Genomic DNA, 57,671 nt, shown 5'->3' on the forward strand with positions numbered 1-57,671 from the left:
GTGGGACGATTTTGAAAATGGGCAGCCTGACTATCATCCTTCCTTCCCAGAAGAACCATATGATAGTATTGACGATTTACCAAATCATGATGAGTTAACAAATGAGTGGCTTCGTTTTTACGCTCTTAAACGTGGCTTCCATCCAAATACACGTGGAACTGCAACAACCACTTCTAATTTAGCAATGCTTGAATTTTCTGCGTTAGACTATATTAAAGAAATTTCACCACGACCAATCCTATTTATTTATGGAGACAATGCTCACTCCCGTTCTTATTCCGAGAGAGCTTATTACCTTGCTAACCAACCAAAGCAAAGATTGATCGTAAAAAACTGCGAACATATTGATTTTTATGATAATATGGAAAAAATTCCAGTAGATCAAATTGCAAAGTTTATAAAAGACAGTTTCAACGCATAAATAACGCCGTTTGTAAAATTAAGTTAGAAAAATAGAAAAGCCATTTGTGGTAGACTTTTGAATACCCCTAAACAAAAGAAAGGAAACCACAAATGACTTACACCCATCTTACCACAAACGAGCTGACAATCATCGCCCATTCTTTCGTGCAAAAGCTTAAAGCGTACCGAGTGGCCCAAATGATCAACCGTTGTGCCGAAACCGTACTCAGTTGTCACTGGCTGAACTCACTTATATCAACGACAAAATTGCCCAGGGGTGGACGCCTGATACCATTATTGGGCGCGCTGAGCGCCCAATTAGTTGTAACCTGCGAACTCTTTACCGGATGTTTGAACGTGGCCAGTTCGGCTTCGATGTCCGTTCCTTGCCGATGCGAGGTAAGCGGCACTCGAATGGCTATGTCGAGCGCAGCGGGAAGGCTGGCCAATTGGGGCAAAGTATTCACGAGCGTGCCAAGGACTTTCCGCACTATGCCACTGAATTTGGGCACCTTGAAGCTGATACCGTCCAAGGCAAAAAGCACCAAGGGGCGGTAATGACCCTGACCAAACGCCAATCGAAGGTCGAAATTGTACTCAATGTGCACGAAAAGACGGCTGATGCGATTAACCAACACTTAAGTCAGTGGCTTCGGAAATTCCCGCGGCACTTCTTCAAATCGATTACCTTTGACAACGGAAAAGAATTCGCCGGCTGGCGCGAGATTGCCAATCAATTTGACCTTCACACTTACTTTGCCGAGGTTGGTGCTCCCAATCAATGAGGGCTGAACGAAAACAACAACGGTCTTTTAGGTCGGGATGGCTTAACGAAACAGCTAGATTTCCGCAATCTTCCTGATGAATTGGTAACCCAACTGATGAGTAAGCGAAATAACCTGCTCCGTAAATCACTAGGCTATCGAACTCCATATGAAGTATTTATGTCTTACGTCACTGATGAGCAACTATTTTCTTTCTAACTTAAATTGACATTTCGGGTATGACTTACACCCATCTTACCACAAACGAGCTGACAATCATCGCCCATTCTTTCGTGCAAAAGCTTAAAGCGTACCGAGTGGCCCAAATGATCAACCGTTGTGCCGAAACCGTACTCAGTTGTCACTGGCTGAACTCACTTATATCAACGACAAAATTGCCCAGGGGTGGACGCCTGATACCATTATTGGGCGCGCTGAGCGCCCAATTAGTTGTAACCTGCGAACTCTTTACCGGATGTTTGAACGTGGCCAGTTCGGCTTCGATGTCCGTTCCTTGCCGATGCGAGGTAAGCGGCACTCGAATGGCTATGTCGAGCGCAGCGGGAAGGCTGGCCAATTGGGGCAAAGTATTCACGAGCGTGCCAAGGACTTTCCGCACTATGCCACTGAATTTGGGCACCTTGAAGCTGATACCGTCCAAGGCAAAAAGCACCAAGGGGCGGTAACGGAATTTAGCTCAGCTTGGTAGAGCGCTGCGTTCGGGACGCAGAGGTCGCAAGTTCAAATCTTGTAATTCCGAGCACCCATAGCGCAATTGGATAGAGTGTCTGACTACGAATCAGAAGGTTGAAGGTTCGACTCCTTCTGGGTGCACTAGCGGAAGTAGTTCAGTGGTAGAACATCACCTTGCCATGGTGGGGGTCGCGGGTTCGAATCCCGTCTTCCGCTGCGGATGTGGCGGAATTGGCAGACGCGCAAGATTTAGGATCTTGTATCATTTTGATGTAAGGGTTCAAGTCCCTTCATCCGCAGGAGGATTAGCTCAGTTGGGAGAGCATCTGCCTTACAAGCAGGGGGTCACAGGTTCGAGCCCTGTATCCTCCAATGATTGCTATAGCTGGGACAATCGGTGCAGGAAAGACCAGTTTGACAAAGCTGTTGGCAGACCATCTTAATAGCCAGGCCTTCTATGAATCTGTTGATGACAATAAAATTTTGCCGCTTTTTTATAAAGATCCTAAAAAATATGGTTTCTTATTACAGATTTACTTTTTAAACAAGCGGCTTGATGAGATTAAAGATTCATACTCAAATGATTTAAATGTTTTGGACCGTTCAATTTTTGAAGATGCCTTATTATTCAAGTTAAACGCAGATATGGGTCGAGCTACGGAAACGGAGTCAAATATTTATTCTTCATTATTAAGTAACATGATGGAAGAATTACCAGAGCAACCACACCAAAAAGCCCCCAACCTTTTAATTACAATTAGGGTTTCGTTTGAGACAATGCTTGAACGGATTAAGAAACGGGGACGTTCATTTGAACAAATTGCTAATGATTCTTCATTATATTCATATTATAAAAACTTAAACGAACGTTATGTTCAATGGTATGAGGATTATAATGAAAGTCCTAAGATGGTTATTGATGGTGATAAATATGATTTTGTTGAAGATCCGGCTGCTGCTAAGAAGGTCTTAGCCATGATTGATGAAAAATTAATTGAATTAAATCTTAAATAGATGGTAGATGAATCTAAGTCGACGGGTCATATGGAACGGACATTACAGACACGTCACTTGTCCATGATTGCTCTTGGTGGAACAATCGGTACGGGACTTTTTATTGCCAGTGGATCCGCTATTTCAACTGCGGGACCTGGCGGAGCGTTAGTTGCATATGGAATTATGGGAATTATGGTTTATTTCCTAATGACGAGTCTAGGGGAAATGGCAACATATATGCCATTAACTGGGTCATTTTCAGCTTATTCAACAAAATTTGTTGATCCTGCACTAGGTTTTGCTCTTGGTTGGAATTATTGGTTTAACTGGGCGATTACAATCCCCGTAGATGTTACAACTGCGGGAATTGTAATGAATTATTGGCTTCCTAATGTTCCAGGCTGGATTTTTAGTGTAACAGTGATGGCATTAATTTTCTTAATCAATTATTTATCAGTACGATCTTATGGTGAAACTGAATTTTGGCTTGCTTTAATCAAAGTTGTCACAGTTATCGTATTTTTAATTGTCGGTGTTGCAATTATTTTTGGAATTATGGGTGGTAAGCCAGTTGGATTAAGCAACTTCCACTATAAGCAGGCACCGTTTGTTGGAGGTGTGCCAGCAATTATTAGTGTTTTCTTGGTTGCTGGGTTCTCATTCCAAGGAACAGAATTAGTTGGAATTACTGCTGGTGAAGCTGCTACACCAGAAAAGTCTGTCTCAAAGGCAATCCATTCAACTTTCTGGCGAATTTTACTTTTTTATATTTTTGCTATTTTTGTTATTGCCTGCATCCTTCCTTACACAGATAAGAACTTATTGAATCAAGACGTTTCAAATATTACAATGAGTCCATTTACGATTGTGTTTAAGCGGGCAGGATTAGCATTTGCGGCTAGTGCAATGAATGCGGTTATCTTAACTGCCGTCATTTCTGCTGCTAACTCTGGTTTATATGCTTCAACCCGGATGCTTTATTCACAAGCGCGTGAAGGATATGCATGGCGGATTTTTGGTTATGTAAACCGGCATGGTATTCCGATTTATGCTTTGCTGGGAACGATGGTTGTTTCATTAGCAGCCTATGCAACCCAATTCATTGGTCCCGAAGCTTATAACTACTTAATTGGTGCATCTGGATTGTGTGGATTTATTGCATGGTTAGGAATTGCAATTTCCCACTACCGCTTTAGGAAGGCATTTCTTAAGCAAGGCCATACACTGTCTGAATTGAAGTATCATGCAACAGGGTTCCCATTTGGCCCAGTATTCGCGCTTACTCTATGTATTGTCGTTATTTGTGGTCAAAACATTGATGCTTTTGTAAAAATGGACTGGCAAAACATTTTAATTACTTACATGGGAATTCCATTATTCTTAATTCTTTTCTTCTACTACAAGATTCGTTACAAGACGCACTTGATTCCGCTTGATAAGGTTGATTTATCAAGGCGAACAAAGGGTGAATCGTACGAACCGGAAGATGATTAAATGAGTGAAATTATAATTGAATCAGCAAAAACTAATAACAATTTAGGAGCAATAGTTAAATTGTTGGATAATGAAAACTTAACACAAGCAGTGGGACTGCTTTTACCACTTCAAAGAGAAAAACGTGTGCAAGCTATTAAGATGTTTGTTCGCCAGAATCATGTAATGGTAGTGAAACTAAATGAAGATGTAGTGGGGATGATTGTATTAAGTGCTTGGTATGGGGATGAAGGAAAAAGAATTGCTCATCATTATGAATTAGGTTATCTTTTGCAGCAAAACCAATGGAATAAAGGCATAATGACAACTGCACTTCAAAAATTTATTTCTATTTTGCCATCTAAAATTACGATTCATGCGGAGTGCAAACAAAGCAATTATCGTTCTCAGCGAGTACTTGTTAAATGTGGTTTTACTTATGACAAGGATGACTTATGGCAATGCATTATTAAATAAATGTTTATTGAACGTGATGATCATCGGTGGTGGCGCTTTGCCTTAAGCGGTGGTTTCTTTATCGCATTGATGCTATTAATTATGTTTAATTCGTCAGTGCTAACAATGATTGATGCTGTTCTGCAGTCGTTATTTACTAGTCAGCGCCTGGAAGGAATTGGTTGGTTCCGTGCTTTGATGAGCTTACTTTCATTTTTAGTTAAACCGGTCTTAGATTTAGTATGGGTATTTATTATTGCAGGTGTTTTATGGTTGAAGGGCTATCGCATCCCGGCTTTATGGTCATTAGGAACGATTTTTGGTGGTGATGTGCTTGGAACAATTATTAAACACATCGTTAAGCGGGTCCGTCCTGCACAACACTTGGCAGCAGATGATGGCTATAGTTTCCCTAGTGGTCACACTTTAGGATTCTTCTTGGTAGTAGCAATTTTATTCTTAATTGTAATTCCGCTTATTCAAAAAGCATCTGTCCGCACAATTTTGCAAATTTTATTAATATTTGCAGTCTTCTTTTTGGCGGTATCGCGGGTATATCTTTATGCTCACTGGCCTTTTGATACTATTGGTGCAATGTTATTAGCTTATGCATGGTTACAAGTAGCTGAATGGCTCTATGTCGCTTGGGCACCACGATTGCAACGGATTCCGTTCTTCCGTAGTATTGAAATTTAAATGAATTGGGGTAACCTATTATTACAATTTTTCTTATGCTATGTTTCGACAGTTTGTTTTGGTATCCTCTTAAATATTCCTAAACGTGCCTATCATACTGCGGGGATGATTGGTGGAGGCGTATGGGTAGTCTACTGGATAATGTATTATTGCAGTGGCATTGGCCTTGCGTTTAGTAATTTAGTTGCTGCAATCTTAATTTCGGTATTAAGCCAGGCAGCAGCTCGTCGAAAACGAATGCCAATTATTGTTTTTAATGTGCCCGCGCTAGTTCCATTTGTGCCTGGAGGACAGGCTTATAAAATGGTTCGTAATTTTGCTATTGGTAATTACCATCTTGTTAATGTTTATTTCTACCAGGTAGTTGTCATTGTTGGTGCAATTACGCTTGGCTTTGGTTTGGGAGAGCTTTTAAATCGTGTTTTGAACTATCTTCATAAATATTTAATCAAAAAGTCACGATGGAATTTTTGAATGTTAACGAAACGACGACAAGCACTAGCACTAAAGACTTGTTTGCTAGCTGGGAGACTTTTAATTGAAAATGGATCAAATATGGAACGAGTTAACGACACCTTATCCCGAATGGCAAAAAGTGCAGGACTTCATGGCTTTCAGGCTTTTACAACCGTAACTGGAATTGTAGTTGGGACGATTAATGAACCTGATGCCCAAGTAATTACTATTCGTCATCGCAAAAACAATTTAAGTAAAATTGCGGATGTCAATGAAGTTTCTCGTGAACTAGCACGGCGCAAAATTGATGTTCCACAAGCATTTGCTAAATTAAAAAAGATTGATCGCCAAAAGATGTCAAGATGGCAAAACTGGTATGAATCATTTGCTGCTGCGATTTTAAGTGGTGCATTAATGATTGTTTTTACAGGTAATGTTTCTGATTCTTGGGCTGGCTTTCTTGCAGGTGGCGTAGGTTACGGAGCATTTTCATACCTTTTACGAAAGTTTAAGATTCAATATTTAGGAGAGTTTTGTTCTTCCTTAATTATAGGTATTTTGGCGGTGATCTTTGTTAAAATGCACCTTGCTAATAATATTAATGATATTATTATTGGTGCGGTTATGCCTCTGGTTCCTGGGGTGCCCTTAACTAATGCGGCACGGGATTTAGTTTCCGGAAACTTAATTAGTGGACCTACAAGAGGGATTGAGGCGATTCTAACTGCCGTTTCGATTGGTAGTGCAATTGTAATTGTTCTGCACTTTAATTAGATGGAACAAGGAACTGTTAAATGGTTTAATGACGATAAGGGGTATGGCTTCATTACTCGTGAAAGCGGCGATGACGTGTTTGTTCATTTTTCTGCTATTCAAGGGGATGGCTTTAAGTCATTGAGTGAAGGACAACATGTTACGTTTGAAGTTGAAGAAGGCGAACGTGGCCTTCAAGCTGCAAATGTAGTTAAAGACTAATTGACTCCAATGAAGGAAGACTATCTAAAAATTATTTTTGAATTAGGTGGTAGTCATAAAAAAGTTTCTAATAAAGAGATTTCCCTTGGACTAGGAATTGCCGCTGGATCAGTAACCGAGATGATTTCTAAGTTGGCTGACGAAGGGCTAGTTGTTCATGAACCATATGCCGGTATTTCTTTAACTGAAAAGGGACAAAAGTATGCTGCAGAATTAGTTCGAAAGCATCGTTTATGGGAAACATTTTTAGTGGATAAGCTTCACTACAATTTTGCCGACGTCCATTCAGAAGCGGAAATTCTTGAACATCAGACAAGTGATCGACTAGCAACGGCCTTAGATGCTTTTCTTCAACACCCTGATCATTGTCCGCATGGTGGAGTAATTCCATCAGCTAATGGCAAGTTCCCAGATGTAACACATCGTTTATTAGCAGATGCTGATGATGGGGAAAAAGTTGAACTAGAACGATTCTTAGATAATCATGAACTTCTCACTTACTTAGAAGAGTTAGGATTACGACCTCAGGAACAAGTAACTGTAATTCGCCATGAGCCTTTTGAAGGACCAATTGTGATTCAAAAAGAGGATAACGACCAAGAAATTAATGTTTCATATAAGGCCTCACATAATATTTTTATTGAACCGGACACAGCTCAAGAAAATAAAGGTTAAATGGACGAAAAAGTAACAGGGAAACGCTTTTTAGCAGTTACCCTCCTAAATGTATTAATTACAATTGTTGAAATCTTCGGAGGTATTCTTTCAGGAAGTTTAGCCTTACTATCAGATGCTTTTCATAATTTAGGGGATTCGCTTTCCATTGTACTAGGCTACTTTGCCCAGCATATTGGCGGGCAACCAGAGAATCAGCAACGAACTTATGGCTACCGTCGAGCTGAAATCCTCTCAGCATTAACTAATAGTATTTTTTTAATTGTTATCTCTGTCTTTTTAATTATTGAAGCTATTAAGCGGTTAGAGCATCCCCAGCATATTAACGGGGGCATTATGTTAACCGTAGCCGTGATTGGTCTGCTTGCCAACTTTATTTCTGCAGCCCTCTTACATGCCGGAAGCGAAGACAGCTTAAATGTCAAAGCAACTTATCTCCACATTCTAAGTGATGCACTTTCATCAGTTGCCGTTATCATTGGAGGAATCATTCTTACCTTTGTTAATGTTCCATGGCTTGATCCCGCCTTGACAATTGGGGTTGCCCTCTATATTGCTTATGAGGCTTGGCCAATTATTAATCAAACCATTAAAATTCTCATGCAGTCCTCCCCAGATCTTGATTATAATTCCATCGAAAATGATTTAAAACAAATCGACGGAGTTACGGCAGTTCATCACGTCCATGCATGGATGATGGATGAACACCGAATCATTTTCTCTGCCCATCTTAATTGTGATGACTTGCCACTAAGCCAGGTTGAGCGAATCTATAGTCAAGTAGAAAAAATCTTGCATGAAAAATATGGGATCTGTCACGTTACTATTCAAGCAGAATATCACCGTGGGAAAGATGAAAAATTATTCAACACTCCTGTTGATGAAAAGAACGTTATTAATAACGATTTCAAAGAGGACTAAATGAGTATTAAGGTGAAAAAGCATCAGAAGCAAACAATGGAAGAAAAACTGAATACGTTACGAGCAGGGGTACTAGGTTCAAATGATGGGATTTTGACTGTTGTCGGTGTTTTGGTATCGGTGGCAGCAGCGACAAGTGACCGTTTTACTATCTTCATTGCTGGCTTATCTGATTTGCTTGCCTGTGCATTTTCAATGGCTTCTGGCGAATATGCCTCTGTATCTACTCAAAAGGATACAGAAAAAGCGGCCGTTGCTAAAGAAGAGCAACTCTTAAAGGACGATTATGAAGGGGAACTTGCGGCAGTAAAAGACTATTATGTAAATAAAGGAGTTACTCCTGAAACATCAATCAAAATTGCTAAGGATCTCCTTAATAAAAAGCCCCTCGAGACAGTTGTTCGGATTAAGTATGATGTTGAGCTTGGTCACTATCTTAACCCTTGGGATGCTGCATTTTCTTCTCTTTTTTCAGCAGCTGCCGGAGGATTAATTCCGTTGATGGCGATGACTTTTGCTCCCGAAGCATATAAGTGGTATGCCGTGATTTTGGCAGTTGCCTTTACGAGCGCTCTAACCGGTTATATCAGTTCTAAACTCGGGAACGGGCTTGTAAAAATTGCAGTTATTCGAAATATTATTATTGGTTTGATTACGATTACGATTCACTATGGAGTCGGAAAATTATTTTAAGTGTCCAAGAAAAAGATGTCACTAGCACAAAAGGTAAACGTTCTGCGTGCAAGTGTGATGGGGGCTAATGATGGGATTATTTCAATTGCCGGAATTGTTATCGGGGTGGCAGCAGCAACGAGTAATGCCCGTTCCATCTTAATCGCGGGTTTGTCCGGAACACTTGCCGGTATGATCTCAATGTGTATGGGGGAGTACGTCTCAGTTTCGACCCAAAAGGACTCACAAAAAATGGCTTTGATTAGTGAAAAGCAGCGGCTTCAGAATCAATACCAGCATGAATTTGACTATGTTCAAAAGAAATATGAAGCTCAAGACATTGATTCGCAATTAGCTAAACAAGCGACGAAAGAATTAATGGAAAAAGATGCTTTAGGGACAGCTGTTCAAGAGCGCTATGGCTTTAATCCCAATGAGTTTACAAGTCCATATGCTGCGGCGATTGCTTCCTTTATATCCTTTCCAACTGGTTCAATTTTACCAATGGTGGCGGTTACCGTTTCTCCCGCAAATGTTCGAATCTTAGCAACCGCAATTGCAGTTCTAATTGCCTTGTTAATTACTGGTTATTTTGCGGCGGTTTTAGGAAAATCTAACCGGATTAAATCGATGATCAGGAATGCAGCTGCTGGATTATTAACAATGGGGGTTACGTACCTGATTGGACAATTATTTGCGCGGTAGATGTTCGAAATAAAGCCAAAGAAGTTCAAGAAGATCCTCGTTGGTGTTGACGATGCACCAGATGCCCGTGCCGCTTTCTCATACGCGGTTGATAAGGCGAAACGTGATGGTTCAGAGCTAGGAATTGTATCAATTCTAGAAACTGACCGGGTAAATGTATATCAAATCTTAGATAAGGATTATGTTCATAGCAGTGAAGACGAATTACGTCAACGGGTAAATGAATATGTCCAAGCAGCAATTGATTACGGCGTTGATCCAGAAAAGATTACGGCGATTGTTGATCGTGGGGAGCGGCCAGCTGAGCGGATTTGTAATCATGTTATCCCCGCTTTTCAGCCAGATTTATTAGTTGTTGGTTCAATTGGTAAGAAGGGTAATCGTAAGGCGGTTGGTTCTCAGGCATCATACATGGCTCGTCATGCTGGAACGTCAGTATTTGTTATTCGGACAAACACTGTTCAGGCTTATGAATAAATGTCAATGATTGAATTTCATAATGTACAAAAATATTATGGCAAGTTTCATGCATTAAAAGATATTAATTTAACAATCGATGATGGTGAAACAGTTGTTTTAATTGGGCCATCTGGCTCGGGAAAAAGTAGTTTAATCCGGACCGTTAATGGTTTAGATCCTATTAGAGACGGTCAATTAATCGTTAATGGGTTTGACCTTGCCGATAAGAAAACCAATGTAAATTTAATTCGAAAAGATGTCGGAATGGTCTTTCAACACTTTAACTTATACAACAATAAGAGTGTTATCGAAAACATAATGCTCGCACCACGAATTGTATTAAAGCGTCCGGAAGAAGAAAACCGTGAGTTAGCAATGAAACTGCTTGATAAAGTTGGCCTTGCAAATAAAGCTGAAAGTATGCCTGCTCAGCTATCTGGAGGGCAAAAACAACGAATTGCGATTGCCCGCAGTCTGGCTATGAAGCCTAAATGCCTCCTATTCGATGAACCAACAAGTGCTCTCGATCCTGAAATGATTGATGATGTTTTAGACGTTATGAAAGATATCGCTAAAAACTCCAACATGACAATGTTAGTAGTGACCCACGAAATGGGCTTTGCACGGGCAGTTGCTGACCGGGTTATTTTTATGGCAGATGGTCGGATCTTAGAAGACGATTCAACCGAAAAATTCTTTGGCGACCAGCCTTCTACAGAGCGTGCTCGCGAATTTATGAGTAAGATCAGTGGTCACTAAATGAAAAAGTATTGGCGATTGATTAGTCTTAGCGCCCTCCTCTTTGTTGCTCTCCTTACTCTTTCTGCCTGCGGTACCTCAATTGCAAAAAAAGATGTTCTGACCGAAGATATGCGTAGTCAACGAATTACCTGGGGAGTTAAAGCAGATACTCGTCTCTTTGGGCTGGAAAATATCCGGACAGGAAAGCTAGAAGGATTTGAAATTGATCTTGCAACAGCTATTACAAAAAAGATCCTCGGCCCACAGGGAAAACCAATTTTTGTTCCTGTAACCAGCGGAACCCGGGTGCCCCTATTAAAAAATGGTAATATTGATGCGATTATGGCAACCATGACGATCACTCCTGAGCGAGAAAAGCAAGTTGACTTTACCCATTCTTACTTTGATGCTGGTCAATCTCTCCTAGTTAAAAAGGGAAGTCCAATCAAAAACATCAGCGATTTAAATCGACGAGGTGCTGTAATTCTTGGGGTTTCTGGATCAAATTCAGTTAAAAACGTTGCGAAGTTTGCTCCTGAAGCACGTGTCCTTCAATTATCTGACTATGCTCAAGCGATGACGGCCCTTAAATCTAAACAGGGGGATGCCCTTACCACTGATAATGGGATTCTCTATGGGATGGCAGCTGAAAACCCAGGCTATGAAGTTGTCGGCGGTAACTTTACTAAAGAACCTTATGGAATCGCCGTTAACAAAAATCAAACACGTTTTCGCAATAAATTAAACTGGGCGTTAAGAGAAGTTGAAAAGGATGGAACCTACAACCGTCTTCTTCTTAAATGGTTTGGCAATGTTAAAGGATTTAATTATCAGGAGATGAAGCGCTAAATGTTAAATTTAATTATAAATGAGTGGCATCCCCTTTTAACCGGCCTCTGGAATACTATTCTATGTAGCCTTATTGCACTAATCGGGAGCCTTATTATTGGAACCTTTTTTGCCCTTCTCGAGATTTCGCAGCATCGGGTTTTAAAAATCATCGGTCATGTCTATGTGGAGGTCTTTCGTAATATCCCACTATTGGTAATTACAATGGCTTTTTTCCTGATTATCCCAATGTATGTAGTGAAAATTAATGGATTTACTGCGGGAACAATTGGCTTAACTCTTTATACGTCTGCATTTATTGCTGAAACTGTGCGTGCTGGAATTAATTCAATTGATCCTGGTCAAATGGAAGGAGCCCTTGCCAATGGACTTACTTATGGACAAGCGATGCGCTACATTGTTTTACCACAAGCATTTCGCGTTGTTATTCCACCACTTGGCAATCAATTTATCAATTTGGTTAAAAACTCATCGGTCCTTGCCTTTGTCGCTGGCTTTGATCTTATGTACCAAGGAAATCTAATTGCAAACGATACCTTAGCAACTATGCCCACGTATTTCATTGTCGGGATCATGTACCTCATCATCACGCTTCCGTTGAGTTATTATATGCGACACCTTGAAAAGAAATTAGCCTAGATGCAAAACTTTATTGACGCTTATTCATGGATTAATATCCGTTTCCTCCTAGAAGGACTTTGGATTACGATTGAAGTTTCCGTAATTTCAATTATAATCAGTTTTATTTTGGGAACTTTTCTCGGAATTATTCGTTACGCTAACATCAAATACTTATCAGCAATTGTAGGATTCATTATCGATATTATCCGTAATCTTCCTCTCCTGCTAATAATTTTCTTCACCTACTTTGGCCTCCCCAATATCGGAATTAAACCAGAAATTATTCCTGCCGCAATTATGGCGCTTTCAATTTTCGAATCGGCAATGGTTGCTGAAATCGTTCGCTCAGGGATAAATTCGATTGATTACGGTCAAACGGAAGGGGCATTAGCTAATGGATTAACTAAGTGGCAAGCATTACGAATTATTGTCTTACCACAAGCAATTAAGAATATGATGCCGGCTCTCGTTAGTCAGTTCATTTCATTAGTTAAGGATACATCACTAGCAACAATCATCGTCTTGCCAGAGTTAATGTACCACACCCAGATCATCTATGGTCAAAACACAAATTATATTATTCCGATGTTCGTTGCGTTAGCAGTCCTCTACTTTATTGTCTGCTACTCATTATCATTGGTTGCACGTTATTTGCATAAACACATTGCATAAATGACCGGAAACGATTATCTTAGGATCTGGTACCGGGTTCAAATTGGGGCGACCCTGGTCATTTTGGCAATGATGATGATTCGTAATTACGAATTTAATCGTCAGACTGTTGCATTAGCATTATTGATCATGGTTATTATTTTAGGAATTGGTTTAGTCTTTGAACTCTTACCTAATGTATCCTTGTTAGTTAAAAAGTTGAATGCATGGCTGCAGGTAATTGCCCAGCCGATAATTTTAGTGTTTGCTTGGGATGTAATGGTTCGAGAAATTATTGTTCTATTACATTTACCATCCCGGGGCGTTGTGACAATGATGATTTTTTATTACTTTATTATGTTTGCACCATTTGCAAGCGTAATTGGTGAGTTCATGCATTGGAGCATCGAACGGCTAATCTTTATTGCCTGGTTAGCTCAGGTGGTTTTTACGCCATTGATTGCCTTACCAACAGACTTGGTTGATAATCACTTCTTATTATTAGCATTATCGACTGGTGCAGTTGGCGCAGTTGCTTTCTTTATTCTTACGACAACTGTTATGCGGACGTGGCATTTATCATGGCCAGGATTAAAACCACACTGGAGCGGTGATTTTAATTGGGGGATATTTGCTGGATTAGTTGTTGTTGATATTATCTTTATGGCCTTAAATACGGGAGAAATGCCAAGGCTCCACCGTGCTAATTGGGATTTTACCCTTTCGGCGTTTGAGGCTGCGGTAATGGAAGAGACCTTATTCCGTTTTGCTATTCTTGGCATCTTATTCTATGCTTGGCGCAATGTTAAGCAACGCCTTCCGTTGGTATTGGCAACGAGTTCAATTTTATTCGGAATTGTTCATCTTACCAACTATGGCCCTCAAGAATGGTCAATGACTGTTTTACAAGCAGTTAGCGCAGCTGGGATTGGACTATTTTTTGCAACCGTTTATGTTTATACTGGTCAATTATGGCTAGCAATGGTAATGCACTTCCTATTAGATTGGACGGCATTTATTGCTTCTGATTCAACGTTGATGACTGGCAAAGTAACAGTTCAAAATTGGATTGGGACGGGAATAGAATTAGTAGTATTTATTGGAATCGCCGTTTGGATGATGTTTGGACAACGACGTCAAGTGATGGAACGGCATGTTAATCGCTTGACCGGAGAGCATCAACGGTTTGACTTTATGATTCAGTATTAAATGACAAAATTAAAGATTAAAAACAATGAAGTTGCCTTTTACGCCATGGGTGGTCTTGGTGAGATTGGTAAAAATATGTATTGTGTACAATTCCAAGATGAAATTATTGTTATTGACTGTGGAGTTTTATTCCCCGAAGATGAATTACTAGGAGTGGATTACGTAATTCAAAATTATGATTACCTCATTGAAAATAAAGATAAGATTAAGGGAATCTTTATTACTCACGGTCACGAAGACCACATTGGAGGATTACCATTCTTCTTACAAAAGGTCAATGCACCTATTTATGCTGGACCATTTGCAATGTCATTAATTAAAGGAAAACTGGAAGAAAAACACTTACTAAGAAATGCCGAATTGCATGAAATCAATGAATTTGATGAGGTTCACTTTAAGAAATTATGGGTTAGTTTCTTCCGGACAACCCACTCAATTCCTGATACATTAGGGATTGCAGTTCATACTCCGCAAGGGACAATTGTTCAAACCGGGGACTTTAAGTTTGATTTGACACCGGTTGGTAATTTACCTGGTCCAAATCTTCAACAAATGGCCAAACTAGGCGATGATGGTGTTCTGCTATTGACTTCAGATAGTACAAACGCAGAACGACCGGAATTTACTAAGTCTGAACGATGGGTTGATATTCACATTCGGCGTATTTTTGAACGGATCAAGGGACGGATTATTTTCGCATCCTTTGCTTCTAACGTCTATCGTTTACGTGAAGCTTCTGATGCAGCCATTGCTCAAGGGCGTAAAATTGCTGTTTTTGGTCGTAGTATGGAGAATGCGATTACGGCTGGTCAAGAACTCGGTTATCTGAATATCCCTAAAGACTCATTGATTGACCAGAACGAAATTAATAACTATCCACCAGAAAAAGTATTGATCATGTGTACTGGATCGCAGGGTGAACCAATGGCGGCGCTTAGTCGGATTGCTAACGGAACTCACCGCCAGATTACCATTCAGCCTGAGGATACCGTTGTTTTCTCAAGTAACCCAATTCCGGGTAACACGACTAGCGTTAATGCCTTGATCAATAAGCTTGAAGAAGACGGTGCTAATGTTATTCACGGTTATGTTAACAATATCCATACATCCGGGCACGGTGGTCAAGTTGATGAAGAGTTTATGCTCCGCTTGATGAAGCCTAAGTTCTTTGCGCCGGTTCACGGTGAATACCGGATGCAAAAAATTCACACTAAGTTAGCTGAAATGACTGGTGTACCAAAGGAAAATAGCTTTGTCCTTGCAAATGGGGATGTTTTAGCTCTTACGAAAGACTCTTGTCGAGTGGCGGACCATATTGATAGTGTTAGTGATGTTTATATTGATGGTCGTGATGCGGGAGATACGGTTGGAAATCCAGAAATTCGCGAACGACGCTTGCTTTCAGAAGAAGGTGTCGTAACAGCGATTGCGGTTGTCGACTTAAAGGATTATCAAATTGTTGCGGGGCCTGATATTGTTTCTCGTGGCTTTGTTTATATGCATGAATCACAAGAGCTGATTAAGGCAGCCAATCATGAAGTATTCTGGGCAATCCTTAATACATTTAAGAATCACAAACACATTGATCAACGGGTATTAAACCGGACAATTATCAGCCGTTTACAAAAATTACTCTATGATCGCACCGGTCGTCGTCCAGTGATTATTCCGATGGTGACAATTTTGAACGGTAATAATCGTTCCGAAAACCAACACTATCGTCGACCAAACAATAAAAATAATCAAACACATAAAAACGAACGACAAAATAATCATTCCCACCGGAACTCTCAGCAACATTCTAAAAAGAAGAATAGTAAAGAGAAGCAACCAGTTGCAACTGGAAACACAAAATAATTGGCTACAACAGGTTTAAGTTATAGTGAGTTAAGCGAGGATGCTAAAGAAGTTGCCCTTAATTCCTTTATTAATTTTTATGTTGATCAATATCGTAGGGGCAGTTTAGAGATCCTTAGCTCACAAGTATCTAATGAATTAATGGCTACAATTAATCAAATCTTGTGCGATAATGCTTTTATGGGTCATCAGGAATTAGTTAATGTAAGCACGCGGCTAAGTAAGCCAGCTTATCAAAAAATTTTAACCGCATTGACTAATGTTAAATTTCATGAAGATGGGGAACCGGTTGTTGATTGGATGAAGGCTTGGGAACAAAAAGAGGAACAGTTACCAGAAGAAGATTAGATGGATCCGCTTTCTGAAAAAATTAGAAAAATGATCGCTAGTAAACAATTAAAGATTAATATGAGTGAAGTAGCACGTGTAACTGGTGTCTCTACTAGTCAACTAAGATATTGGGAGAAAAAGGGTTATATTAAATCGGAACAAGATGAGCAGAATAAAAATCACTATTTTAGTTTTCTAACAATTTTTCAGGTATTAACGATTAAAGTATTTTTGGATCAAGGCTTTACTTTAGCGATGGCTGTAAAAAAGGAACGTAAACGGCGCGAACTTCATAAGATTTTTACCCGTTTTATTACGGACGGCATCAAAGAGGTAGAACAAACTGGAGAAGATAGTGGAGAAGTTAAGCTGGGTGCATTAGCTGAAGATTCCACAAAAGAAGTATATGCAGTGATTGATGGTGAAAATACTAGTCTTCGTATTCGGGATCGGAAGGAAAATTAAGTGAATCAAGAGCATCAACCTGTTGATATTAATGGTCAAACTTATAATCGTTCCTTAATGATCTTCGTCCTATTAATTGGAGCTTTTTGTACCATTTTAAACCAAACTATTCTTTCAACAGCCTTTCCCGCATTAATGGATGCTTTTAATATTAGTACTGCCACCGTTCAGTGGTTAACTACTGGTTTCTTAATGGTTAATGGGATTATGATCCCCGTAAGTGCCTATTTAACCAGTCGTTTTAATACTAAGAGTCTTTTTATCATTGCTATGTCAACCTTTGAAGTTGGGACAATCTTAGCATGGATTGCTCCATCGTTTGCCGTTTTATTAGCCGGTCGTCTTATCCAAGCGGTCGGAGTAGGAATTAACATGCCCCTAATGCAGAATATTATGCTGACTGTTTATCCTCCTGAGAAACGTGGCGCTGCGATGGGAGTAAACGGCCTAGTTATTGGATTAGCCCCAGCAATCGGGCCTGCTCTATCTGGATGGGTTATCGATAGTTATAGCTGGCGGTGGCTTTTCGGAATGATCGCCCCCATTACTGCTTTAGTTATCATTGTTAGTTTTTTTGCAGTTAAAAATGTTATTCCTAATAAAAAGCCGCATCTTGACTGGCTTTCTGTTGTTATTTCAACATTAGGATTTGGGAGCATGCTTTACGGATTCTCAAGTGTCGGTGATAAGGGGTGGACAGATCCGGTTGTCCTTTCAACCATTATCATTGGGGTGATTTTAGTTGGAATTCTAATCATGCGTCAAAACAAGCTAGACGATCCGTTCCTTGAATTCAAGGTATTTGAAAGCAAAGAATTCTCCCTTGCGACCATTCTTAGTTCAATTGTAATGATGGCAATGGTTGGGGTAGAATTCGTCATCCCTCTTTACCTTCAAATCATTCATGGAATGTCCGCCTTCCATTCAGGTCTTACCCTTTTATTTGGAGCCCTTTTCATGGGAATTATGAGTCCAATTACTGGGAACTTATTTGACCGTCATGGTGCTAAACGCTTAGCCTTTACGGGAATGTTTATCTTAACTGTTGGAACAATTCCTTTTGCCTTTATTACTCGTGATACCCCAACTATTTATATTGTCTTCTTATATGCAGTCCGGATGTTTGGTATTTCAATGGTAATGATGCCAGTTACTACAGCGGGAATGAATTCTCTTCCTTACAATCTAATTTCGCACGGTACAGCTGTTAACAATACCATTCGTCAAGTCGCTACTTCTGTGGGAACAGCGATCATGATCTCTGTTTTGACAAATATTACCAATAGCAATCGACCTGCTCATTCACTGCTGACACAATCCCCATTACAATATAAAGCAAAGATGTTTGATGCTACTTTGATGGGGTACCATGCAGCATTCTGGTTTGCAATCGCCTTCTCACTCATTGGTTTATTCCTTACATTCTTTGTTACAAGTGGTAATGGAATTCACCTCCGCCTTGATAGCGAAGACATTGCAGAACCAACTGATAAAGGAGGGATGAAGTAAATGGTTATTATTTTAACTTTTCTAGGAGCACTCACCTTTTTTGCTTGCATGATGTTTATTCGGCAAAAAAGCCTGCGAATTATTTTAGCTACACTCACGGGAATTATCTTTGTGGGCTCAACTCTTTTGATGACACTAAATTACAGTCACCATTTTGGAATGCAAAAAGTTACGACAACAACCACCAAGCGGATTTACTCTGCTTCAAATTCCTCAATGCCCCTGGCAATTTATCAACCGGTTGGTAAAAGCGGCCGCGATGATGTTTATATTTATAACACCAAAGTTAAACAAAAAACGCCTTACCATACCCAAGCAAACGAATACACCACTAGTCGAATTAAATGGACTAATGGTTCTACCCCTCAGCTCGTAACAACTGAGACGCGCTGGCAATATCGTAATAATTTTTATAAAGTCCTATATGCATGGTCAGGAATGAACAATGCATTAGTTAAGCGAACTAACGTGTTAGAATATCCACGAATGTATGTTAAACTCACAACGAGTCAGGCAGATAAACTTGCCAGAGTTGCTAAATCTGCTACGGGTGCCAAATTACAAGCACAAGCAGCAGAACAAGGACGCGCTTTTGTTACATCAAAGGTTCAAGCAGCAATGGCTAAGAATCCTAACATGACTGCTAAACAAATTCAAGAAGTATCAGCACAAGCAGAACAAGAATTTCAGGCCCAAAGCATTCAACAAATTTTAAAACAAGTTAAGTAAATGGAAAATACGTGGATATACCGAGGAACCGAACCGATTAAAATAAAGAAGTATCTTCAGTCATTAGGGATGGGGCATCGTTTATTTAACGATCTTAAAAACGGTGAAGGGGAATTCCTTGTTGATCATCGGAAGGTACGGCCAACAACCCAGATTCTTCCTAATCAACCTTTAACCATTAAGGCTCAGCCAGAGTTAGCTGATGATACTGTTGGAATTAGTAATGAGCCCTTAAATGTTATTTATGAAGATGATAATTGGTTGGTAATAGATAAGCCAGCAGGTGTGACTTCTATCCCAGGACCAACTGTTCAAAATGATACAGTTTTAAATCGGGTAAAGGGATACTTAATCGCAAATAATTCTGTAGATCTCCGCCCTCATTTAATTACACGACTGGATCGCTTTACGGGGGGACTACTTCTTGTCGCTAAGCATCATATTGCCTCCAGTATGATCAGTCAGCAAGTGCAGCAACATCAAATGCTGAAGGAATATACCGCTTTAGTAGAAGGACAGGTTATGGACGAGCATGGCGAGATTAACAAGCCGATTGGAAGAAAGGATGGGCAGGCTGCACGGGTAATTGACGAGAATGGGCAACGAGCTTTGACCGAGTATTGGGTTGAAGAACGAGGCGCAAAATGGACACGAGTGCGGGTAAGACTTCACACTGGACGCACACACCAGATCAGGGTTCACTTTGCTGCTATTGGTCATTCCCTAATTGGTGACCATCTTTATGGCGGCGATACTAGTAAATATGATCATCAGTTGCTTCATGCAAGTAAAATTAGCTTTAACGATCCCTTCACCCTTAAACAAATGACATTTACCTCAGAATTGCCACCAGTATTTTTGAATTAGGGTCCGTTGGTCTAGTTGGTTTAGGACGCATCCCTGTCACGGATGAGATCACGAGTTCGAGTCTCGTACGGACCGATGCAGCAGTTGGGCAAGCGCCTATTAAACTGGTGGTCTAAGTATTCAAAAATCATAAAAGTAGTGTTTGTAACCTCAGTCCTAGTCTTTGTTATTCTCGCGTTAGGTAACTTTTTTAAAACAGTTAAATGGCATGAAGTAGGAGTTGGTTTAGCAAACCTGTCTTGGAAAAGTATCATCCTGCTACTAATTACGGGATGCATCGCAGTCATCCCTATGTTGGGGTATGATTTTGCAATCACTCATTTATTACCCGGGAAATTTAAGAAATCATATATTATCCGCTGTGGATGGATTACTAACACTTTAACAAATATTGCCGGATTTGGCGGAATTCTTGGTTCTACTTTACGAGCATACTTCTATCGAAAGAACGCAACTAAGAAAGAGATTCTACTTGCCATCTCTAAAATCGCTGTTTTCTCACTCTCTGGTTTATCTGTTCTTTGTTGGGTAGCTTTGATCATCATGTTTGTGTTTCACGATGGCGGCCACTTCAACCAATACGCACTTTGGCTTGTGGGGGGCGGATTATATTTTCCAATCGTTTTTTATTTTACTGTTATTCATAATAGTAAAATATTTAAGGATATCACGCCCAAAGTAGGGACCTTTTTAGTCACCAGTTCAACTTGTGAATGGCTATTTGTAGCACTTTTTTTCTTACTAGTCGGTTGGTGCTTAGGCGTTCGGCATAGCCTTATTAGCGTTCTGCCATTATACGTTGTTGCCCAAGTTCTCGGGGTTCTTTCAATGATTCCGGGGGCACTTGGTTCGTTTGACCTTTTAATGATGTTAGAACTGTCATTACTTGGCGTTTCCCAAACTACCTCTGTTATTTGGTTATTACTATTCCGAATTTTTTACTACATCGTTCCATTAATTATTGCCGGATTCATGTTCTTGCACTCTCTGGCATCCCAAGTTAACCAGTTTTTCGACGGATTACCATTGCTAATGGTCCGCAAACTTGCTTACTATTTAATTACAACGTTTATGTATGTTTCTGGGATTCTGATGCTTATTACTGCTTCAATTCCAGACATCACAGCACAAAATAAGATTATCGCGAACCTTTATCCCTATACCTTCTTCTTCCTCCACCAATTGACAACCATCTTATTTGCACTGGCTATGCTTGCCTGTGCTCGCGGTCTTCAATCAAAGGTGAAAAAGGCATACCTTCCTACTTTAATATTATTGGTAATTGGAATTGCTAATACCATTTGGAACCTGGGAACATTGAGCTTAACAATTTACCTCGTCATTGTTTTGATACTTGTTTTACTCTCTCGCCATGTGTTATACCGGAAGAAATTGGAATATTCAATTGGAAAATTCGCAATTGATAGTCTTATCTTTGCTGGGGCATGTATCCTCTATGTAATTGTCGGGGTTATTAATGCTCCTCAATATTCCAGTAAGCACCACATCCCTGATTTTCTATTTTTCCCTGGTGAAAAGATTTGGATTTCCGGACTTTTCGGATTAATCCTCGGCCTCTTATTAATTTTCGTTATTCTGCGCTACTTTATGGCCGGGACTGATCCTTTCAATATTCCAAACGTATTTGATGCTGAACGGATCCGCAATGTTATTAAAGAATATGGAGGAAATGAAACTAGTCACCTCGCCTTCTTAAAAGATAAAAGTATCTATTATTACAGTGTTGACGATCATGATAAGCTCTTTTTCATGTATCGCCGTAAATATGATCGCTTGGTCGTAATGGGCGATCCAGTTGGAGATAAGGATAGTTGGCGACCAGCTCTTCGACAATTTGTCTTAGAAGCTGATAAGTATGGCTATCAGCTTGTCTTTTATGAAGTCTCCAGCGATATGACAATGCTTCTTCATGAATTTGGCTTCGACTTTATTAAAACCGGTGAAACTGGCCTTGTTAAGCTGGCAGACTTTACGCTTGCTGGTAAGCGACAACGATCACAACGAGCATTGATGCATAAATTTGATCGTGAAGGCTATACCTTCTCTGTTGAAAAGCCACCATTTAGTAAAGAATTAATGCAAGAGATGAAACAAGTCTCCGATAGCTGGTTAGGAAACGAAACAGAAAAAGGATTCTCTCTCGGTTTCTTTGACTCCTACTACATTAATCAAGCACCTGTTGGCATTATCCGTGATAAAGACGGCAAAATGGTCGCCTTTGCAACGTTTATGCCGACAGGGGGTAAAAAGATTTTAACAATTGACCTCATGCGTCATAGTAAAGATGCCCCTTCTGGAATCATGGATAAAATTTTCATTAGTATGTTCCAGTACGGGCAGGAAAACAGTTATACCTACTTTGATCTCGGAATGGCACCTCTTTCGAATGTTGGTGAATATCAATTTAGCTTTATTGAAGAAAAAGCTGCACACTTCATCTATGAATATGGATATCATTTGTATGGCTTTCAAGGATTACGGCGATACAAAGATAAATATGCGACAGTTTGGTATTCACGTTATACTGCCTTCCGCAAGAAGAATTCAATCATTGCCACAATGATGATTCTAGTTAGTGTCGTTAACCAACGTGTTGATCAGCAAAACCACCGTTCAATCTTCTGGTGGTTGATTAAATAATTGGCTAAAGTTGCTGTAGTGTTTGCACCAGGTTGTGAAGAAGTTGAAGGACTTACAATTGTGGACGTTCTCCGGCGAATGAGGATTGAAACCACAATGGTCGGATTAGAGGATCTTCATGTTCCTGGCGCTCATGGAATTGAATTAACTTGTGATGAGGTAATGAGTGATCGGCTCCTCAATTATGATGTGGTGGCCTTTCCTGGTGGTCGCGGGGGTGCCCAAAAGCTTCGCGATAATGATAAGTTGATGAAATTGATGCAAAAACGCAATGCAGAAAATAAGTGGGATGCCGCAATGTGTGCTGCTCCGATTGCCTTGGCTCGGTATGGGTTGCTTGATAATCATAACTATACTTGCTTCCCGGGAATTAACGAGGAAATTGCTAAGGTTGCCCCAACAGCAAATTTTAAAGAGGATATTACGGTTGTTGATAATGATGGAAAAATCATTACCAGTCGTGGACCTGCAACTGCCTTAGCCTTTGCTTATCAGATTGCAGAGGTATTAGGATACAACACTGATAAGATTAAGCATGAGATGCTATATGATTATTTAATGGATCAAAAATAGGTGGAGAAAATAAAAAAATTTAATACTCAAATTGCTAGTCATTTGGCTAATAATCTTGAGAATAGTTTGCGAGAGTTACGGCGATGTGGTGCTCATCGTTCTAGTAAAGCAACCTTTACTGAAATGGGAATTCAATTAAGCGGGTTTAAAAATGATCTTGCAGAAAATAATAAATTTAATGCCTTAGTGGGTAATGCATGGATTGACAATGAAGCTGATTACTACTTACCTGCTGCTGAGATGACGGTTGATGTTCAGCGTCAAGAACAGGAAGTAACAACATATGTCTTAAATGATCACGGAGATAATCAACGAGTAATCATGTATCTAACCGGGGGAGCCTATATTCAGCGTCCCGATAAGACTCATTGGCAATATTTAAATCGGTTGGCAATCGCCACGGATGCGAAGATTTATGTCCCGATTTATTCGTTAGTTCCGCATGCTACTTTCCGTACCGCCTATCAAGAAATTGCTAGTCTTTATAGTAAAATTTATACCCTTATGCCTGCTAGTAAAGTAACTATTATGGGCGATTCAGCTGGCGGAGGATTAGCAGCTGGCTTTTGTGAATATCTTGGTAAAAAGGGGCTTCCACAGCCTGGTCACCTCATTCTATTTTCTCCTTGGCTTGACCTTGACCTCACAAATCCCCTCATTAGCAAATATGAGGATAAAGATGTTACACTAGCAGTGAACGGTTTACGAAAAATTGGTACGATGTGGGCCGGTGATACAGATCATCAAGACTATCGCTTAAGTCCCTTATATGGGAATCTTGATCAGTTGCGCGATGTGACTGTTTTTGTAGGGACAAGGGAAATACTATATCCTGATGTGACCTTGTTTGTTCAAAAATTGCGTAACGCTGGGATCACTGTAAACTCATATACTGGTCGTGGACTGTTTCATATTTACCCGCTTTATCAAATTCCAGAAGCAAAGGGTGTAATGAAACGGGTAGTTGCAACAATTAATAATTGAGTGGAATTACAACAACGACGAACAATTGTTACTGGTGCGTTGTTACTATCTAACATCATGGCGGGGATGGATGGTACGATTGTAAATACGGCCTTGCCAGCTATTACCAGTGACCTTCATGGGTTGCAATATATGGGGTGGATCATCGCAACTTTTCTTTTGGGAATGGCTGTTGCAACCCCATTATGGAGTAAGTTTGGTGAGCATAAGGGAAATAAGCAAGCCTATATTACTGCTACCTCCATGTTTTTAGTCGGAGCCATCTTTCAAGGATTAGCCCCTAATATTTTATGGTTTATTATTGCGCGAACTGTAATGGGAATTGGTGCTGGAGGAATGAATACAATCCCGTTTATCGTTTTTGCTGAATTGTACGACAACCTAAAAAAACGAGCCCAAGTATTAGGAATTGCCAGTGCTTGTTTTGGAACTGCTTCGATTATTGGTCCCCTACTCGGTGGATGGATTGTTGACGCGTTGAGTTGGCACTGGGTTTTCTATGTTAATGTACCGATTGCCTTAATTGCGATTACGATCATTAGCTTGTTCTATAAGAATGTGAAAAAGCAAGCTGCTGGTAAGCCGGTTGATTATCTCGGAGCGACTTTATTGGTAGTCAGTTTAATAATGATTTTAGTAGCTGTTCAATTAATTGGTTCAGCTTCTGGCTTAGTAGTGGGCTGTTTATTTGTTGTTGGTCTCTTATTGCTTGGCGGAATGATAAAAGTTGACAGTAAGGCGGTCGACCCAATCGTTCCTAGCCGTCTGTTTAAAAATCGCGAATTGGTAATTGATTTTACTTTATTCGTTATAATCTGGGGTTCATTTATTGCATTTGTCACTTATATTCCAATGTGGGCTCAGGGAATTTTAGGTTTAAGTGCGCTGCTTGGCGGAATGACGCAAATTCCAGGTGCGGTTACTAACTTTATTGGTTCAGAATTAGTACCGGTATTGCAGGAGCGATGGGGAAAATACTGGATTGTTACCTGTGGGGCGGCTTCAATTTTTATTGCCTATTTAGGAATAATGATTGGGGGACAAAAAACACCATTCTGGCTTATCTTATTCATGGGTGCTTTTGAAGGATTTGGTGTTGGTCTTGTCTTTAATATTTTACAGATTAATGTTCAAACAGATGCTGAATTACGGGATGTACCAATTGCTACTTCGCTAGGATACTTATTGCGAATTTTGAGTCAGACCCTTATGTCCGCGGTGTATGGAGTTATTCTTAACCAAGAGCTATTCCAGGGTGTTCAAACGCACCACGGAATTACCTTAAGAATGCTAAATAAATTATCAAATGCCCAAACTGCTAGTAGTCTTCCAGATAAGCTTTTACCAACCCTGCGTATGATTCTTTATAATGGGTATCGCGACATTATCATTGCGGCAGTAATTTTAATCGTTATTGCCTTAATTTTAGTTGTAGTTTTAGGCTGGCAAAACCATTGTCATCAACGCGAGCTAATGGCTTTAGGTAATCTTAAAGACACAAAATCTTAAATGATTGCAGAATATCCGCCAACACTCCTGGCAGAGGTAAAAGAAAAAACAAAGGATCGACAATTAACAGGTTTTACTCCAGGTCAAGGACCACTTAATCCAGACTTGATGTTAGTAGGAGAGGCTCCTGGTCGTCACGAAGAAAAGATAAATATTCCTTTTTCTGGTGCTTCTGGTCAGGAACTGATGAAATTGATTGAATCAATCGGATACTCGCGTTCAACCGTTTATATTACTAGTGTAGTTCGTCAACGGCCTTATAGTATTAAGAAGGCAATTGATAAGAAGACAGGTGAAGTAATTGAAAAACGGCCTAACCGGACGCCAACTAAAAAAGAAGTCTTAGCATTTGCTCCTTTGTTTGATTGGGAACTGGCTCAAGTTAAGCCGAAAATTATTGTTACGCTTGGCAATACGGCTTTACAACGGCTGCTTGGTAGTCAGGCCAATATTGGTAAGCTTCATGGGCAACTTCTCCACGAAAAGATTCAACGGACTAATGATGCGCATGATGGTTATGAGTTGACGACTGATAAGCATTGGATTATGCCGATGTATCATCCGGCCGCAGTACTCTATGCCCGCCGATTGGAGCCTACTATTAAAGCTGACTGGCAACAGTTAGGGCAGGACATTAAGAAAATGAAAAAATAATTGAGTAAGGATAAAGAGATCTCAGCGAATGATTTTGAGCCGACTGAACATTTGTCTGATAAGCATCATATGGCGATTCCATGGCATGACTTTTTTACAAATGATAATTTCACCCCTGCGTATGAGGCTAATTTAGTAGAACGAGCAGCGATTGTCGGGCGAATTGGATTAATGATGCTTTCTTATGGAACAGGGGCATGGCGAGTCCGTGATTCAATGAATACAGTTGCCCGGACGCTAAAAATGACTTGTTCGGTCGATATTGGGTTAGTTTCCCTCGAGTATACCTGTATGGATGCCCATCATAGCTATACGCAGGCAATATCTTTGCCAAGCACAAGTGTAAATACGACAAAACTTTCGCAGATGGAACGATTTATTAAAGAATTTGACCAGAATGGGAGTGAGATGACAATTGGAGAAATTCACTCCCGTTTGGAGGAAATTGCCCACTCAAAAGGGAATTACGCTCCTTACCAAGTAGGATTAGCAGCCGCTCTGGCATGTAGCGCCTTCGTCTTTTTACTCGGTGGTGGACCAGTTGAAATGTTTTGTAGTTTTATCGGGGCTGGCCTCGGAAACTATGTCCGTCGTAAGATGATTGACCATCACATTACCTTATTTGCGGGAGTAGCGGTTGCTGTTGCAGTTGCGTGCCTTTCTTACCTGCTGGCTTTAAGTTTGATGCAATTAACGTTTAATGTGAGTTCGCGTCATGAAGCAGGGTATATCGGCGCAATGCTGTTTATTATTCCAGGATTTCCATTTATTACTAGTGGCCTTGATATTTCAAAACTTGATATGCGGTCCGGGCTTGAACGGATGACCTATGCAATCGCAATTATTACAGTTGCTACCTTGGTCGGGTGGATTGTAGCATTAATGGTTAACCTGCGTCCTGAGAATTTTCAAGCATTGCCGCTATCTGCATTAATGCTCTTTTTACTCCGGTTGCCAGCCAGCTTTTGTGGGGTGTTTGGCTTCTCAATAATGTTTAACAGTACGCCTAAAATGGCGGCTATTGCCGGTTGTATTGGGGCGATTGCTAATACTTTACGCTTAGAATTAACGGGCTTGACCGGAATACCGGCAGGGGCAGCCGCATTTTTAGGGGCGTTAGTTGCCGGGTTATTGGCATCAATTGTTAAACGTAAAATCCAATATCCACAAATTTCAATCACGGTTCCATCGATTGTTATTATGGTCCCGGGACTTTATATGTATCGGGCAATGTATAATATCGGTTTAACTTCGATTAGTGTAGGAACGCTTTGGATGACCAAGGCGCTTATGATTGTTGTATTTTTACCAATGGGATTGATCGCTGCTCGTATTCTTACAGATTCTAAGTGGCGACATAATGGATAGATGAATACTCGTGATTTGCAATACTTTGCCATGCTAGTTAAATTAAAAAATTATACACAAGTAGCAAAGTATTTTAATGTTTCTCAACCTAGTATTACCCAGGCAATTCGTCGCCTTGAGCAAGAATTTGACACAAAATTAGTGCGCAAAGATCGTGTTCATAGGGATGAAATGATTACGCGCAGTGGGCAGTTACTATATGAAAAAGCGTTGGCGATAAACAAAAAAATAGACATTGCCCATCAAGAAATAGCACGGTCTGATCAGCGACAAATAAAATTCGGTCTTCCGCCAATTATTGGAAAAATGTATATTTCACATATTATCGGCAATCTTTCTAAGCAGCTTCTTCAACGAATAAAAATCGTTTCTGTGGGGTCGCATGAATTGCTAAGTGAATTACAAGCAGGAAAGATCGATATTGCCATGCTGGGTTCGATTGCACCAATTGATCAAAACGGTATTTTTGCGGAATTAATAACTGCGCGACCATTTAGTATCATCGTAAGTGCTGATCATCCGCTTGCAAAGAAAAAGGAAGTCAGTTTTCAAGACTTAACTAACGAAATCTTTATTAATTATGACCAGCAATATGTGCATAAAGCTGCCTTTCAAGCCTATTCTACCTATGCCCAAATTAATCCACAAATGGCAATTTATAAGGTGCCAAATGTTTCCTGGATTAAAGAGTTGGTACGGCAAAATAAGGGAATTAGTTTGATGGTTAAAGATGCGGTAAAGGATGAACCAGGAATTGTCGCCCTCGATATTAAAGACCCAATTCCGGAAAAATTTTTTATTTCGCTTGCTACACGGGAGGATTACATTTTAAGCGATGATGAGCAGCAATTAATCACTAAATTAAAAGAAATTACTCCCGTCGCTTGAATGGACTTCAAAACAAGTGATGGGATAAGAATTAATTACTATATTTATGGTACTGGGAAACCAGTTGTTTTAATTCATGGCTTTGGCGGCTATCAACAAATATGGTGTTTACAAATTGAAAACTTAATTCAGCAAGGTTATCAAGTAATTACGTATGATCAGCGAAATCATGGAGCATCAACTAGAGATGAGCAGTTAGATTCTATTGAGCCTTTAATAAAGGATTTGTATGAACTATTAAATCATTTGAATGTAACAAAACCTTTTCTAATAGGGCATTCTATGGGAGCATCTGTAATATATGGATTTTTATCATATTATACTGATTTTCCGTTAAGTGGTGTAATAGCAATTGATCAATCTCCAAAGATGCTTAATACGGTTCAATGGCCTTATGGATATATGGATGTCACAAGGGCATCGTATAAATTAAAATTGAAAGAGCATGGTAATGTTAGAGAGACATTAAATGGGGTACCATCTCAAGTAATATCAAAATTAGAGCCAGAAAAAGAAATGTTTCCATTTATTAGGGCCGAAAATCTTCCCTTACTCTATGATCACGCTAAACGGGATTGGCGATTAACACTTGAAAAAATTAATATTCCAACATTGTTAGTTACCGCAAATCAAAGTCCATATTTTAATGGTAAATTTGCGGATGTTATGAGACAAGCTAATCCACAGTTTATCTCGCATCAAGCTGTTGATCAAAGTGGTCATGTAATAATGGCAGAACAAGCAAACAAATTTAATAAAATAATGGACAATTACTTAAAAGAACATCAATAAATGCAAACTATTTTTGATCACGGTGAATACCAAGACATTCTTGCCGTTTTAAAAAATAAGGATGAGCGTGTAAAAATACAAAACCAGTTATTGAAAACTAATCCATCAATGACTGTTGTAGCAGCTAAATTAAATATTCCTGGTCCAATAAAGAATAATAAAAAGATAGAGTCATTTTTTATAGCTGGTCTCAATGAATTTGAAAAAATGTTATTAGATGCTGGAATTGTTTTTATTTCAAAAAAAGAGTGGCTGGATAAGAAAACCGGTCCAGAACGCTTCTATCTTGTTGATACGGGAGCAATTTTAGTAAAAGAGATTACGAGTCATTTTGAAGAATTGAAGCCAAGTTATCGTTTATTTGACTTAGATGTGCTGGCTAATGATAGTGGAACAATAAAATCACTATCAAGGTCAGATGTAAATCAACCTGCTAGAAAGTGTTTAATTTGTGGTCGCCCAGCTAAAGAATGTGGTCGCTCCCGTCGACATTCGGTTGAAGAGTTACAAGAAAAAGTTAGTCAGCTAGTTTGCGTAGAATTGGTATATCAAGAAAAAGAAAACATTGCAAATTGGTTAACTCAACTTGCACAACGAGCTCTTTTATATGAAGTATCTGCTTGGCCTAAGCCCGGATTAGTGGATCCAGTTGAACATGGAGCACACTTAGATATGGACATATTTACGTTTATTAATAGTTCTATTAGTTTGCGTAACTATCTTCATCAAGCAGCATTACTGGGAATAATGAGTCGTTCTGCTAATTTATCATTGATATTTGAAAAGTTACGTGAATATGGTAAAAAAGCTGAGAAAACAATGTTTGTTGCTACAAATAATGTTAATACTCATAAAGGAGCAGTTTTTTCATTGGGAGTATTTGTTACAGCAACAGCCTACAGCTTACAGCATCTAAAACGATTTGATGCAAATGATATTAAAAACGTGATTAAAAAGATGTTAAAAAATTTGATTAATGATGATCTAAAACACCTTTCATCGAAAAAAATTTTAACTGCGGGTGAGAAACAATATTTAAAATACGGCCTTTCTGGTATTCGAGGAGAAGCACACGCTGGATACCCGACAGTTTTTAAGTATGGGTTACCGACCTTATTAACATCAAACTATGATTGGAATAGTCGAATTTTAATAACTTTTTTAGAATTAGCTTTACATATTGAAGATTCGACCTTAATTAAAAGAGCGGGGGATCCGGCTATTCAAGAATGGAAAAATAAAGAAATTAAAGAGTGTTTAAGTCTTGGTGGAATAAGGACTAAAGCTGGGCAACAAAAATTAACTGAAATTGAAGAAAAATTTACTCAGCAAAATTTAAGCCTTGGAGGTACTGCTGATTTATTAATAGTTACTATCTTTTTAGCTTTAGTGAAGGAAGGTTTACCTGATGGACTTCAAAACAAGTGATTGAAAAATAAAGTCGGACGCGAAATTTCAGATAAAATTTTAGATTCAACAAACTACAAGCCATTTGAAACTACTGAAATTGGTCATCCAATTGTTCACTATACTGGTCATGATGTTCGTGTTACCAAGGGTGACGATAAGTTAGTAGATTCATTAGATGATGTTATCAAGAATAACTTGAAGGACGGGATGACAATTTCGTTCCACCACCACTTCCGTAATGGTGACTTTGTATTTAACATGGTTATGGATAAAATCATCAAGATGGGTTACAAAGACTTAACTTTGGCTCCATCATCGTTAACTGGGGTAATGAATGATAAGGTAATCGAAGCTATTAAGGCTGGTACAATTACTAACATTACTAGTTCTGGTATGCGTGGAAGTCTTGGAGAAGCCGTTTCTCACGGTTTATTAAAGAATCCGGTTATTTTCCGTTCACATGGTAATCGTGCACGTTCAATTGAAAATGGAAACATTAAAATTGATGTGGCCTTTATTGGTGTTCCTAACTCAGATCGAATGGGAAATGCTAATGGTATGAATGGTGAGTCAGCTTTGGGATCATTAGGTTATGCATTAGTTGATGCCAAATACGCAGATAAAGTTATTCTTGTAACAGATACAATTGCTGATTATCCTAATACACCTGCATCAATCCAACAAACACAAGTAGATTACGTTGTAAAAGTTGATAAAGTTGGGGATCCAGACCGTATTGGTAGTGGTGCAACACGTTTCACTAAGGATCCTAAAGAATTGAAGATTGCAAAGATGGTTAATGATGTAATTGTAAATTCTCCATACTTTAAAGAAGGTTTCTCATTCCAAACTGGTACTGGTGGAGCTGCTTTAGCTGTTACCCGTTTCCTTCGTCAAGCAATGATTGATAACAACATTACTGCTTCCTTTACTTGTGGTGGAACTACTTCGCCAATCGTTAAACTTTTAGAAGAAGGATTAGTAAAGAAAGTTATGGATGTTCAAGATTTTGATAAGGGTGCTGCTTCAAGTATGAAGAGCAATCCTGGTCAAATTGAAATTGACGGATCATGGTATGCTGATCCTGATAACAAGGGAGCAATGGTTGATCAACTGGACATTGCAATTCTTTCTGCTTTGGAAATCGATACTGATTTCAATGTTAATGTTTTAACTGGATCTAATGGTGAAATTCGTGGTGCTGTTGGTGGACACCAAGATGCTGGTACTGCAAAGATGACAATTATTTCTGCCCCATTAACTCGTGGTCGGATTGCAACAATTGTACCAGCTGTTAATTCAGTAACTACCCCAGGTTCATCAATTGATGTTGTTGTTACTGAAGTAGGGGTTGCTGTAAATCCTGCACGTAAAGATTTAATTGAAGCATTCAAGAATGTGCCAAGTATTCCATTGATTTCAATTGAAGAATTACAACAACATGCAGAAAAGATTGTTGGTAAGCCAGAAAAGATTGAATATACTGATCGAACAGTTGCACTTGTTGAATATCGTGATGGTACTTTAATTGATGAAATTAAACAAATTAAGGACTAAATGGAAGAACGTTTACGTCGGACAATGATGTTTGTTCCAGGTAACAATGCCGGAATGGTAAAGGATGCTGGTATTTACGGTGCCGACTCCATTATGTTTGACTTGGAAGATTCAGTTTCAATGGCAGAAAAAGATGCTGCCCGGATGTTAGTTTATCAAGCTCTTCAAACACAAGATTATGGTGATTCAGAATTAGTTGTTCGTGTTAATGGAATTGATACACCATTTTTTAAGAATGATGTTTTCGCAATGGTAAAAGCTGGTATTCAAGTTGTTCGTTTGCCAAAAGTAGAATCAGCTCAAATGATGCTAGATCTTGTAAAAGTAGTAGAAGAAGCTGAAAACAAATTTGGTATTAAGCCAGGGACAACGCATGTTATGGCAGCTATTGAAAGTGCTAAGGGAGTACTTAATGCACCAGAAATTGCTGCAAGTACTGACCGGATGATTGGTTTGGCACTTTCTGCTGAAGACTATACGACTGATATGAAGACTCATCGTTACCCAGATGGAGCAGAACTTGAGTTTGCTCGAAACATGATTCTTCATGCAGCACGTGCCGCTGGTATTGCAGCCTTTGATACTGTCTTTACTAATATGAATGATGTAGAAGGCTTTAAACGTGAAACTGAACACATTCATGAATTAGGATTTGACGGTAAATCTCTTGTTAACCCTCGTCAAATTGATTGGGTAAATAAGATTTATGAACCAACCAAGAAAGAAATTGAAAATGCATTGGACGTTGAAGCTGCAATTGAAGAAGCACACCAAAAGGGTTCAGGTGTTATCTCAATGAACGGTCAAATGGTTGACCGCCCAGTTGTATTACGTGCACAACGGGTAATTCGTTTAGCAAAGGCTTCTAACTTGATCAATGAGGAGGGCGAATACATTGAAAAATAAATGGATATTAAGAAGACTGCATTAGCAGGAACTTTGGAATCTTCCGATATTCAAATTACTTTGAGCCAAGGTAATAATGGTATCAACATTGACTTAGATTCCTCTGTGGAAGAACTTTATGGTAATCAAATTCGTAAGGTGATTACTGATACTTTAACTGCTTATGGAATTGATAATGCCAATGTTAAAGCTGTGGATAAAGGAGCTTTAGATTGTGTAATTAAAGCACGGACAATGGCTGCTGCTCAACGTGCTCTTGATACAGCAGATCAACCAGACTGGGAGGTATTTTAAATGGAAGTTCGTGAAATTAACATTCATTTAAAACGCAATTTGACCAAGTGGCAAAAGTTCTTGCGGTTCAATGGAATTGAAGTTTTTTCTGAAAAAGAAACATCTTCTATTGATAAGACTTTTGTATGGGAAGAAAATGGTGAGATTTTAGCAACTGGATCAATTGCTGGTAATGTATTGAAGTATATTGCAATTTGTTCAAAAGTTCAGGGACATGGTGAAACATTTAACAGTTTGGTTAGTAAATTAGAAAACGAAGCTGCAATGATGGGGCGCTTTCATTTGTTTGTTTTTACGAAACCACAATATAGTCAAAGTTTCCAGTATGTTGGATTTCATGAATTAGCAAAAGTAGAACAAGGAACTGTATTAGAAAGTGGAACCCCTGATATTCATGACTATATTTCGTCTTTGCCACACTTTAACGATCAAGAAAGAAACAAGATCGCGGGAATTGTTATGAACGCTAATCCTTTTACAAACGGACATCGTTACCTAGTTGAAACTGCTAGTAAAGAAAATGATCATGTGTATGTTTTCGTTGTTAGTGAAGATGTTTCTATTTTTTCATTTTCTGAACGCTTTAAATTAGTTAAAGCTGGAGTGGCTGATTTACCAAATGTTATAGTAGTACCAGGTAAGGAATACATGGTTAGTTATGCTACGTTTCCAGCATACTTTTTAAAAGATGATCAAAATGTTGGAAGATTTCAAGCTTCCTTGGATGCAACCCTTTTTAAGGAACAAATTGCAAAACCACTTAATATAACATCTCGATATCTTGGGAATGAACCATATTCCAAAACAACAAATATATATAATGAAGAGTTAAATAGGGTTCTACCACCTGATGTTGAAGTAAAGATTATTGATCGAAAGAAAAACAAGGATCAGGATATTATTTCAGCAACGAAGGTACGAGCAGCAATTGCTAATGATAATATTGAGTTAGTAAAAAAGTATGTTCCAGATACAACGCTCGAATTTATTAAAAACAACTGGTCTGAGCTTCAAACTCGGATAAAGGAAGGAAGTATTAAATAAATGGAAGATAAAGAAATACTCTCAATGCATGCTAAGAACCAAGGAGTACTTAATATTGCACCTCAATTTGAAGTGAAAAATCGAAAAGAATTAGGTGAAGCGTATACTCCAGGAGTTGCGATAATCTCTAAGCTTATAGAACGTTATCCCGAACTAAAGGATAAATATACTCTTAGTGGAAAACTTGTAGCATTAGTAACAGATGGCTCTGCTGTTTTGGGATTAGGAAACATTGGCCCAGCCGGTGGTCTTCCAGTTGTTGAGGGGAAAGCATTACTTTATAAGGATTTGGCTAATGTTAATGCACTACCTTTAACTGTTGAGCAAGTTCCTGTTAATGAATTTGTAGCAACATTAAAGAATATGCAGGAATCTTTTGCGGGTTTTCATTTAGAAGATATTAAAGCACCTCGTTGTTTTGAAATCGAAGAGAAATTGTCTAAAGTAGTTAATATTCCAGTTTATCATGATGATCAAGAAGGAACAGCAATTGTTGTTTTGGCTGGATTAATTAATGCTGCTAGAGTAGTAAAGAAAAATCTGAAAGATTTGAAAGTCATAATTAATGGAGTTGGAGCGTCAGGAGTTGCAACAGCTCGATTACTTTTTGCGGCAGGTATTAAAAATATTACATTTGTTGATATTGATGGGCCAGTGCATGTTGATAGTCAAAATTATAATCATTATCAAACAGATTTAGTAAAACAAAGTGCTGATCAAACTCCTTATAAGAATTTAAGTGAAGCGGTAAAGGATCGGGATGTTTTTATCGGTCTTTCTGATGCAGATGTTTTAACAAGTGAACAAGTAAAGACAATGGCTAAGAATCCAATTATTTTTGCACTTGCAAATCCAAAGCCTGAGATTGATCCTCAAATTGCAAAAGATGCAGATGCAGCAGTAATGGCAACTGGCTCAAGTCAATATCCAAATCAAGTAAATAATATTTTGGTATTTCCCGGGTTATATAAAGGATTATTATCAGCTGATTTAAATAAAGTCGATTTTGGCCTTGAAAAAGCAATTGCTTCTGCATTAGCAAATATGATTTCTAATCCAACAGCTGAAAAAATTGTTCCTGGAGTATTTGATGATGGTGTAGTAAATACAGTAGCTAAAGCTGTTCAACATTATGCAAGTCAAAAGAATAACGATTAGATGAACTCACAGCATCAACAATTACTCGGTAACCTTGCACAAGATTATTACCTTAGCAAAATGGCAATTAGTGATATTTCTAAAAAATATAATCTTAGTCGCTACCTCATTATGAAATACCTTGATGAAGCATTTTCAAGCGGGATTGTTGATATAAGCATTCATACAGATTATGACCGAAATGCTCAACTAGAACGCGAATTATCAAATAGTTTTGATATAAAAAATGTCTATGTTATTAAAGATCCAAGCAACCCCTTGGACCGCGATAAAATCATTGCTAACTTTGCAGCTAATCAGATCCAATCTCTTATTAAAGAATATAAAATAATCGGATTATCGTGGGGGGAAACAATTTATACTATTCTTGATCATTTCAGCAAACACTCTTCCCGCAATTTAGTTTTCACACAATTTATGGGTGAAAATATGAAATATAAATCTTCTGCCGCATCAATGCGAATGGTACAAAAAGCTGCATCCAAATATGATTGTCCTTATTACACCATTCCCGGACCACTTTATATTCTTAATGACGAAGCAAGAAATGACCTATATTCCGAACCGGCTTTTACAGAAGCATTTAAGGTTGCCAATAAAATGGAAATGATTGTTTGTGGATTAGGCACTCTCCAATCAATAGACAGTATCCCTGCTTGGCATGATTATAAAAAGAGGTTATTTAAAGGAGTTAGTTTAAACCAAATTGCTGGAATGGCATTTGGTCGTCCATATGATATTAACGGTAACTTTCTAATTCATCCCACTAACGATAAAACTCTCTCTATCCCTTTAAATAAAATTCTTAACGTTCCTATACGCTTTGCTATTGTTCAACGCAAATCAAAATATCAAGCCGCTTTAGGAGCCCTTCGTGGAGGTTTATTTACTGATATGATACTTACAGAATCAATCGCTTTACGAATTATTGAAGAGTTAAGATAAATGGGATTAGCTAAATTTAAAGCTAAGGCATGGGCATGGCCCGTTGCTGTTGGCTTAATCTTATGGTTCTGCGGTCCGATCCGTCCTGATGGCGTTTCTATGGCTGCTTGGCATATGTTTGCTATTTTCGTAGCAACGATTGTGGGATGTATCACCCAGCCGTTACCGATTGCCGGAACGACTTTAGTTGGGTTCACAATTATGGTCTTGGTTGGCATTGTACCGATGGAAGAGGCATTAAAGGCCTTTGAAAATTCGTCATCATGGCTGATTGCAATGGCCTTCCTACTTTCCCGTGGTTTTATTAAAACGGGATTAGGTCGGCGAATTGCTTTGGTCTTTGTTCGTAGTTTTGGGCAACATAGTTTGGGGTTAGCATACTCCATTATGGGAATTGATTTGGTTACTTCACCAGCCATTCCAAGTAATACTGCCCGGGCTGGTGGGGTAGTTTATCCAATTATTAAGTCCTTAGCTGAAACTTATGGGTCTGACCCAAAGAAAGGTACTCGGAAAAAGATAGGTTCTTTCCTAGTTTTCACTGAATTCCACAGTAATTTGATTACTTCCGCAACCTTCATGACGGCTATGGCACCAAACTTGGTTGTAGTTGCCTTAGCTAAGACATTAAACATTAATATTACTTGGGTTGGATGGTTTGTAGCCGGAGTTCTTCCTAGTGTACTTTGTTTAATTGCTGTGCCATACATTATCTACAAGATGTACCCACCAGAAATCAAAGAAACACCAAACGCTAAGACTTGGGCTAATAGCGAACTTGAAAAGATGGGTAGCATGAAGCTTTCTGAAAAGCTCATGGGGCTTATTTTCTTATTGACTCTTGTTTTATGGATGTTGACTAGTTTTATTCCTGCTATTAACGCGACTTTTGTGGCTTTCTTAGCAATTGCTCTTCTGCTTATTACTGGCGTGTTGGAAACTAAGGACGTCTTGAACGAATCTGGTGCTTGGAATGTATTGATTTGGCTTTCAATCTTAGTATTCATGGCTAGTGAATTGACTAAGTTAGGCTTCATTAAATGGTTCTCTAACAGTATTGAAGGTGCCCTTCACGGAGTTAGCTGGATTTGGGTATTAGTTGTATTAGTAGTTGTCTACTTCTACGCTCACTATTTCTTTGCCAGTGCTACTGCTCACGTTACTGCAATGTACACGGCTTTCGTTTCTGTAGCGATTGCTGCTGGAGCACCAGCAATGTTAACTGCAATGCTCCTTGCCTTCACTTCTGCTATCATGGGTTCTACTACTCACTATGCTAACGGACCAGCTTCGATTTTATCATCATCTGGTTACGTTACTCAGAGCGAATGGTGGAAGATGAACTTTATATTAGGTATCTTCTACTTACTTGTTTACGGTATTATTGGAACCTTCTGGATGCGCCTAATTGGCATTTCGTAGATGTTAGGACATCATCATAAAGTTGTGCTTGTTGGTGATGGAGCTGTAGGATCATCATTCGCATTCTCACTCCTTCAAACAACACAAGAAATTGATGAATTAGTTATTGTTGACCTAAAGAAAGAAAAGGCAACTGGAGAATCATTGGATTTACAAGATATTACTCCACTAACTAGTCCAGTCAACATTCACGCAGGGGATTATTCTGATGCTACAGATGCTGATGTTGTAGTTATTACTGCTGGAGTTCCACGCAAGCCAGGCGAGACTCGTTTGGATCTTGTTTCAAAGAACACAAAGATTCTTTCAACTATTGTTAACCCAATTGTTGAAAGTGGATTCAACGGCATTTTTGTTGTATCAAGTAATCCTGTTGATATTTTAACTACAGTGACACAACAACTTTCTGGATTCCCTAAGCATCGTGTTATCGGAACTGGTACTTCATTAGACACGGCTCGATTGAATGTACTTTTATCTGAAAAGTTAAATGTTCCAGTAAATGAAATTGATGCTTTAGTTTTAGGGGAACATGGAGATACATCGTTTGGTGCATTCGATGAAGCCACTATTAATGGAAAACCGTTAAAAGAAGTTACTGATTTAACTGCTCAGGACTATAGTGAACTTGAAAAAGCAGTTAAAGAACGTGGTGGTAAGATTATCGAAGGAAAAGGAGCTACTTTCTATGGAGTAGCTAAATATCTTGCTTATATTGTAAAAGCGATTATTGAAAATCGTAATATCATGCTCCCAATATCAGCCCCTTTAATGGGACAATATGGGATTAATGATTTGTATCTTGGAATACCTGCAATTGTTAATCGAACAGGAATAGAAAAAGTCGTTGATTACGGACTTTCGGATACAGAAATCGAAAAACTAAAATACTCTGCTGCTAAGATGAAAGATGTCTTAGATGGTGTGGTTATTAAGAATTAAATGGCTGAAAAGTTCCAACCATTATCTGTAAGTAAATTAGATAATGATTACGATGTTATTGTAATTGGTTCTGGTGGAACAGGTCTTTCCGCAGCAATTCAAGCAAACGAATTGGGAATGAAGACGGTCGTTCTTGAAAAGGAAGAAGAACTTGGCGGAAATACTAACCGGGCTTCTTCAGGAATGAACGCCGCTGAAACCAATGTGCAATTACAACATGGAGTAATTGATAACGTTGCCGATTTCTACCATGAAACATACAAAGATGGTGGACGTCTAAACGATAAGGATATGCTAGGTTACTTTGTATATCATACAGCTCCAGCAATCGACTGGTTAGCTGATCATGGGATTAAGCTTGATGACATTACAATTACTGGTGGAATGTCTCGTAAGCGTACTCACCGTCCAGCAAGTATGGCGCCAATTGGTGGTTTCTTAGTAAAAAGTTTATTGGAAGTTGTTCAAAAGGAAAACATTCCAGTATTTAATAAGGTTAAAGTTAACAAGCTCTTACAAGATGATGAGGGTAAGGTAATCGGTGTTGAAGCTAATGCTGATGGCCTAATTAAAACCATCCACGCAAAGGCTGTTATCTTAGCTACTGGTGGATTTGGTGCTTCTAAGGAATACATGAAGCGGTTCCGCCCTGACCTTGCTGATTACAAGACTACCAATCAACCAGGAGCAACTGGTGATGGCTTGAAGCTTACTGAAGGCGTTGGCGGTGAATTAATGCAAATGGATCTTGTACAAGTTCACCCAACTGTTCAACAAGATAATCCTCATGTTTACCTTATTGGTGAGGCTGTCCGTGGTGAAGGTGCAATCTTAGTTAATGCTGAAGGTAATCGGTTTGTTAACGAATTAAACACTCGAAAGATTGTTTCTAATGCAATTACTTCCCTTCCAGAACACAGTGCTTACTTAATTTTTGACCAAGGTATTCGTGACCATGCTAAGGCAATTGAATTTTACGATAAAGTTGGTCTTGTTGTTCATGGCGATACGATTGAAGATCTTGCAAAGAACCTCAACATGGATCCTGAGAACTTAAAGAAAACAGTTGCAACATGGAATGAAGCTGTTGAAAATCATGACGATAAAGAATTCCATCGGACAACAGGAATGGATCGTGGAATTACTAAGCCAGGATTCTTTGCAATCCATATTGCACCTGCAATTCACTACACTATGGGTGGTATTCATATTAATACAAAGACTCAAGTGCTTGATGGTAATGGGGATGTAATCAAGGGATTATATGCTGCAGGTGAAGTTGCTGGTGGTTTACATGGTAATAACCGTGTTGGTGGTAACTCAATTGCAGAAACAATTGTCTTTGGACGTCAAGCAGGTCAACAAGTAACTGTTTACGCCCGTGGCTTAAAGTAAATGTCAGAATACCGTACTGAAGAAGATACGTTAGGTCCTGTTAAAATCCCTGCTGAAGCATTATGGGGACCACAAACAGAACGGAGTCGGAATAACTTTCCAACCGGTCAATACATGCCATTAGCAATTATCCGTGCTTTATTGAACATTAAAAAGGCAGCGGCTCAAGCTAATATGGAAACTAAAGCTATCTCTGAAGAAAAGGGTAATTTAATCGTTAAGGCGATTGATGAATTACTCGCATTAAGTGATGAAGAATTGCGGAAGGACTTCCCATTAAAGGTTTACCAAACTGGTTCTGGTACCCAAACCAACATGAACACTAATGAAGTTGTTGCGCACAAGGCTCATGAAATTAACCCTGACATTGAAATCTTACCAAATGATGATGTTAACAAGGGTCAAAGTTCAAACGATACATTCCCAACTGCGATGAATGTAGTTGCTTTAGAAGCGCTTGATAAGTTGAAGCCAGCTGTTCAACATTTAATTGATGAATTAAAGGTTAAGGAAGAGAAGTACATGAAGACTGTTAAAGTTGGACGTACTCACTTGCAAGATGCTGTTCCATTGACATTTGGTCAAGAACTTTCTGGTTATATTGCTTCCTTAGAACATGACCTTGATTACATTAAGACTTTGGAATCAACATTAGATGAATTGGCAATTGGTGGTACTGCTGTTGGTACTGGTTTGAATGCTGCAGAAGGAATGCCTGAAAAGATTGCTGAAAAGCTTAGCGAAGTTTACGGCTTAAACTTGACTGCTGATTCAAACAAGTTCTACGGTTTAGCTAACCACTCTGGTTTAGATGTTGTTCACGGTGCTTTGAAGACATTAGCAGCTGACATGTTCAAGCTTGCTCAAGATATTCGTTTCTTAGCTTCTGGTCCGCGTGCTGGTTACGGTGAATTAAATATCCCAGCTAACGAACCAGGTTCATCAATCATGCCAGGTAAGGTTAACCCAACTCAAGCAGAAGCTGTAACAATGGCTGCTTTACGGGTATTCGGTAACGATACTGTAGTAACAATGGCTTCATCACAAGGTAACTTCGAAATGAATGTTTACAAGCCAGTATTAATCGATGCATTCCTCGAATCAGCTGACTTATTAACTGGAACAATTACTGGATTTGCTGACAAGATGATCCACGGAATGACAGTTAATGAAAAGCGGATGGAAGAATTAGTTGATAATTCATTGATGACTGTTACTGCTTTGTCACCACACATTGGTTACCATGACAGTGCTAAGATTGCTCAAGCTGCTGATAAAGCTGGTAGCACATTAAAAGAAGCTGCTTTGAAGTCTGGTAAGCTTACGGAAGAACAATACGATGAATGGATGGACATGCTTAAGATGACCAACGTTGATCGTGATAAATAAATGTTGCGTAAAGGAATGCAAATATTAAATGATCCCTTTAAGAATAAGGGAACTGCTTTTACAATTGAAGAACGAAAAAAGTATGGTTTATTAGGCTTGTTACCATCTTGTGTAAGAACGATTGAGGAACAGGCAGACGAAATCTACCGGTTATATCAATCTAAGAACTCACAGATTGAACAACGTCACCTATTGATGGAAGTATTCAATACTAACCGTACGCTTTTCTTCTACTTAATGGAAAAACATATTGCGGAATTTATGCCAGTTGTGTATGATCCCGTAATTGCTGAGGCGATTGAGCAATATAATGAACGTTACATTAAGCCGCAAGATGCTGCATATTTGAGCATTGAGCATCCTGACTTAATTAAAGAGGAACTTGCTGATGCCGCTGATGGTCGTGATATTCGCCTTATCGTTGTTACAGATGCTGAAGGAATCCTTGGTATTGGTGACTGGGGTGTAAATGGGGTTGACATTTCTGTTGGGAAATTAATGGTTTACACAGCAGCGGCTGGGATTGATCCATCCCAAGTGCTCCCGGTTTCTATTGATGCTGGGACGAATAATGAAAAATTACTTAAGGATCCGCACTATCTTGGCAATCGGATGAAGCGGGTTGAAGGACAACCTTACTTTGACTTCATCAATAAGTTTGTTGATGCAGTTGAAGGATTGTTCCCTAAGAGTTTATTACACTTTGAAGATTTTGGTCGGGGAACGGCTGCACGGATTCTTGATAAGTACCAGGATAAAATTTTGACCTTTAATGATGATATTCAAGGAACCGGAATTATTGCCTTAGCTGGTGTGCTAGGAGCCATGAATATCTCAAAAGAAAAGTTAACGGATCAAACATTCTTAACATTTGGTGCGGGTACTGCTGGAATGGGAATCGCTAAGATGCTTTATGACGAATTGATCCGTCAAGGCCTCACACCCGAAGAAGCAAAGAAGCACTTCTACCTTGTTGACAAGCAAGGATTATTGTTTGACGATACGCCCGGCTTAACACCAAAGCAAAAGCCATTTACCCGTCAACGGAGCGAATTTGCTAATGCTGATGAATTAACTAATTTACTTGCGGTTGTTAAAGCTGTTCACCCAACAGTAATGATTGGTACATCTACTCAGCCAGGAAGTTTTGATGAAGCGGTTGTAAAGGAAATGGCAGCCCATACTCCACGGCCTGTTATTTTCCCACTCTCTAACCCAACTAAGTTAGCAGAGGCAAAAGCAGCCGACCTTCTCAAGTGGACTGATGGAAAAGCATTGATTGCAACGGGAATTCCGGTTAAAGATATCGAGTATAACGGAACTGTTTACCAAATTGGGCAAGCTAACAATGCGTTAGTTTATCCTGGAGTTGGTTTTGGTGCCTTGGCTGCTGAAGCTAAAGTGTTAAATGATACTATGCTTGCTGCAGCTGCTCATGCTTTAAGTGGCTTGGTTGATCCTGAAAAGCCAGGAGCGGCGGTATTACCTCCTGTTTCTAAGTTAACAGAATTTTCTAAGCGAGTGGCTGAACGAGTAGCCGAATCTGCTATCGACCAAGGCTTAGCAGGCGATGGAATTACCGATGCGAAGAAAGCGGTAGAAGAGAAAATTTGGAAGCCTCAATATTAAATGAAATTAAACGACCTAAAATATTATCAAGCACTGGTAAAATATAAAAATTTTTCGCAAGTTGCAGCAAAATTCAATGTCAGTCAACCTACTATTACAATGGCTATCCAACGACTAGAAAAAGATTTTGGGACGTCATTTTTTGTTCGTGACCATGTCCATAAACAATTGCATATCACGCCGACTGGTAAGCAATTCGCCATTCACGTTGACGTTATTTTAAACGAATTAAAGATTGCTCACCAAGAAATCAATCAAGCTGAATCATCCAGTATTCGCTTTGGGCTGCCACCTATTATCGGCAATTACTACTTTCCGCCATTAACCCCGCTATTAATGCGAGAAGGCCTTTTAAGCCACTTGGAAACCTCTGAGCATGGTTCTAAGGAAATTCTCAAGATGCTTAAACACGGTCACCTTGATTTGGCATTGCTTGGATCGCTTAACCCCCTAAAGGAAGTGGGGCTAAAAACTACTGAACTGGCTGAGTATCCCTTTAAGATTATTGTTAGCAAGCGTCATCCCCTCGCTGCTAAAAAGGAGATTGATTTTGCTACGCTTAAAAATGAACGCTTTATTGTTCCTGATACTGAATTCTTTCATGAGCAAGCTTTTAAGCAAATTTCTCATTTAGCTCATTTTCGTCCCCAAGTCATCTACCGAACCGCTGACATTCACGTTATCAAAACCATGGTTGCAGAAAATCTTGGAATTGCTTATTTAACAAGTTTGGCGATTACCCCAGAAGATAATATCCATTCCATAAATGTTACTAGCCCGTTAAAACAATCGTTCCGTCTGTCAGCTGTTACTCGTTCAACTGAATTATTAACAGCTCCCAAGCAAAAACTATGGGATCTCTTAACTACAAAAAAGGAATGAATGAAATATCCCCAATTATCATTGGATGAGGTTAAAGGACCAAAAGCAGTAATTGAAACTACAATGGGAACAATTACGGCCCAACTTTTTCCAAAGTACGCACCTAAAACGGTTGAAAACTTTGTTAAATTAGCAGAGAAAAATTATTATGACGATGTAATTTTTCACCGGGTTATTCCTGATTTTATGATTCAAGGTGGTGACCCAACTGGAACCGGACGTGGTGGCGAAAGTATTTATGGTCACCCATTTGAAGACGAATTTTCTGAAGAATTATTTAACTTCACTGGTGCTCTGTCAATGGCTAATGCTGGTCCGAACACAAATGGCAGTCAATTCTTTATTGTCACTAATGAACATGTTCCAGAAAATATGATTGATCAAATGAAGGCTGTTGGATACCCGCAGGAGATTATTGATTATTACGAAAAACATGGTGGTACACCGTGGCTTGACTTCCATCACACCGTATTTGGCCAAGTATTATCCGGAATGGATGTTGTCGAAAAGATCAGCAAAGTTAAGCGAGATGCGATGGATAAGCCTGAAAAAGACGTTATTATTAAGACAATTAAGATTGAAAAAGAGAAATAAATGGAAAAACGCGAAAATGCTATTCCGAAAACAATGAAGGCTTGGGCAGTCACAACTCCTGGGCCGATTGATGGTAAGAAATCACCAATTGAATTTACCGAAAAGCCCGTGCCGACTCCTAAACGGGGAGAAGTCCTTGTTAAGGTATTAACGTGTGGGGTATGTCATACAGACTTGCATGTGACAGAAGGAGATTTGCCGGTTCACCACGAACACGTTACTCCTGGTCATGAGATTGTTGGTAAAGTTGTCGGTTTTGGACCAGAAACACAACGATTTAAGCTTGGGGAGCGAATTGGGGTTCCATGGTTCCGGCATGCTTGTGGGGTATGCAAGTTTTGTCGCTCGGGTCATGAGAATCTCTGTCCTCATTCACTTTATACCGGTTGGGATCATGATGGTGGTTATGCAGAATATGTCACGGTTCCAGAAGGATTTGCATATCGGCTTCCGGAAAAGTTTGATTCCCTAGAGGCAGCTCCATTATTATGTGCCGGGATTATTGGTTATCGGGCTTTTGAACGTGCCAATGTTCCCGCTGGTGGCCGCCTAGGGCTATATGGCTTTGGTGGCTCAGCGCACATTACGGCCCAGATTGCACTTGCACAGGGAATTGAAGTGCATGTCTTTACGCGTGGTGAGGATGCAAAGAAATTCGCCCTGGAATTGGGTTGTGCTTCTGTTCAAGGATCCTATGACCCTGCGCCGGTTCCTTTGGATTCGTCAATCATCTTTGCGCCAGTTGGTGATATGGTATTACCGGCCTTAGCTAGTCTAGTTCCAGGCGGGACTTTGGCCTTAGCTGGCATTCATATGACTGATATTCCAATGATGAATTACCAAAAAGAAATATTCCACGAAAAGACATTAACGAGTGTTGAGAGCAATACCCGTCGTGATGGGGAAGAATTCTTAACATTAGCTGACCGTCTCAATATCCATCCTGAAGTACACGAATATCCACTAGCAAAGGCTGATGAAGCATTACGCTATGTTAAACATGGCGATATTAAGGGAGCTTGTGTATTACGTGTTAGTGAGGACTAAGTGATTATTGCAGTGGAAAATTCACTTGCCCAACATTTGCATATTAATTCACAGGTGATTGCACCATCTGATCTATTAGAGACAAATGTTTGGACAATTCGTGTTACTGGTGAATTCATGATTATTATGAATAACTTAATGTCGTTGCCAATTATTGTACGCTATCCTCAACGCTTTAATGACTCACGATCTTTTATTGCGGCATTTAAGCGTGAATTCTTAAGTTTATTAGAAGTTTCGCCAATTCCTCATGCAAAAATTAGGATGATTCGTGACGCCCAATTTAGCAAAGTAGTATTTACACGCCAAATTCAGCCAGAAACTCAACAGCAATTGCAGATGTATCAGAACCTCATGATGGGGCCTAATTCAATTATTGATTGGGAAAAAGACCCGACCAATGCTGAAATTGCGCTTCAATTAGCGGAACAGACACGTATTACCAATAAGACAATGGATGAAGAATATGTTGTAATGGATATTTTTGAAGACTATTCAGTTACGGACTTTAAGGTGGCTACTCACCCTAAACTTAATGAACATAACCGTCGCTATCTTTACCGCTCACTTTCAATTAACGATATCATGAATGCAACGGCGGTCGGAGAAAAGATTTTAGATGATTATCAAGATTATTTAGAAAGTCGTGGGAAGAGCGAGAGCATCGTTGATCGAGATTTAGATTGTGCTGCAGATTATATCGGCTACTGTGAGGCACTCGGTGAATCTGTTCTTGACGATATTACCTTGGTCTATCACTATTTAATTAACTATGAAAAACTACATAATGATCGTCCGACTGATACCGGCTTTCATTCTAAAAGTGATGCCTTTCGCGAATTTGGAAAGTTTTTACGGGCAGAAGATCTTTTCTCTAGTGAGGACTACGATTTGTTTGTTCAAGCAATTAGTCAGGGGCTAAAAGATCTTGGTTCTAAACAGCGGATGTACCACCTACAACGTATAATTCGTGATATGCAGCGGCAAGTAAGAAATCAACGCGAGCATGCAATCCAATATGTTAATAAACAATATACTATTTATGTTGAGCTAAGTGATTATCATCCTAAAATGTGGCGGCGATTTACCGTCAGCGGTGATATGCGCCTGGACATGTTGTGCTTTGCAATTTTAGCAGCATTTAACGCGGACGGACACCACTTATTTGAACTGCATCAAGGAAATACTCACTATCAGTTGCCGATTCTTGATAGTGGCTTTGGTCAATCAAAAGATATTACTCAAAGTTGGGTAGGCGATTGTAATCTTGACCATGAATATAACCTAATATATGACTTTGGTGATATGTGGAACTTTAAAATTAAGTTTGAGGAAGTAAAGCCGAAACGACTTCCAGCTCATACTAGTCCCCAAATTGTTAGCGGTTTTGGAAATGGAATCTTAGATGATATTGGAGGAGTAGAAGGGCTGACTCAAGCGGCAAAAGATGATCCAGCTATTAATGAGCCGTTAAACATTCCAAAATTTAAGGGTCAATGGTCTCGTCAAATTGAAAAAATACGACACTCTTATGAATAAATGACCACAGTTTTGAAAGGGATCAAGCTTCGCTTGTATCCCAACAAGCAACAACAAGCTCAACTATGTCAAATGTTTGGCAATGACCCCTTTGTTTGGAACCAGATGCTTGATATGGCAAAACAACGTTATCAAAACAATCCTAATAGCCAGTTTGTTGATCAATATGGCATGGATGTATTGTTGAAACCTTTGAAGCAGGAATATCCATTTCTAAAACGTAGTGATTCTACCAGTCTCCAAGTTGTTAATCATAACTTATATCAGGCCTTTCAAAGATTATTTAAGCATCTGGGTGGTTACCCACGCTTTAAATCCAGACGGTCTGCTAAGCAGTCCTATACTGGTAAAAGCAAAATTCAAATAGTGGCGAACCGCTATTTGAATTTACCCAAAATTGGCTATATTAAAACCAGCAAAACTCGCCAGTTAACTCATTGTAAGATCAAACGCTATACGGTTAGTTACGATCCGTCAGGTCGTTATTACCTGTCACTACAGGTTGAGACCACAGTACAGCCACTATCGAAGACTAGTCAACAGGTCGGCATTGACGTTGGCGCAACTAATTTAGCCATTACTAGTGACGGCCATAAGTATGCTAAATTTGACGCTGTCTGGTTAACTCAACAGGCGCAACATTGGCAGTCTAAGTATAGTCACCGCCGTCATCAAGCCACGGTGAGTGTCCGTCAATGGAACCATAACCATCAGGACGTCAAAGAGGAACTGAATGACTACCAGAACTGGCAACGAGCTCGAATTCAGAAAGCTCGCTATCAACGACGAGTCGCTGATCAGCGGCGCGATTACCTGCATAAGCTGACGATGGCATTGGTCACGCAATACGATGTGATTGTCATTGAAGATTTGAAAGTCAAGAATCTGCAAAAGAATCATCATCTTGCCGCGGCCATTGCCAACGCTAGTTGGCATCAATTCCGTACCATGCTGGGATACAAGTGTGACTGGTATGGTAAACAGCTCATTACTGTCAAGCCCAACTATACCAGTCAAATCTGTAGTCATTGTGACTACCATAGTGGGTCCAAACCGCTCGCAATTCGTGAATGGACGTGTCCAAAGTGTGGGGCCCATCACGATCGGGATATTAATGCGGCAGTTAATATTCTGCATAAAGGGTTAAAAGCCGTTGGCTAGTTGATCAATCAAAATCTCGATATCTTTGACTTACGAAAAATTCAAATCAATAAAACTAAAGCTGAATTGGAAAATAATGGTAAGCGGCAGCAAAAAGAAGTCTCTAGTGACATGTTAGGAACCTTCATGCCAGTTGATCGCGACCCCGTCAAGATAATCCAGATCACTGAAGCTAACATGATCCCCGAGTTGCTTCCATTGCGCCACCAAAGAATGCTTGCCAGTCGCTTTTCATTTTTCCGCGGCACTGCTGAATTAATGGAACATGACCTTAAACGACAAGCCCAAAGCAATCTTCCCATAATTATCTGTGGGGATGCTCATGTAAACAATTTTGGCTTTTACGCCTCCCCTGAACGCAAGCTTCTCTTTGGCCTTAATGACTTTGATGAAGCCCGAATCGGAAATTGGGAAAGTGATTTAAAACGGTTATTAGTTAGTGCTGAACTAGCGGGCGAAGAGAACGGTTTTGATCGCAATGACCTTTACCACCTCCTTCAATTAACGACTAAGACCTACCGCCATACTATCAAAAGCGCCAATAAGATGAGCCTTTCCCAACTGTTTTATTTTTCATTTGCCTATGAAGACATGGGGAAAGCGATTGAGTCTTTTGGGGATGTTTCAACACAGATGCAAATAGTCCTTAATAATGTTCTGAAAAAAAGCCAGCGTAGTAATTCAGAAGAAATAATTCAAAAAATGGCAACTATCAATAATCAAGGGCACCTTGTTTTTCGGGATAACCCACCACGTGCACGCCATCTTAGCGCCGTGCGTTATCAACAGATTGTTAAAGGATACAATAAATATCGCGAAAATGTTCGTCAAGATGTTCGGGTTCTTCTCGCAAACTTTCACATTTCCGATATTATCCGCTATAGTGTCGGGGTTGGCAGTTTTGGAACACGATGTTTCTTAATCATGCTTACTGGCAATGATAATAGTCATATTGTTTTACAAGTTAAAGAAGCTATGCCATTGCGTTATAATTTACTTTCCCTCCCCGTACAACAAGCAATTAGAAATGGGGGAATCGCTGGTCAAAGAATTGTAACAGCACAACGGGTTCTCCAATCCTCATCCGATCGTTTTTTAGGAAGTACAACTTTTGGTGGCCGTAGTTATTACATTCGACAGTTCCGGGATATGAAAAAATCAATTAATGTTAATAAACTTGACTTTGAAAGTTTTCAATTCTACTGCCAGACGTGCGCTTATTTGCTAGCGATGGCTCATTTTCAAAGCCCCACCGCACCAATGATCCGTGGTTATTTAAAGCATCAGAAGATATTAGATACTCTTTTACCAAATTGGGCTTTAAAGTATGTCGATCAAGTCACAGCAGACTATGGACAATTCAAATTGGCAATCGCTAAAGGAAAATTAATAAATTAAATGACCAAAAATAGATGGGACAAATTTAAAAAGAATTTTAGTAAAAATTTTATCGACTTTTTAATGATTTTCGCTGCTGAGCAAGATTTTATTAATAAGCATCGCCGTAAAAGTAGTGTAATCAAGGAACAAGACCGTTATGGAAGTGATCAGCGAAAAAAGTCTGAAAAATAGATGGAAATATCTAAAGTACCATTTGGAACCTACAAAGGCGATCCAGTAACAAAATACATTTTAACGAACGATAATGGTGTTCAAGTAGGAATTCTTGATTTTGCCGGTTTACTTCAATCTTTTAAAGTTCCAACAAAAGATGGTGGTAAGGCCGATATGATTTTGACCTCTGAAAACCTCGACGAATTTACTAATAATGGCTTTTGTACTAATCGCTTAATCGGCCGGGTTGCTGGACGAATTGCAGATGGTAAGTTCAGTATTAACGGTAACGATTACCAAATCGAACAAAACGAAGGTAAAAATGCTCTTCATGGTGGAACTAATGGTTTTTACAGTCACATTTGGCATGTTGATAGCACGAAAGCAACTGATGATTCTGTTTCCATCACTCTTAGTTTAACCTTAAGTCCTGAAGTTGATACATACCCTGGTAAGATGCATGTTACTGCAACCTACACTTTAACTAATGACGACTTTCTTTCACTTAAGATGGCGGCTACTACTGATGCAGATACGTTGTTCAATCCTACCAACCACACTTACTGGAATATGGCAGCAGCAAATGTTCCAACGGTTGATCAATTAAAGCTTTATGTCAACTCCGAAAATCACTTAGCTGTTGACGACGGCAAGATTCCAACTGGTGAAAAGATCGCTAACGAAGGAACTCCATTTGACTTTAGTACCCCAACTACAATGGGCGATGCACTAGAAAAAATGAGTTCAACTAAGGAAAACGGTTTTGACGATATTTGGGAAGTTACTCCTAGTCTCACAAAGCCAGTTGCCACACTTGAAGATCCAGAAAGCGGCCGAAAGATGAGTCTTTACTCCGATCGTAACGGATTAGTTATGTATACGATGAACTCAGATGATGCAGCGGTTTACAATCACGGACAAGTTCATCCCCACCTTGGATTAGCAATGGAAGCGCAAAATCTTTCGGATGCACCTCATCACCCAGAATTTGGCGATATTACTTTACATCCGGGCGAAGAAAAAGCATACACCATTAAATGGCACGTTGAATACTAAATGGCTGATTACGCAAAACGTCAACTTAAGGCTTTGGATCGTATTGCAAAGAAGATTGCAGATGCTGAAGGACACTTAACAAAGATTGAAGATAGTGTTGACAATGAGAAGCACCGTACTGCTCAACACGAAACAATTAAGGATATTAAGTCAATCCTTAAGCATGCTTGGAAAGTAGATAAGGACTCAGTAAAGCTTGAAGAACGTGCTGGTGAAGGTCGTAAAGATCCAGCAGAAAATCACTATGTTTACATGGAAGATGAAGAAGGCGTTATTAAGGACCTTAACAAGGAATTTAAGGAACTTGATGAAAAGCTAGCAGCTCTTACCGATGATGAAGGTGGCAAGATCAAGGCATTCCGTGCAGAACACCACTACCTTGAAAAGGCAAAGGAAATCCTTCAAAAGGCTGGGAAGTATAACCCAGATGACAAAGACTAAATGAAAAAAGTTAAATCTTTTTTTGCCAAATTATTATTAATGACGGCAATAATTAGTATCTGTTTAAATGGCTTGGGGATGTTCGCAAAAGTTCATGCTGATACTGCGGCTTTTCAGATGGATGCACGAGCAGCTTATGCGATTGATGCAGAAAGTGGCCAGGTTCTATACCAAAAAAATGCAACTAAACGCTATCCAATTGCATCTGTAATTAAAATCTTAACTTTAGGAGTAATTTTACAAGATATTCGAAACCATCATTTAAAATGGGATCAAAAGATTAAGATTACACCAGCAGTTGCCAAGATGGCGGATGATTGGCACTTTTCAAATGTCCCATTAATGAATGGGGAAGAATACACAGTCCGTCAGTTAGTTGATTCGATGATGCTCGTATCTGCTGATGGAAGTACAGAAGCATTGGCATTAGCTGACGCGGGCAGTACAGAAGCCTTTAATAAAAAGATGATGGCATTTGCGAAAAAAGCTGGAGTTACAGATATAAAAATCTACAATATGATCGGGTTGCCTAACGGGGACTTAGGAAAACACAAACTTAAGGGTGTAGATAAAGATGCCGAAAACTTACTATCTGCTAAAGATGTTGCTCTTATCTCAAAGTATCTTGTTGAAAACTATCCTGAAACTCTCGACATTACAAAACAAAAATTTGCTAACTTTGATGTAACTAAAGACCAACAATATTTAATGACAAATGTGAATGCTCTTTTGCCGCAAAACGGTTTCGCTCCTAAGGATGGGGAAATTGACGGCTTAAAGACTGGAAATACTGATCGTGCGGGTAAATGTATTGTGTCAACAGGAACCTTTGCAGGACGCCGGATTATTTTAGTTGCCTTACATACAAAAGGGGAATGGAATGATCAGTCAAAGATGCAGCAAGACTTTTATAATAAGTTAATCGATGAGTACCAGCCGGTTGAAATCAAAAAAGTAAATGATCTTTCGGCCAAGCTTACTAGTGTAAAAGTAAAGAATGGTAAAAATAAAAATAAGGCTAATATTAAGCTAACAAAGAAGACTACCGTTTGGCTTCCAAAGAATATAAAATTACAAGCAACTAAACCAACATTACGAGTGCAGGGAGATGATCAAAAACAACTAACTGCGCCGCTAAAGAAAAATCAACAAGTTGGCTCAATTGAGTTGCATATTCCAGGGTTGCCTGATTTTAATATTCCAGTAAGTACAAGCCAAAGCGTTGCTAAAAAGTCGATGTTTTAAATGCAAAGATCGCAACGTCATCGTCGTAAACCGCGCAGGCTTATCTTAATTATTATTGCTATTCTGCTTATTATTATGGGTGTCCGGCACTTCAGCTCGACAAGTGCCCGCCTAAAATCCGCATGGAATAAAATCATCTTCACTTCCAATAATAATGTCAGTATTGCGGTATATTCACCAAAGACCCACCAAATTTATACTTCTAGTAATGCACCCCAGCATAAGTTTCGAACTGCTAGTACAGTAAAGGTTAGTATTTTAGCAGGGATTCTTGCTAAACAACAAAGTCCCCTTACAAGCCATCAAAAATCACTTGCCACTAAAATGATTGAGCAGAGTGACAATGATTCAACTAGCGAATTATTTGAAGATTATCTTGGCGGAAAAAACGGTCTCCAACAAACTTTTGAAAAATTTGGCATGACCCAATCTCAGGCTAATAGCAGTTGGGGATTAACTGTTACTACTCCAAAAGATCAAGTTAAACTATTAAATAATATTTTCTATAAGTCTAAAGTTTTATCTGATGACGAAAGAAGTGAAATTCGTGATTTAATGGGTAATGTTGAAAGTGACCAAGCCTGGGGGATCTCAGCAAGTAGCGATAATTTTGCATTAAAAAATGGTTGGCTAAATTACGGTAAAGATGAATGGATCGTCAATAGTATTGGCTACGTAAAAAATAGCAACGGAAAAGACTACACAATTGCAGTTTATACTGATAAAAATCAATCAATGGCCGCGGGACAACAAGTAATTGAACAACTTGCTCGTGTAACAAAGCCAATATTAGACTAAATGCCAATCAAAAATGAAGCAATGTTAATTACTTACTCTGACTCAATGGGTAAAAATATTAAAGAAACTCATGAAGTATTAAAGAACTATATCGGTGATGCAATCGGCGGTGTTCACTTACTTCCATTCTTCCCATCAACTGGTGACCGTGGTTTCGCACCATACCGTTACGATGTTGTTGATTCTGCTTTTGGTAACTGGGATGATGTTGAAGCATTAGGTGAAGACTACTACTTAATGTTTGACTTCATGATTAACCATATTTCCAAGAAGTCTGAAATGTACCAAGACTTCAAGAAGAAGCACGATGATTCTAAGTACAACGACTTCTTTATTCGTTGGGAAAAGTTCTGGGAAAAAGCTGGTAAGAACCGTCCAACTCAAGAAGATGTTGACTTAATTTACAAGCGAAAGGATAAGGCTCCTAAGCAAGAAATTACCTTTGATGATGGTACTACTGAAAACTTATGGAACACTTTCGGTGAAGAACAAATTGATATTAATGTTAAGAGTAAGGTAGCTAACGAATTCTTCAAGGAAACATTAATTGACATGGTTAAGCACGGTGCAGATATGATTCGTCTTGATGCCTTTGCTTACGCTATTAAGAAAGTTGGTACTAATGATTTCTTCGTTGAACCTGAAATCTGGGATCTCTTAAATGAAGTTCAAGATATTTTGGCTCCTTACAAGGCCATCATCCTTCCTGAAATTCACGAACACTACACCATTCCACAAAAGATTTCACAACATGACTTCTTCATCTATGACTTTACCTTACCAATGACTACTCTTTATACCCTTTACTCTGGTAAGACTAACCGCCTTGCTAAGTGGTTAAAGATGTCACCAATGAAGCAATTTACTACTCTTGATACTCATGATGGTATTGGGGTTGTTGATGCTAAGGATATCTTAACTGATGATGAAATCGAATATGCATCCAATGAATTATACAAGGTTGGTGCTAACGTTAAGCGGAAATACTCAAGTGCTGAATACAACAACTTGGATATTTACCAAATTAACTCTACTTACTACTCTGCATTAGGTGACGATGACAAAGCTTACTTGCTTTCTCGTGCATTCCAAGTATTTGCACCTGGTATTCCAATGGTTTACTATGTTGGTTTACTTGCTGGTTCAAATGACCTTGAATTACTTGAAAAGACTAAGGAAGGTCGGAACATCAACCGTCACTACTACACTAAAGAAGAAGTTGCACAAGAAGTTCAACGTCCAGTAGTTAAGAACCTCTTAGACTTACTTGCATGGCGGAATAAATTTGCAGCCTTTGATCTTGATGGTTCAATTGAAGTGGAAACACCAACTGAAACAACTATCAAGGTTACGCGAAAAGATAAGGATGGCAAGAATGTGGCTGTTCTTGATGCTGATGCTGCTAACAAGACTTTCACTATTACAGCTAATGGTGAAAAAGTGATGGAACAAAAATAGATGAATAACAAAAATTCTCTTGTTACCAAATTGGCATTCCTGTCAGTTTCATTCATGGTTACGAGTGCTTATGCCATTCAAGGTTCTTTACCGCAATTAAAGGCGGCACTCGGAATCTCACAGACACAGTCAGAATATTTAGTTACAACTCCATCATTTGCTGTAATGATTTTTGTTGTCCTTTCACCATTACTTCAACAATGGTTCAATATTTCTGATAAAAAGATTATTATGGCCGGGGTTACAATTGTTGGTCTTGCCGGAATTGTTCCTATGTTTGCGAATGACTACACTGCGATTTTGATTTCCCGGTTAGTTTTAGGAGCAGGATTTGGTTTATATAACTCTCAAGCAATTTCGATGATTTCAGTTTGGTATGAAGGTACAACCCGAGCTCAAATGCTTGGTTGGCGTGCTGCGGCTGAACAAATCGGTCAAGCTTGTACCCTTGCAATTGCCGGATTAATTCTTAGTTATGCAGGTTGGCATGCATCATTTGCCGTTTATCTTCTTGCTTTCGTTGTTCTTTTCTTCTTTGCAGTTCGTGTTCCTGACGATAGCAAAGCACAAGATAATAACGTTGCAGAAGACGATCTTGCTGAAGAAGTAACTGAAGTGGAAGAACCAATTAAAAAGATTAGTCCAGTAGTTTACCTCCTTGTTCTCTTTGCCTTCCTCTTAGTTGTAGATTATGTTGGAATGGAAAATCGTTTCCCTGGCCTAACCGTTGCAATTAAGGGAAGTAGCTATACTGGTTCATCAATGTTCCTTTCCTTAATGTTAATTGGGGCAACGCTTGGTGGTTTATTCTACGGATCAATTAATAAAGTGTTAGGTTTTAACACTGTTTACCTTGGTCTCGGGTTAATGGCCATTTCAAACTTCTTATTTGCCTTCGCAAACGGCAACTTTGCAATGTTAGTAATTGGTTTGCTTTTAATCGGCTTCCCACTACAATTAGTTTCTCCGTTGATTTTTAACTTGTTGCCGGATTTAGCTCCTGCTAAGCGTCAACCATTAGTAACTTCAATGGTACTGATTGGTTTTAACTTTGGAGCTTTCTTCTCACCAACAATTGCTGAATGGATGAATCGATTAGTCGGTCGCCCAATGAGTGGCCTTGATCTTGCCGCACCATTCCCAATCTACGGGGTAATGCTAATAGTTATTGCCTTAATTATTTTCTTTGCAACTCGTCATTCTAAACAAGCTAACTAAATGGATAAAATTATTACAGAAGATGAACAAAAAGCTGCTGTTAAAACTTTAGAACGACTAATTTCTGTTCCATCATATAATCAACCAGTAGAAGAAGGCGCACCATTTGGCAAAGGAATTCGTAACGCCCTCGATGAAATGATGAAGATTTGTGATGAATTAGGTTTTAAGACCTATGAAGATCCAGACGGGTACTATAGCTATGCAGAAGTTGGTAGTGGGGACAAAATTTTTGGTGTAATTTGTCATCTTGATACGGTTCCTGCCGGCGATTTAGGCAAATGGAAACATAATCCATTTAAAGGCACAGTAATCAATGATGCAGTTTATGGACGAGGGTCACAAGATGATAAAGGTCCAGGAATTGCAGCTTTATATGCTGTTAAAGCATTGATGGATCAAGGTTATCACTTCAATCAACGAATTCGTTTTATTTATGGAACTGATGAAGAAATTCTATGGCGTGGAATTGCTGAATATAATAAAAAGGAAGCGCCAATTGATAGTGGAATTTCTCCTGATGCTGAATTTCCATTAATTTATGCTGAAAAGGGGTTGCAACAATCTTATCTCGTTGGTCCAGGAACAGATCAACTAAAGATTAACTTGAAAAATGCGTTTAATGCGGTCCCTGATAGTGCAGTGTACGATGGTCCAAAGCAGGATGAAGTGAAGGCGGCTTTAGATAAGCATGGCTTTGAATATACAAGTGACGACAATTCGATTACTGTTATTGGTAAGTCTGTTCATGCGATGATGGCACCGGAAGGAACGAATGCTGTTTTACGGTTAGCGATTGCGCTTGATGATGTTTTTGATTTTAAGCCACTTGATTTTATTGGCAAATTATTTAAGGAAGATGCAACGGGGAGCAATGTTCTCGGTGATGTTCGCGATGAGTCTGGACAATTAACTTTCAATATTTCTAGTCTTGAGATTAATGAAAATGAAACAAGAATGCAGATTGATTTACGAATTCCCGTAACG

58 protein-coding genes, 6 tRNA genes and 2 pseudogenes (2 of these 66 only partly in view) are annotated in these 57,671 nt (G+C 39.2%); all 66 read left to right on the top strand.

The window, feature by feature from the left end:
- A protein-coding gene (locus HHK02_RS01740) for an alpha/beta hydrolase (protein WP_181462896.1) crosses the window boundary here: on the top strand, positions 1 to 421 show its 3' portion. 413 nt of this gene lie to the left of the window's left edge; 421 of the gene's 834 nt are visible here — the last part of the coding sequence; its start codon lies beyond the left edge, outside the window; its stop codon occupies positions 419 to 421.
- A 92-nt stretch (positions 422 to 513) separates the two neighbouring features.
- A pseudogene (locus HHK02_RS01745) lies at positions 514 to 1,385 on the top strand (IS30 family transposase).
- A gap of 20 nt (positions 1,386 to 1,405) precedes the next feature.
- A pseudogene (locus HHK02_RS01750) lies at positions 1,406 to 1,851 on the top strand (transposase family protein); the annotation flags it as partial.
- Between the two features lies 1 nt (position 1,852).
- A tRNA-Pro gene (locus tag HHK02_RS01755) sits at positions 1,853 to 1,926 on the top strand.
- A tRNA-Arg gene (locus HHK02_RS01760) sits at positions 1,927 to 2,000 on the top strand.
- Positions 2,001 to 2,003: 3 nt separating this feature from the next.
- Positions 2,004 to 2,075, top strand: a tRNA-Gly gene (locus HHK02_RS01765).
- A tRNA-Leu gene (locus HHK02_RS01770) sits at positions 2,076 to 2,158 on the top strand. It abuts the tRNA gene before it with no gap.
- Positions 2,159 to 2,231 (top strand) — tRNA-Val (locus HHK02_RS01775).
- On the top strand, positions 2,232 to 2,873 hold the full coding sequence (locus HHK02_RS01780) for a deoxynucleoside kinase (protein WP_003672515.1): 642 nt from the start codon (positions 2,232 to 2,234) through the stop codon (positions 2,871 to 2,873). It begins immediately after the preceding tRNA gene.
- Positions 2,874 to 4,349, top strand: coding sequence for an amino acid permease (locus HHK02_RS01785; RefSeq protein ID WP_181462691.1), 1,476 nt, complete (start codon positions 2,874 to 2,876; stop codon positions 4,347 to 4,349).
- A complete protein-coding gene (locus HHK02_RS01790) occupies positions 4,350 to 4,805 on the top strand; it encodes a GNAT family N-acetyltransferase (RefSeq protein ID WP_085719355.1) in 456 nt (151 codons plus the stop codon).
- A complete protein-coding gene (locus HHK02_RS01795) occupies positions 4,806 to 5,480 on the top strand; it encodes a phosphatase PAP2 family protein (protein ID WP_181462692.1) in 675 nt (224 codons plus the stop codon).
- Positions 5,481 to 5,954: a threonine/serine exporter family protein gene (locus tag HHK02_RS01800; protein ID WP_078009679.1), complete on the top strand. Its 474-nt coding sequence runs from the start codon at positions 5,481 to 5,483 to the stop codon at positions 5,952 to 5,954.
- Positions 5,955 to 6,710, top strand: a complete 756-nt coding sequence (locus HHK02_RS01805; RefSeq protein WP_078009678.1) for a threonine/serine exporter family protein — start codon at positions 5,955 to 5,957, stop codon at positions 6,708 to 6,710.
- Positions 6,711 to 6,911 (top strand): cold-shock protein, encoded by a 201-nt coding sequence (locus tag HHK02_RS01810; protein WP_003672521.1) that lies wholly within the window; start codon positions 6,711 to 6,713, stop codon positions 6,909 to 6,911.
- A complete protein-coding gene (locus tag HHK02_RS01815) occupies positions 6,912 to 7,586 on the top strand; it encodes a metal-dependent transcriptional regulator (protein WP_003672522.1) in 675 nt (224 codons plus the stop codon).
- The gene (locus tag HHK02_RS01820) at positions 7,587 to 8,507 is read left to right on the top strand and encodes a cation diffusion facilitator family transporter (protein ID WP_085649459.1); all 921 of its coding nucleotides are present in this window, start codon (positions 7,587 to 7,589) and stop codon (positions 8,505 to 8,507) included.
- On the top strand, positions 8,508 to 9,200 hold the full coding sequence (locus HHK02_RS01825) for a VIT1/CCC1 transporter family protein (protein WP_003672524.1): 693 nt from the start codon (positions 8,508 to 8,510) through the stop codon (positions 9,198 to 9,200). It abuts the gene before it with no gap.
- Entirely contained in the window at positions 9,201 to 9,884 is a 684-nt protein-coding gene (locus HHK02_RS01830) for a VIT1/CCC1 transporter family protein (protein WP_003672525.1), read from the top strand.
- Positions 9,885 to 10,361 (top strand): universal stress protein, encoded by a 477-nt coding sequence (locus HHK02_RS01835; protein ID WP_003668816.1) that lies wholly within the window; start codon positions 9,885 to 9,887, stop codon positions 10,359 to 10,361.
- Entirely contained in the window at positions 10,362 to 11,102 is a 741-nt protein-coding gene (locus HHK02_RS01840) for an amino acid ABC transporter ATP-binding protein (protein ID WP_003668818.1), read from the top strand.
- On the top strand, positions 11,103 to 11,933 hold the full coding sequence (locus HHK02_RS01845) for a transporter substrate-binding domain-containing protein (RefSeq protein ID WP_087214539.1): 831 nt from the start codon (positions 11,103 to 11,105) through the stop codon (positions 11,931 to 11,933).
- Complete coding sequence (locus HHK02_RS01850) at positions 11,934 to 12,572, top strand: amino acid ABC transporter permease (protein ID WP_003668822.1); 639 nt, start codon at positions 11,934 to 11,936, stop codon at positions 12,570 to 12,572.
- Positions 12,573 to 13,226 (top strand): amino acid ABC transporter permease, encoded by a 654-nt coding sequence (locus HHK02_RS01855; protein WP_078009675.1) that lies wholly within the window; start codon positions 12,573 to 12,575, stop codon positions 13,224 to 13,226.
- Complete coding sequence (locus tag HHK02_RS01860) at positions 13,227 to 14,414, top strand: CPBP family intramembrane glutamic endopeptidase (RefSeq protein ID WP_181462693.1); 1,188 nt, start codon at positions 13,227 to 13,229, stop codon at positions 14,412 to 14,414. It abuts the gene before it with no gap.
- Positions 14,415 to 16,271, top strand: a complete 1,857-nt coding sequence (gene rnjA, locus HHK02_RS01865; protein ID WP_085678961.1) for a ribonuclease J1 — start codon at positions 14,415 to 14,417, stop codon at positions 16,269 to 16,271.
- A complete protein-coding gene (locus HHK02_RS01870) occupies positions 16,272 to 16,619 on the top strand; it encodes a hypothetical protein (RefSeq protein ID WP_003668828.1) in 348 nt (115 codons plus the stop codon).
- The gene (locus HHK02_RS01875; RefSeq protein ID WP_085678964.1) at positions 16,620 to 17,066 is read left to right on the top strand and encodes a MerR family transcriptional regulator; all 447 of its coding nucleotides are present in this window, start codon (positions 16,620 to 16,622) and stop codon (positions 17,064 to 17,066) included. It begins immediately after the preceding gene.
- Entirely contained in the window at positions 17,067 to 18,575 is a 1,509-nt protein-coding gene (locus tag HHK02_RS01880) for an MDR family MFS transporter (protein WP_085678967.1), read from the top strand.
- Positions 18,576 to 19,304 carry a DUF4811 domain-containing protein gene (locus HHK02_RS01885; protein ID WP_181462694.1) on the top strand — a complete coding sequence of 243 codons (729 nt, stop codon included), beginning with the start codon at positions 18,576 to 18,578 and terminating at the stop codon, positions 19,302 to 19,304.
- A complete protein-coding gene (locus HHK02_RS01890) occupies positions 19,305 to 20,171 on the top strand; it encodes an RluA family pseudouridine synthase (RefSeq protein WP_152744407.1) in 867 nt (288 codons plus the stop codon). It abuts the gene before it with no gap.
- A tRNA-Asp gene (locus tag HHK02_RS01895) sits at positions 20,172 to 20,246 on the top strand. It begins immediately after the preceding gene.
- Complete coding sequence (mprF, locus tag HHK02_RS01900; RefSeq protein ID WP_181462695.1) at positions 20,247 to 22,832, top strand: bifunctional lysylphosphatidylglycerol flippase/synthetase MprF; 2,586 nt, start codon at positions 20,247 to 20,249, stop codon at positions 22,830 to 22,832.
- Complete coding sequence (locus HHK02_RS01905) at positions 22,833 to 23,405, top strand: DJ-1 family glyoxalase III (protein ID WP_003670687.1); 573 nt, start codon at positions 22,833 to 22,835, stop codon at positions 23,403 to 23,405.
- Positions 23,406 to 24,389, top strand: coding sequence for an alpha/beta hydrolase fold domain-containing protein (locus HHK02_RS01910; protein ID WP_085678975.1), 984 nt, complete (start codon positions 23,406 to 23,408; stop codon positions 24,387 to 24,389). It abuts the gene before it with no gap.
- Positions 24,390 to 25,898, top strand: coding sequence for an MFS transporter (locus HHK02_RS01915; protein ID WP_085719343.1), 1,509 nt, complete (start codon positions 24,390 to 24,392; stop codon positions 25,896 to 25,898). It begins immediately after the preceding gene.
- Positions 25,899 to 26,552, top strand: a complete 654-nt coding sequence (locus tag HHK02_RS01920; RefSeq protein ID WP_078009667.1) for a uracil-DNA glycosylase — start codon at positions 25,899 to 25,901, stop codon at positions 26,550 to 26,552. It begins immediately after the preceding gene.
- Positions 26,553 to 27,920 carry a threonine/serine exporter family protein gene (locus HHK02_RS01925; RefSeq protein WP_152744409.1) on the top strand — a complete coding sequence of 456 codons (1,368 nt, stop codon included), beginning with the start codon at positions 26,553 to 26,555 and terminating at the stop codon, positions 27,918 to 27,920. It begins immediately after the preceding gene.
- Complete coding sequence (locus HHK02_RS01930) at positions 27,921 to 28,808, top strand: LysR family transcriptional regulator (RefSeq protein ID WP_181462696.1); 888 nt, start codon at positions 27,921 to 27,923, stop codon at positions 28,806 to 28,808. It begins immediately after the preceding gene.
- On the top strand, positions 28,809 to 29,600 hold the full coding sequence (locus HHK02_RS01935) for an alpha/beta fold hydrolase (protein ID WP_152744411.1): 792 nt from the start codon (positions 28,809 to 28,811) through the stop codon (positions 29,598 to 29,600).
- A complete protein-coding gene (citG, locus tag HHK02_RS01940; RefSeq protein ID WP_152744413.1) occupies positions 29,601 to 31,028 on the top strand; it encodes a triphosphoribosyl-dephospho-CoA synthase CitG in 1,428 nt (475 codons plus the stop codon). It abuts the gene before it with no gap.
- Positions 31,029 to 32,567, top strand: coding sequence for a citrate lyase subunit alpha (gene citF, locus HHK02_RS01945; RefSeq protein ID WP_152744415.1), 1,539 nt, complete (start codon positions 31,029 to 31,031; stop codon positions 32,565 to 32,567). It begins immediately after the preceding gene.
- Positions 32,568 to 33,473, top strand: coding sequence for a citrate (pro-3S)-lyase subunit beta (citE, locus tag HHK02_RS01950; protein WP_003670699.1), 906 nt, complete (start codon positions 32,568 to 32,570; stop codon positions 33,471 to 33,473).
- A complete protein-coding gene (gene citD, locus HHK02_RS01955; RefSeq protein WP_003670701.1) occupies positions 33,474 to 33,767 on the top strand; it encodes a citrate lyase acyl carrier protein in 294 nt (97 codons plus the stop codon).
- Entirely contained in the window at positions 33,768 to 34,811 is a 1,044-nt protein-coding gene (gene citC, locus HHK02_RS01960) for a [citrate (pro-3S)-lyase] ligase (protein ID WP_152744418.1), read from the top strand.
- Positions 34,812 to 35,969 carry an NAD(P)-dependent malic enzyme gene (locus HHK02_RS01965; RefSeq protein ID WP_003670706.1) on the top strand — a complete coding sequence of 386 codons (1,158 nt, stop codon included), beginning with the start codon at positions 34,812 to 34,814 and terminating at the stop codon, positions 35,967 to 35,969.
- On the top strand, positions 35,970 to 36,914 hold the full coding sequence (locus HHK02_RS01970; protein ID WP_035159809.1) for a sugar-binding transcriptional regulator: 945 nt from the start codon (positions 35,970 to 35,972) through the stop codon (positions 36,912 to 36,914).
- Positions 36,915 to 38,336, top strand: coding sequence for a DASS family sodium-coupled anion symporter (locus tag HHK02_RS01975; RefSeq protein WP_098046803.1), 1,422 nt, complete (start codon positions 36,915 to 36,917; stop codon positions 38,334 to 38,336).
- Positions 38,337 to 39,278, top strand: a complete 942-nt coding sequence (locus tag HHK02_RS01980) for an L-lactate dehydrogenase (protein WP_152744420.1) — start codon at positions 38,337 to 38,339, stop codon at positions 39,276 to 39,278.
- Positions 39,279 to 40,673 (top strand): flavocytochrome c, encoded by a 1,395-nt coding sequence (locus HHK02_RS01985; protein WP_181462697.1) that lies wholly within the window; start codon positions 39,279 to 39,281, stop codon positions 40,671 to 40,673.
- Complete coding sequence (locus HHK02_RS01990) at positions 40,674 to 42,062, top strand: class II fumarate hydratase (protein ID WP_003670715.1); 1,389 nt, start codon at positions 40,674 to 40,676, stop codon at positions 42,060 to 42,062. It abuts the gene before it with no gap.
- The gene (locus HHK02_RS01995; RefSeq protein ID WP_152744425.1) at positions 42,063 to 43,691 is read left to right on the top strand and encodes a malolactic enzyme; all 1,629 of its coding nucleotides are present in this window, start codon (positions 42,063 to 42,065) and stop codon (positions 43,689 to 43,691) included. It begins immediately after the preceding gene.
- Positions 43,692 to 44,573 carry a LysR family transcriptional regulator gene (locus tag HHK02_RS02000; protein ID WP_003670718.1) on the top strand — a complete coding sequence of 294 codons (882 nt, stop codon included), beginning with the start codon at positions 43,692 to 43,694 and terminating at the stop codon, positions 44,571 to 44,573.
- Positions 44,574 to 45,167: a peptidylprolyl isomerase gene (locus tag HHK02_RS02005; RefSeq protein WP_003670720.1), complete on the top strand. Its 594-nt coding sequence runs from the start codon at positions 44,574 to 44,576 to the stop codon at positions 45,165 to 45,167.
- Entirely contained in the window at positions 45,168 to 46,214 is a 1,047-nt protein-coding gene (locus HHK02_RS02010; protein WP_078009663.1) for a zinc-dependent alcohol dehydrogenase family protein, read from the top strand. It abuts the gene before it with no gap.
- On the top strand, positions 46,215 to 47,753 hold the full coding sequence (locus tag HHK02_RS02015; protein ID WP_078009682.1) for an IS1096 element passenger TnpR family protein: 1,539 nt from the start codon (positions 46,215 to 46,217) through the stop codon (positions 47,751 to 47,753).
- A complete protein-coding gene (locus HHK02_RS02020) occupies positions 47,754 to 48,914 on the top strand; it encodes an RNA-guided endonuclease TnpB family protein (protein ID WP_180874804.1) in 1,161 nt (386 codons plus the stop codon).
- Positions 48,915 to 50,312, top strand: a complete 1,398-nt coding sequence (locus tag HHK02_RS02025) for a DUF2252 domain-containing protein (RefSeq protein ID WP_181462698.1) — start codon at positions 48,915 to 48,917, stop codon at positions 50,310 to 50,312. It begins immediately after the preceding gene.
- The gene (locus tag HHK02_RS02030) at positions 50,313 to 50,486 is read left to right on the top strand and encodes a hypothetical protein (RefSeq protein ID WP_181462699.1); all 174 of its coding nucleotides are present in this window, start codon (positions 50,313 to 50,315) and stop codon (positions 50,484 to 50,486) included.
- Positions 50,487 to 51,524, top strand: coding sequence for an aldose epimerase family protein (locus tag HHK02_RS02035; protein ID WP_085679004.1), 1,038 nt, complete (start codon positions 50,487 to 50,489; stop codon positions 51,522 to 51,524).
- A complete protein-coding gene (locus HHK02_RS02040) occupies positions 51,525 to 51,965 on the top strand; it encodes a hypothetical protein (protein ID WP_003668870.1) in 441 nt (146 codons plus the stop codon).
- Positions 51,966 to 53,210: a D-alanyl-D-alanine carboxypeptidase family protein gene (locus tag HHK02_RS02045; protein WP_098046620.1), complete on the top strand. Its 1,245-nt coding sequence runs from the start codon at positions 51,966 to 51,968 to the stop codon at positions 53,208 to 53,210.
- A complete protein-coding gene (locus HHK02_RS02050; RefSeq protein WP_099979686.1) occupies positions 53,211 to 54,008 on the top strand; it encodes a serine hydrolase in 798 nt (265 codons plus the stop codon).
- Entirely contained in the window at positions 54,009 to 55,466 is a 1,458-nt protein-coding gene (gtfA, locus tag HHK02_RS02055; RefSeq protein ID WP_003668877.1) for a sucrose phosphorylase, read from the top strand. It abuts the gene before it with no gap.
- Entirely contained in the window at positions 55,467 to 56,684 is a 1,218-nt protein-coding gene (locus HHK02_RS02060) for an MFS transporter (RefSeq protein ID WP_078009609.1), read from the top strand. It begins immediately after the preceding gene.
- Positions 56,685 to 57,671, top strand: partial view of a dipeptidase gene (locus HHK02_RS02065; protein ID WP_003670741.1) — the 5' portion only. Its footprint extends 348 nt past the window's final position; the window shows 987 of its 1,335 coding nt (coding positions 1-987); it begins with the start codon at positions 56,685 to 56,687; the stop codon falls past the right edge of the window. It abuts the gene before it with no gap.

This window comes from Limosilactobacillus reuteri, assembly GCF_013694365.1.
In the GTDB taxonomy this organism is placed as follows: Bacteria; Bacillota; Bacilli; order Lactobacillales; family Lactobacillaceae; genus Limosilactobacillus; species Limosilactobacillus reuteri_E.

Coding starts and splice junctions, on each gene's coding strand:
- HHK02_RS01975 (WP_098046803.1), top strand. CDS start 36,915: ATGGGATTAGCTAAATTTAAAGCTAAGGCATGGGCATGGCCCGTTGCT.
- HHK02_RS02035 (WP_085679004.1), top strand. CDS start 50,487: ATGGAAATATCTAAAGTACCATTTGGAACCTACAAAGGCGATCCAGTA.
- HHK02_RS01930 (WP_181462696.1), top strand. CDS start 27,921: ATGAATACTCGTGATTTGCAATACTTTGCCATGCTAGTTAAATTAAAA.
- HHK02_RS01790 (WP_085719355.1), top strand. CDS start 4,350: ATGAGTGAAATTATAATTGAATCAGCAAAAACTAATAACAATTTAGGA.
- HHK02_RS02050 (WP_099979686.1), top strand. CDS start 53,211: ATGCAAAGATCGCAACGTCATCGTCGTAAACCGCGCAGGCTTATCTTA.
- HHK02_RS01855 (WP_078009675.1), top strand. CDS start 12,573: ATGCAAAACTTTATTGACGCTTATTCATGGATTAATATCCGTTTCCTC.
- HHK02_RS01995 (WP_152744425.1), top strand. CDS start 42,063: ATGTTGCGTAAAGGAATGCAAATATTAAATGATCCCTTTAAGAATAAG.
- HHK02_RS02005 (WP_003670720.1), top strand. CDS start 44,574: ATGAAATATCCCCAATTATCATTGGATGAGGTTAAAGGACCAAAAGCA.
- citC (WP_152744418.1), top strand. CDS start 33,768: ATGGAAGTTCGTGAAATTAACATTCATTTAAAACGCAATTTGACCAAG.
- HHK02_RS01920 (WP_078009667.1), top strand. CDS start 25,899: ATGATTGCAGAATATCCGCCAACACTCCTGGCAGAGGTAAAAGAAAAA.
- citD (WP_003670701.1), top strand. CDS start 33,474: ATGGATATTAAGAAGACTGCATTAGCAGGAACTTTGGAATCTTCCGAT.
- HHK02_RS01835 (WP_003668816.1), top strand. CDS start 9,885: ATGTTCGAAATAAAGCCAAAGAAGTTCAAGAAGATCCTCGTTGGTGTT.
- HHK02_RS01990 (WP_003670715.1), top strand. CDS start 40,674: ATGTCAGAATACCGTACTGAAGAAGATACGTTAGGTCCTGTTAAAATC.
- HHK02_RS01860 (WP_181462693.1), top strand. CDS start 13,227: ATGACCGGAAACGATTATCTTAGGATCTGGTACCGGGTTCAAATTGGG.
- HHK02_RS01985 (WP_181462697.1), top strand. CDS start 39,279: ATGGCTGAAAAGTTCCAACCATTATCTGTAAGTAAATTAGATAATGAT.
- HHK02_RS01980 (WP_152744420.1), top strand. CDS start 38,337: ATGTTAGGACATCATCATAAAGTTGTGCTTGTTGGTGATGGAGCTGTA.
- HHK02_RS02045 (WP_098046620.1), top strand. CDS start 51,966: ATGAAAAAAGTTAAATCTTTTTTTGCCAAATTATTATTAATGACGGCA.
- HHK02_RS01850 (WP_003668822.1), top strand. CDS start 11,934: ATGTTAAATTTAATTATAAATGAGTGGCATCCCCTTTTAACCGGCCTC.
- mprF (WP_181462695.1), top strand. CDS start 20,247: ATGCAGCAGTTGGGCAAGCGCCTATTAAACTGGTGGTCTAAGTATTCA.
- HHK02_RS01785 (WP_181462691.1), top strand. CDS start 2,874: ATGGTAGATGAATCTAAGTCGACGGGTCATATGGAACGGACATTACAG.
- HHK02_RS02000 (WP_003670718.1), top strand. CDS start 43,692: ATGAAATTAAACGACCTAAAATATTATCAAGCACTGGTAAAATATAAA.
- citG (WP_152744413.1), top strand. CDS start 29,601: ATGCAAACTATTTTTGATCACGGTGAATACCAAGACATTCTTGCCGTT.
- HHK02_RS01885 (WP_181462694.1), top strand. CDS start 18,576: ATGGTTATTATTTTAACTTTTCTAGGAGCACTCACCTTTTTTGCTTGC.
- HHK02_RS01825 (WP_003672524.1), top strand. CDS start 8,508: ATGAGTATTAAGGTGAAAAAGCATCAGAAGCAAACAATGGAAGAAAAA.
- HHK02_RS01795 (WP_181462692.1), top strand. CDS start 4,806: ATGTTTATTGAACGTGATGATCATCGGTGGTGGCGCTTTGCCTTAAGC.
- HHK02_RS01810 (WP_003672521.1), top strand. CDS start 6,711: ATGGAACAAGGAACTGTTAAATGGTTTAATGACGATAAGGGGTATGGC.
- HHK02_RS02040 (WP_003668870.1), top strand. CDS start 51,525: ATGGCTGATTACGCAAAACGTCAACTTAAGGCTTTGGATCGTATTGCA.
- HHK02_RS01965 (WP_003670706.1), top strand. CDS start 34,812: ATGGAAGATAAAGAAATACTCTCAATGCATGCTAAGAACCAAGGAGTA.
- rnjA (WP_085678961.1), top strand. CDS start 14,415: ATGACAAAATTAAAGATTAAAAACAATGAAGTTGCCTTTTACGCCATG.
- citE (WP_003670699.1), top strand. CDS start 32,568: ATGGAAGAACGTTTACGTCGGACAATGATGTTTGTTCCAGGTAACAAT.
- gtfA (WP_003668877.1), top strand. CDS start 54,009: ATGCCAATCAAAAATGAAGCAATGTTAATTACTTACTCTGACTCAATG.
- HHK02_RS02060 (WP_078009609.1), top strand. CDS start 55,467: ATGAATAACAAAAATTCTCTTGTTACCAAATTGGCATTCCTGTCAGTT.
- HHK02_RS01780 (WP_003672515.1), top strand. CDS start 2,232: ATGATTGCTATAGCTGGGACAATCGGTGCAGGAAAGACCAGTTTGACA.
- HHK02_RS01890 (WP_152744407.1), top strand. CDS start 19,305: ATGGAAAATACGTGGATATACCGAGGAACCGAACCGATTAAAATAAAG.
- HHK02_RS01840 (WP_003668818.1), top strand. CDS start 10,362: ATGTCAATGATTGAATTTCATAATGTACAAAAATATTATGGCAAGTTT.
- HHK02_RS01845 (WP_087214539.1), top strand. CDS start 11,103: ATGAAAAAGTATTGGCGATTGATTAGTCTTAGCGCCCTCCTCTTTGTT.
- HHK02_RS02020 (WP_180874804.1), top strand. CDS start 47,754: ATGACCACAGTTTTGAAAGGGATCAAGCTTCGCTTGTATCCCAACAAG.
- HHK02_RS01935 (WP_152744411.1), top strand. CDS start 28,809: ATGGACTTCAAAACAAGTGATGGGATAAGAATTAATTACTATATTTAT.
- HHK02_RS01875 (WP_085678964.1), top strand. CDS start 16,620: ATGGATCCGCTTTCTGAAAAAATTAGAAAAATGATCGCTAGTAAACAA.
- HHK02_RS01820 (WP_085649459.1), top strand. CDS start 7,587: ATGGACGAAAAAGTAACAGGGAAACGCTTTTTAGCAGTTACCCTCCTA.
- HHK02_RS01800 (WP_078009679.1), top strand. CDS start 5,481: ATGAATTGGGGTAACCTATTATTACAATTTTTCTTATGCTATGTTTCG.
- HHK02_RS02010 (WP_078009663.1), top strand. CDS start 45,168: ATGGAAAAACGCGAAAATGCTATTCCGAAAACAATGAAGGCTTGGGCA.
- HHK02_RS01805 (WP_078009678.1), top strand. CDS start 5,955: ATGTTAACGAAACGACGACAAGCACTAGCACTAAAGACTTGTTTGCTA.
- HHK02_RS02030 (WP_181462699.1), top strand. CDS start 50,313: ATGACCAAAAATAGATGGGACAAATTTAAAAAGAATTTTAGTAAAAAT.
- HHK02_RS01970 (WP_035159809.1), top strand. CDS start 35,970: ATGAACTCACAGCATCAACAATTACTCGGTAACCTTGCACAAGATTAT.